This window comes from Deltaproteobacteria bacterium, from assembly GCA_035063765.1.
Classification (GTDB): domain Bacteria; phylum Myxococcota_A; class UBA9160; order UBA9160; family PR03; genus CAADGG01.
Genome location: JAPSFT010000024.1, coordinates 1 through 56,159 on the forward strand (window position 1 = coordinate 1; position 56,159 = coordinate 56,159).

Below are 56,159 nucleotides of genomic sequence, written 5' to 3' on the forward strand. Positions count from 1 at the left end.
ACTGCGCCAGCTCGACCCCGTCGCCCGGGTCGAGGTTGCGGCCGATCGCGCGCACCTGCTGGCCGAAGTAGCCGTGGACCTGGAGACGCCCGTCGAAGTACTCGAAGGCGCCCGCCGGCGCACCCGCGAGCCCCATGCTCCCGACGGCGAGCCACAGCGCGGACAGCGCGCACCGCGCCGTCCCCGCGCGCGCACGCAAGCCACCCCTCGCCGCGCCGGCTCCCGTTGCGCCGGACCCCGTCGCGACGGCCTCGGTCACGCCGGCTCCCGTCGCGCCGGACCCCGTCGCGACGGATGCGTTCTGCGCGTACACCGCTCCCTCCCCGTGCTCGGACCCCGGCGCATCATCGCAGCTCCGGCAGGGCGCGGACAACGGAAAAACCGATCCCCCGCCGCTTTCCGCTCAACCTTCCGCGCCGGGTCCGTACCGGATCTCGATCACGACGTAGGTGACGGGACCCTTCGGGCGCTCGAGCGTGAAGGCATCGCCTTCCGCCCGGCCGAGCAGCGCGCGCCCGATCGGGGAATCCATGCTGATGCGGCCGCTCGCAGCGTCGAACTCGTCGGGGCCGACGAGGCGAAATTCCGAGACGGCGCCGTCCGCGTCTTCGAGCTTCACCCACGCGCCGAAGTACACGCGATCGGGGCTGTCGCTGCGCGGCTCGACGATCGTCAGCTCCTCGAGTCGCTTGCCCAGGAACTCGATGCGGCGGTCGATCTCGCGCAGTCGCTTCTTGCCGTAGATGTACTCGGCGTTCTCCGAGCGGTCGCCGTGCGCGGCGGCTTCCGACACCTCGCGCGTGACGCGCGGGCGCTCCTCGCGCCACAGCCGTTCGAGCTCGGCGCGCAGCCGCTCGTAGCCTTCCGGCGTGATGTAGCGCCTGGCCTCCGGCACGGAGCCACGATGGGCTCCCCGGCGCGGCGCGTCAACGCGGCGTGCGGCCAGCGCCGCCCCCCCCTCCGGGGTCTGCGGAGCGCTTCCCGCGGCTCGGAGACTGCGATCCGCGCCGCGCGCGAAGATCACGCTTGGCGAGCGGCTCCCGACTCGACTACAAACGCGAACCGGCTTCGTGGAGATCCCCTTGCCGCATCCGGTCGTGCTCCAGGAGCTCCGCCTGCTCGAGGACGTGCTGCGCGCCCTCGCCGAGGAGCCCGGACGCGACGACGCCGCCGAGGAGTCGATCGTCCGCGAGCTCGAGCGGGTGCGGGCGCTCCTGCTCTCCGGCGAGGAGCAGAAGGACCGGCTCGCGCTGCTCGAGCAGTGGGATCGGGGCAGCGCGCTCCTGCGGCAGCTACGCGCCTCGCGCGCGACGCCGCGTGTGAACCGCAGCTCGCCCTACTTCGCGCACATGCGCCTGCTCGAGGACGGCCGCACGCGCGACGTCTGCCTCGGCCGCGCGACCTGCGTGCGCAGTGGCGTGCGCATCGTCGACTGGCGCAACGCGCCGATCTCGCGGCTCTTCTACCGCTACCGGCAGGGCGAGTCCTACGAGGAGGAGCTCGCCGGCCGCGTCGTGTCCGGCGAGGTCGCCGCCCGGCGCACGGTCGCGATCCGGGGCGGCCTGCTCGAGCGCGTGGATGCGCCGGAAGGAAGCTGGGTCCGCGCGCCCGGCGCCGCGCGGACCCCCGGGTCGGACGAGGCCTGGAAGCAGGTGGCGGAGCGGGCGCCGCGCCTGTCCGGCGGCGCCGGCAGCGCGCTGCGCGCGCGCGGCGTAGCGCCCGGCGCGCGCCGCCTCGGCACCGACCCGGGCGGCGCGGCCCAGCGCGCCGACAAGCACCTGCCCGAGATCGCGGGCCTGCTCGATCCGGCGCAGTTCGACCTGATCTCGCGCCCCGGGCCGGGCTGCCTCGTCGTGCGCGGCAGCGCGGGCTCGGGCAAGACGACGGTGGCGCTGCACCGGATCGCGTATCTCGCCTACGACGAGCCCCGGATCGACTCGCCCGACACGGTGTTCCTGACGCTCTCGCCGGCCCTGTGCGACTACGTGGGCACGCTGCTGCCGAGCCTGGGCATCGGGCGGGTGCGCGTGGAGACCTTCCCCGAGTGGGCCGCACGCCACCGCCGGCGGCTCTTCCCGCGCCTGCCGACCACGCACCGCATCGACACGCCCGACGCGGTCCGCCGCCTCAAGCAGCACCCGGCGATCGGCCGGGTGCTCGCGGCGCAGGTGGCCCGCACGCCCGGTCCCGCCGCCGTCGAGCAGGCGCTCGACGACTGGGCCAGCGCGCTGACCGACGCGGCCCTGCTCGGCACGCTGCTCGACCCGCCGCTCGCGGCCGGGGACCTGCGCGCCGCCGTCGACTGGTGTCGCGTGCGGCAGGAGGAGCTGTTCGCCTTCCTCGAAGGCGAGGAGGAGGCGGTCGCCGAGATCGACGCCGAGGACGACGCGCTCCTGCTGCGCGCCTGGCAGCTGCGGGTGGGCCCGATCCCGGCCGGCGCGCCCGGGGGCGGCGCCTCCTCTTCCGCCCGCCCCGCCTCCGCCCCGGGTGCGCTCCGCTACCGGCACGTCGCCGTCGACGAGGCGCAGGACTGGGCGGCGATCGAGCTCCACGTCGTCGCCGGCTGTCTCGCCGAGCCGGCGAGCCTCACGCTCGCGGGCGACCCCCATCAGCGCATCGCGAGCCCGTTCGCGGCCGCGGACTGGGAGACGCTCGCGACCGAGCTCGGCCTGCCCTCGGCCGAGGTCGAGACGCTGCGCACCAGCTACCGCTCGACCGCCGAGATCATGGGCTTCGCGCGCGCGGTGCTCGGCCCGCTCTGGGAGGACGACGCGCCGCCGCGGGCCGTGCGCTCGGGCCCTCCCGTGGAGGTGTTCGCGTTCGCGGACTCCGGGGCGTGCGTGGCGTTCCTCGCCGACGCGCTGCGCCAGCTCGTCCGGGAGGAGCCGCTCGCCTCGGTGGCGATCCTGGCGCCGGACGCGGACCAGGCGGCGCTCTACTACGACGGCCTCGAGACCTCCGAGGTGCCCCGCCTGCGGCGCGTCGAGGCCGGCCGCTTCGCCTTCGCGCCGGGCATCGAGGTGGCCGAGATCGAGCAGGCCCGGGGCCTCGAGTTCGACTACGTCGTCCTCGTGGACGTCTCCGCGGCCAGCTTCGCCGACACGCCCCGCAGCCGCCGGCTCTTCCACGTCGGGGCCACCCGGGCGATCCATCAACTCTGGGTCACCCACGCCGGACCGGGATCCCCCCTGCTGGAGACCTGATCGACCGATCCCCCACCCCTCTCGCTTATCCCCCAGGGGATCATCCTGTCATCTCGGTCGCCGGGCCCGGGAGGCCGATCGGCTAGGATCCGTCCGTCCCGATCGGGCGGGGTGGGGGAGGCACGCGATGACGATCGACCCGCGCCGGCGCCGCCGCTGGGACCCGCTCCGTCCCCCCGTCGCTGCCGGGCTCGCCGCCATCCTGGCGATCGGGCTCGGCGCGCCGATCGCCGCCCGCGCGGCCGATCTCTCCGACCTGGTCGAGCAGGCGCTCCAGGAGCGCCGGGATCGGGACGACGCCCCGGCCGTTCGCCCCGGCCGGGAGGAGGTCGCCCGGAACTGGGACGCCTTCCTGACCGTGGTCATCAAGCGGGCCGGGCACGACGCCCCGCCCGGGGCGCTCCGCGACCAGCTCCTCGGCGTCCTGATCGAGGAACGGCACCACGTCGTCTCGATGCTGACGGACGCCACCGTGGATGGGCCCGAGCTGATGCGGTCGGTCTTCGAGAGCTCCTGGGAGCAGCTCTCGCCCCTGCTCCAGCAGGTGGCAGCCACGCTGCCCGAGGACAGCGCGCGGCGCTACGCGCAGTTCATCGAGGCCGGCGAGCTGATGCGCGCCGCCGAGCGCCTCGGGGTGGCGCGCGACCTGGCCGGCTCCCCGGAGAGCCTCCGCAAGCTCGCCGAGATGCTGCTCGGGGACGAGGGCCGGGATCCGCTCCACTACGACACCGCCGTCGACCCCGAGCTGCGCCGGATCTTCGGCTTCGGCGAGCCGCTCGCCCCCCCGGCGACGAGCCCCCTGCTCGGGCCCGCGCCGGCACCGCCCTCCAGCGCGCGCCTCGCACCCTTCTCGCCCCTGGCGGCCCTCGCGGACTGGCTGGTTCCCCAGGCCTGGGCGGCGCCCCAGCCGGCCGGCGAGCGCTCGCTCCTCGTGGCACGGCTCAACACCTGGATCCCCGGCCGCGAGCAGGAGGTCCGCGAGTACGTCCCGCTCGTGCACGACCTCCTGCGCCTCACCGTCGACGACGCGCTCGGCCCGGCGGTCGCCGAGGCGGACGCGACCGCGGCCCGGGTGTACCCGGACCTGGTGATCGCGACGGCGTGGCAGGAGAGCTGCTGGCGCCAGTTCGTACGCAGCAAGGAGGGCGTGCAGCCGCTCGTCAGCCCGGCCGGCTCGGTGGGTCTCATGCAGATCAACGGGCGCGTCTGGCGCGGCCTCTACGATCCCGCCGGCCTCGAAGGCGACATCGGCTACAACGGCCGGGCCGGCGCGGAGATCCTCTGGCACTACCTGCGCGACTTCGCGCTGCCCGCCGGCGAGCACCTCGGGCCGGGCGGCGCCGACAACCTGGCCCGCGCCACCTACGCCGCCTACAACGGGGGGCCCGGCCACCTGGCGCGCTACCGCAAGGCGAAGACCTCGGCGCACCTGAAGGAGATCGACCAGGAGTTCTGGCGCAAGTACCAGGGGGTCCGGAAGGGGGAGCAGGCCCCGATGCTCTCCTGCTATCCGACCGAACGCTGAGCGCCGCGCGAGGCCCGTCAGCGCGCTCGCGCGAGCCACGGGAGCGACGCCCAGCCCGCCATCAGGCACAGCCCCCCGAGCGGCGTGAGCGGGCCCAGCCAGCGCGGCCCGCCGAGGACGAGCAGGTAGATCGACCCCGAGAAGAGGAGCATGCCCGCGGCGAAGAGCCACGGCGCCGGCCCGAGCGCGCGGCCCCCGCTGCTCCCGAGCAGGGCGAGGGCGAGCAGCGCCACCGCGTGCAGGAGCTGGTAGTGCGCGGCGGTCTGCCAGGAGGCCACCTGCTCGAGCGGCACGCGCGCGCGCAGGCCGTGGGCCCCGAACGCGCCGGCGGCGACGGCGGTGAGCCCGAAGAGCGCTGCGGCGGCGAGCCAGCCTCGCATCGCGCGCGAGCATAGCGACGCCGCGCGTGGAGGCTGGGGCCACGGCGTCCGGGCACGCGTGCCGTCGCACCCTGGTGACGAGGGACGGCGCGCGACGCCCTTGCGGCCCGCTTCGCGAACGCGAGACTCCGGCCCGGAGGTGTATCCATGCGCCATCGGCTCGTGCCTGTCCGCTCGCCCGCGCCCCCGCGCGCCGTCCTGCTCGGGCTGGTCTTCGTGCTCTTGCCTCTCGCGACGAGCGCCGCGCTCACCGAGGACGACTTCTTCGTCAAGAGCGCCCAGGATCTCGTCGACATCTGCAGCTCCCCCGAGTCGGATCCGCTGAACGACGCGGCGGACCACTTCTGCCAGGGCTTCGTGGTGGGTGCCTGGCAGTATCACCAGGCCCAGGCCGCAGGCCCGAAGGGTGTGCGCCTGGCGTGCCCGCCGGATCCGCCGCCCACGCGCAACGAGGTCGTCACCGGCTTCGTCGCCTGGGCCGGCAAGCACCCGGAGCACATGGCGGAGCCGGCCGTCGACACCTTGTTCCGCTATCTGGTCGAGCTGGCGCCGTGCCCGGGCGCCGAGAAGGGAGGCGCCCAGTGAAGCGCATGCTCGTGGCTCCGATCCTCGTCCTCGTGCTCGCCGCCGGCGGGTGCGCAGGCCTCTCCGAGACCGAACAGCGCACGCTGACCGGCGGCGCGGGCGGGGCGGCCGCCGGCGCCGTGATCGGCGCGCTCGCGGGCAACGCCGGGCTCGGCGCCGCGATCGGTGGCGCGGTCGGTGCCGGTGGCGGCTTCCTCTACGGACGCGGCGTCGAGGCGGGACAGCGGCGCCAGTAGGCCCTCATCGTGCCTTCCCGAGACCGCGCCAGGGCCTGCCCTGGCGCGGTCTTCGCTTGCCCGCGAGATTCCGCCGCGCACCCCTGGCCCGCGGAGGAGTCCCCGTGATCGAGTGGTCCGAATCCCACCAGATGATCCGCGACGCCGTGCGCAAGTTCGTCGAGGCGGAGGTCGTGCCCCGGATCGACGAGCTCGAGCACGGCGACGCACCGCCCTACGAGGTGCTGCGCAAGCTGTTCCGGACCTTCGGCATGGACGAGCTGGCGCGCCAGGGCTTCCGGCAGCGGATCGAGCGCGAGCGCCGCGCCGAGGCCGCGCGCGCCGGCGGCGAGACCCCTGCCGAGGAGGAGCGCAAGCCGCGCGCCGAGGGCGCCGACGCGGCCGCCATGCAGATGATCCCGATCATCGAGCTGTGCCGGTACTGCCCGGGCCTGGTGACCGCGATGGGCGTGTCGGTCGGTCTCACCGCGGCCGCGATCCTGGGCAAGGGCACCGTGGCGCAGAAGGAGCGCTGGGCGCTGCCGCTCCTCACCCTCGAGAAGATCGGCGCCTGGGCGATCACCGAGCCCGCCTCGGGCTCCGACGCCTTCGGCGCGATGCGGGCGACGGCCCGCCGCGACGGCGACGGCTACCGGCTCGACGGCAACAAGACCTTCATCACCAACGGTCCCTACGCCGACACGATCGTGTTCATCTGCAAGCTCGACGAGCCCGGGGTCGAGGCCAAGGACCGCAAGATCCTGCACTTCGTGCTCGATCGCGGCATGCCGGGCCTCGTGCAGTCGAAGCCGATGCGGAAGATGGGCCTGCACAGCTCGCCGACCGGGGAGCTGTTCCTCTCCGACGTCCAGGCGGGCCCGGAGCGGCTGCTCGGCGGGAGCGAGGAGCGCGCGGCCTCGGCCGGCAAGAGCGGCGCCAAGGACACCTTCTCGATGGAGCGCTCCGGCGTCGCGGCGATGGCGCTCGGCATCATCGAGCGCTGCCTCGAGCTCTCGGTCGACTACGCGAAGACGCGCGTCGCCTGGGGCCAGCCGATCGGCGAGTACCAGCTGATCCAGCTCAAGCTCGCCAAGATGGAGGTGGCGCGCACCAACGTCCGGAACATGGTCTTCCGCCACATCGAGATGGCGGGCGCCGGCAAGGGCATGTCCTTCGCCGAGGCCTCGGCGATGAAGCTCTACGCGGCGCAGGCGGCCGTGGAGGTGGCGCTCGAGGCGGTGCAGCTCTTCGGCGGCAACGGCTACATGGCCGAGTACCGGGTCGAGCAGCTCGCGCGCGACGCGAAGGTGCTCCAGATCTACGCCGGGACCGACGAGATGCAGGTGCGGGCGATCGCGCGGGCGCTGCTCTCGGCCTGACCGGCGGCGGCTGGCTCGCCCGCAGCGGCACGGCGCGGCCCCGCGCGTCGGCTACCCTCGCGCGCGCCGGCCCTCGCGAGAGCCGGCGCCGCCGAGGCGCGGCCCCCCGGCCCGAGGCTCCCCGGGGCTCAGGCCGTCGCGACCGGAGACGATGAGACCAGCATGGCGAGCCGGCAGCGCCCCCGGGTGAGCATCCGCCGCTTCCGCGGCGGCGAGGACCCGTTCCTCGAGCGCCGCGAGGCGCTGGCCGCCGTGACGCCCTACCTGGCGCTGGTGCGGGCGCCGCTCCACCCCGCGCCCCGCACCCGGCCCGGGGCGCAGCTCGTGGCCGCCACCTACAACGTGCACCGCTGGACGGCGCGGGGCGCGCGCGGCGAGCCGGACCCCGAGCGCGCCGCGTTCGTGATCTCGGAGCTCGGTGCCGACGTGCTGGCCCTCCAGGAGGTGGTGCGTCCCTTCGCCGGCGAGGACCCGCTGGTGCGGCTCGCCGACCGCCTGCGCCTGCACCTGGCCTTCGTGACCACCCGCATCCACCGCCTCGGCGAGCTCGGCAACGCGATCCTCTCGCGCTGGCCGATCGCGGGCGCCTCGCTGCTCGACCTCAACTTCTCGCGGCTCGAGCGCCGCACGGCGGTGGCCGCGCAGCTCGTGACCGAGGCGGGGCCCCTCTCGCTGGTGGCGACCCATCTCGCGATCGTCGACCGCACCCGCCACCGCCAGGTGCGCCACCTGCTCGACCACCCGCAGCTCCAGGGCCCCGTCGTGCTGATGGGCGACATGAACCTGTGGCGGACCAACGACAAGGCGGTGCGGGCGCTCGAGGAGGGCCTGCCGGCACACACCGAGATCGCGTGGCCGGCGAGCTTCCCGGCGGCCCGGCCGGTGCTCTCGCTCGACCGCATCTACGCGCGCGGCGCCAAGCTGGTCGAGGTCCGCTCGCACCAGACCGCGGCCGCCCGCCGCGCCTCCGACCACCTGCCCGTGGTCGCGCGGATCGAGCTGCTCTAGGCGGAGCGCTCGGAACCCTCGCCGGGGCCGCTCAAGGTGGCGCGAAACCGGCTCCGGACGGGTCCGACGGCGCGGGCGATGCCGCTTGCCCGGCTGCGGCCCCTTGCCCGGCTTCGGGGTGGGTGCGGACCACGTCTCCGCGCACCCGCCAGCCCTCCTGCCCGTAGAGCAGCGGGACGGCGAAGAACAGCCGGTCCACCTCGACGTCGACCAGCAGGTCGCCGTTGCCCCGCCGCAGCGCCTGCTCGACCGCCTCCGCGAGCGTCGGCGGATCGGTCCGGGTCGGCACCCAGAGGAAGTGCTGGGACAGCACCACCGCCTCGACGTCGCGCGTGCGCGAGGCCTCGTCGATCTGGTAGCCGAGCACGGGCGCGGTCCGGGTGGTGAGCGCCGCGAAGCGCCCGTGGGGCACGGTCTCGAGCGCGCAGCCGGCCCCGGCGAGCAGGCCGAGCGCCAGCCCTGCGAGGGCCCGCCCGGCCCTCACGGCGACTGCGCGCCGAGCAGGTCGACGACGTCGCCCCGCACCTCGAGGGTCGACACCCCGATCAGGAACCACCAGTCGATGGTGCGGACCTGCGCGCGCGCCATCACGTCGCCGCCGTGAGCGAGCAGCGCGTCCTCGACCGCGGTCTCGAGCCGCGGCGACTCGCCGGTCGGCAGGAACAACACCGACGTCACGCGCGTGTCGCTGCCGGTCACGTCACGCCGGATCGAGGCGTTGCGCAGGTCGACCTCGCGCAGGTCGAGCTCGACGGGCCGCGTGGCGGCGACGGCCAGCGTGCCCTGGTCCGTGATGCAGCCCGGCAGCGCGAGCAGCGCCGCGGCGGCGAGGGCGGAGAGGCGGGCGCTCGGCACGGCCGGCAGTGTACCCGCTCAGGGCTCGATCGCGTAGGTCACGGTCGTGGTGATCGAGAGCTCGACCTGGCCCGGCGCGATCGGCACGGGCGCGGACGCCTCCATGCGCGCGGCCCTCGGCATCGGGACGGGCGGTCCGCCGCCGGTCTCGTCGATGCGCAGCAGCCGCCCGAGGCGCACGCCGGCGCTCGCGGCGTAGAGCTCGGCCTTGCGCCGGGCGTCGGCGAGCGCGCGCTTGCGGGCCTCGTCGAGCAGCGGCGCGGGCTCGCCGACCGAGAACGCGACGCCGCCCACCTCGTTGGCGCCGGCGGCGACGAGCTGGTCCAGCACGCCCCCCACCCTCTCGACCCCGGCCACCCGCACCGTCACCTGGTTGGAGACGCGATAGCCGGTGATGCGCGGCTGCTCGGCCCGGCCGGCGCTCTCGGCGTACACCGGCCACACCGAGAAGCCGGAGGTCTGGACGTCCCGCTTCGCGATGCCCGCCGCCTCGAGCGCGGCGAGCACGCGCTCCATCGCCGTCCCGTTCGCGCGCACCGCCTCGGCGGCGCTCGGCGCCTCCGCCACGACGCCGGCCGAGAGGTGGCCGGTGTCGGGTGTCGCCGAGACCTCGCCGGTGCCCGACACGCGGATCGACGGGGTGTCGTCGGCGCGGGTGGGCGCGGGAGCCGCGAGCAGCACGACGAGGCAGAGCAGTCCGCGAGGGAGCATCGATTCCTCCGGGTTCCGTCGGGGTCGAACCGTAGCCGGCCGCGCAGGTTGCGGCCCGCGGCTCGCGACGAGACACTCGCTCCATGCGAAGCCGCCCCGGAGTCCCGCTGCTCCTCGCCGCGGCGCTCGGGGGCGCGCTCGCGCTCGCGGGCTGTACGTCGTTCCAGGCGATGCGCGCGTTCCAGCGCGGCACCGCGGCGCTCGACCGCGGTGAGGCCGCGCTCGCCGTCGGCGAGCTCGAGCGGGCGGCCGCCCTGGCGCCCGAGGCGTCGGCGGTGCAAAACCACCTCGGCATCGCCTACGAGGCGGCGGGCCGTCGCGAGGAGGCACGGCGCGCCTACGAGCGCGCCGTCGCCCTCGACTGCGAGAACGAGGCCGCCGGCCGCAACCTGGCCGCGCTGCGGGCGCAGGACACGAAGCCGCCGGCGGGCCCGGCGGGCTCCCGTGCGGCGGGCGCGCCATGAGCGGCGACGACGAGCGCGAGCGGCCGAAGCGCTCGTGGGCCGAGATCGACCGGCTGCGCGATCGACCCCGCGCGCGCCGCGACGAGCGGGCGCCGCGCGGGCCTGCCGCCAAGGCCCGCGCCCAGGCCGCGGCGAAGCAGTACCTGGCGGAGCTCGACCGGACGCTCTTCACGAAGGGTGCAGCGGGCGGCGCCGCCGGCGCCCGGCTCGCCGCCGCGGTGCGGGCGGCGCAGGGCAGCGCGGGGCTCGCCGACGCCTGTCGCGCGTACCTCGCGGCGATCGGGCCGCCCGCCGAGCCGGCGCTGCTCTCGGCCTTCCTCGATACCGGCGAGCGCGAGCTCCAGCGCAGCGCGCTGGCAGCGCTCGCCGAGGGGATCGCGGCGCGCGGGCTCACGCTCACGGCGGGCCTCCGGGCGCAGATCCGGACGCTCGCGGAGGGCCCCGACGACGAGCTCGCGGACGCCGCCGAGGCGGTCCTGCGCTGACGCAGCGCGACGCCTGCTCGGGCGCGGGCCAGAGGCTTCGCGCGCCGCGGCTCGCCCGGCAGGTCTGACGAGCGCGCCCTCATGCTCTACGTTCCTCGCATGGCGCACGATCTCGAGCGCGAGGCCCTCGCGCGCTACCTGGACGACCGCAGCCTGAAGCGCACCCGGCAGCGGGAGGCGATCCTCGAGGTGTTCCTCGACGTGATCGGGCACATCTCGAGCGAGGACCTCTATCAGCGGGTCCGCGAGAAGTACCCCGGCATCGGCTACACCACTGTGTACCGGACGATGAAGATCTTCTGCGAGGCGGGGCTCGCCGTGGAACGCGCCTTCGAGGACGGGGTCACCCGCTACGAGATCCCCCACGAGCACCACGACCACCTGGTCTGCACGCGCTGCGGGCGGATCGTCGAGTTCGAGTGCCGCATGATCGAGTCGGCGCAGGACCAGATCGCGCTCGAGTACGGGTTCCGGCTGCTGCGCCATCGCCACGAGCTCTACGGGCACTGTCCCGACTGTCGCGGGGCGTGACCCCGGCGCCGGCTGCAGCCCTGCGCGCGTCGGCAGGCGAAGCCGGCGAACGCTTGCTCGTCCTGACGGGACGGCTCGACGTCGAGTCGACCGCGCGGCTGTGGAGCGAGGCGCTGGCAGTGGCGCGCGCGGCGCGCGGCCGGCCGCTGGTGGTGGACGCCGCCGGGGTCGACTACTGCGACGGCTCCGGCGCGGCGCTGCTGGCGGCCCTCGAGCACGAGGCCGGCCAGGGCGGCGGCGGCTTCGCGCTGCGCGGGCTGCGCGACGACCTGCGCCGGCTCGTCGCGCTCGTGGCGCCGGGCCCGCCGCACGGGGAGGCGCCCGCCCGCCCCGCGCCGGTGATCGCACGGCTCGGGCGCGCGACACTCGCGGCGCTCGCCGACGGCCGGCGCTTCGTCGCCTTCGTCGGCGAGACCGTGCTCGCGCTCGCCTTCGTGCTGCGCCACCCCGGGAAGCTCCGCCTCGGCGAGACGCTGCTCGTCGCAGAGCGCGCGGGCGTCGGCGCGATCCCGATCGTCGCGGGTGTCGGCTTCCTGCTCGGGCTGATCCTCGCCTTCCAGGGCGCGATCCCGATGCGGCGCTTCGCGGCCGAGATCTTCGTCGCCGACCTGCTCGGCCTCTCGCTCCTGCGCGAGCTCGGGCCGCTGATGGCGTCGATCCTGCTGGCCGCGCGCTCGGGCTCCGCCTTCGCGGCCGAGATCGGCACCATGAAGGTCAACGAGGAGATCGACGCGCTCACCACCATGGGCCTCGATCCGGTGCGCTTCCTGGTCGTGCCGCGCGTGGTGGCCGCCGTCGCCGTCGTGCCGGCCCTCGCCATGCTGACCAGCCTGGCCGGCCTGCTCGGCGGGCTGCTCGTGTACGTGTCGCTGGGCTTCCCGCCGGTCACCTACCTGAACCGCATCGCGGACATGGTGGATCCCGGCGACGTGATCGGCGGGCTCGCCAAGGCGATGGTCTTCGGGGTGATCGTGGCCGCGGTCGGCTGCCTGCGCGGGATCCAGACCGGGCAGGGCGCCCAGGCGGTCGGGCTCTCCACCACCAGCGCGGTGGTGAGCGGGATCGTCGGGATCGCCCTCGCCGACGGCGCCTTCGCGGTCGTGTTCTACGTTCTCGGCATCTGAGGGCCCATGACGAGCGAGCCGAGCCAGCCGGTCGAGGGCGCGCCGCGCCGCGACGAGCCGATCATCGAGGTGGAAGGCCTGGTGGCCGGCTACGGCGAGCGCACCCTCTTCGACGGGGTCTCCTTCACGGTGCGGCGCGGCGAGGTCTTCGTGATCCTCGGCGGCTCGGGCTCGGGCAAGAGCACGCTGCTCAAGAACGTGATCGGCCTCGTCCGGCCCTGGCAGGGCCGCGTGCGGATCGCCGGCGCCGACCTGGTCGACGCGGACGACGCCGAGCGGCGCGCGATCCTGCGCCGGATCGGGGTGATGTACCAGCAGGGCGCGCTCTTCGGGTCGATGACCCTGCTCGGGAACGTGCGCCTGCCCATGGAGGAGCTGACGGACCTGCCGGACGACGCCATGGACCGGATCGCGGCGAGCAAGCTCAAGCTGGTGGGGCTCGAGGGCTTCGAGGGCTACCTGCCGGCCGAGATCAGCGGCGGCATGCGCAAGCGCGCCGCGATTGCCCGCGCCATGGCGCTCGACCCCGCGATCCTCTTCCTCGACGAGCCCTCCGCCGGCCTCGACCCGATCACCTCGGCCGGGCTCGACGACACCATCCTGCTGCTGCGCGACACGCTCGGGATCACCTTCGTGGTGGTCACCCACGAGCTGGCCAGCATCTACAAGATCGCGGACCGCGTGATCATGCTCGACAAGGAGCGGAAGGGCATCGTGGCGAGCGGGAGCCCCGCGTTCCTGCGCGACCACTGCGAGATCGACTGGGTCCGCCGCTTCTTCCGCCGCGAAACCGGAGCCGAGGCCGCGTGACCCCGCTGGACCCCCCGCCGTGAACGAGGCGCGCTACTTCCGGGTGGGCCTCTTCGTCCTGGGCGGGATCGCGCTCGCGGTGGCCGTGATCGTGATCGTGGGCGGCGGGCGGCTCTTCGCGCGACCGATCGGGATGGAGACGGTCTTCGAGGAGTCGGTCCAGGGTCTCGACGTCGGCGCCCCGGTCAAGCTGCGCGGTGTCAAGCTCGGGTCCGTGAGCTGGATCGGCTTCGTCGGCGACGAGTACCCCGAGGCCGACGCCCGCGACGCGAACCTGGTGCTGGTTCGCATGGAGCTGCACCGTGACGAGGCCCTTCTCGAGGAGCAGCGCGCCCGGGAGCTGCAGGCCATGATCGACCGCGGGCTGCGGCTGCGGCTCACGCCGCTCGGGATCACCGGTGTGTCGTTCCTCGAGGCCGACTTCGTCGACCCCGGGCGTTTTCCCGCACGCGCGATCTCCTGGACGCCCGCGGCGCTCTACGTGCCGTCGGCGCCGAGCACGATCACCCAGATCACCAGCGCCGCGGAGCGGCTCATGACCCGGATCGACCGCCTCGACGTCGAGGGCCTGCTGACCAACCTCGACACCCTGCTCGTGAACGTGAACCGCGCCGTCGAGACCACCGACGTCGGCGCCGTGCAGCGCTCCGTCTCGGAGCTGCTCGAGGAGCTCGACGGCACCGTCGAGGGCCTGCGCCAGGCGATCCGCGAGACGCGCCTGCCCGCGGTGGGCGAGCGGGCGCGCGCCACCCTGGGCGAGGCCTCCGCCACGCTGGTCCGCCTGCAGCTCCTGCTCGCGAGCGGCGGCGAGGACCTGACGGCGACCCTCGAGAACCTGCGCGTCGCCACCCAGAACCTGCGCGACCTGAGCGAGACCGCGCGCAGCTACCCCTCGTTCCTGCTCTTCGGCCAGCCGCCTCCCTCGACGCTGCCGGCCGGGGAGGAGGAGCGATGAGAGCGCTCGCGCTGGCCGTTGCCGCCGCGCTGCTGCTGTCCGGCTGCGCGCGGCCCTTCGAGCGCCCGCCGCTCGAGAAGACGCGCTTCGTGCTGCGGCTCCCGGATCCGGCGCCGGGGGCGAAGACGGCCGGCCCCCTCGCGGTGGACCGCGTGCGCGTCGCCCCGCTCTACGACCACACGGGCTTCGTCTACCGCACCGGCGAGGACACCTTCGCCTCGGACCCCCGCTTCGAGTGGTTCGGCCCGCCCGGCGCCGTCCTGCGCGAGGCGATCGTCGACTGGCTCGACGGCGCCTCGGCCTTCGCGCCCGTCGAGCGCGGGTCGGCGGCGGGAGCGACCTGGCTCCTGGAGACGGAGGTCGACCGGCTCTACGCGGACCGCCGCGATCCGGCCGCGCCGGCCGCGGTCCTCGCCGGGCGCTTCCGGCTGCTCGACCTGCGCGGCCGCGAGCCGCGCCGCGCGCTCGCGCAGCGCTTCGAGGAGCGCGAGCCGGCCGGCGGCGGGACGCCCCAGGAGCTGGTGGACGCCTTCGGGCGCGCGCTCGTGCGCGTGCTCGGCGGGCTCGAGCCCGAGCTGCGCGCGGCGGCAGCGGCGCCGGTGCGCGCGGCCCGCTAGACCTGGGGAACGATGCCCCCTGGACCGACCGCACTGCCCGCCTGGCAGGCCCTGCTGCGCCACCGCGAGGCGGCGCGGCGCTTCTCGCTGCGCGCGCTCTTCGCGGCCGACCCCGAGCGCGTGCAGCGCTTCTCGGGCGAGGCCGCCGGCCTGCACGCCGACTGGTCCAAGCACCTGGTCGACGACGAGACGCTGCGCCTGCTGGTGGCGCTCGCCGAGGCGGTCGACCTGCGCGGCCGCCGCGAGGCGATGTTCGCCGGCGCGCGCATCAACCCGACCGAGGACCGGCCGGTCCTGCACGTGGCGCTGCGCGCGCCGCGCGGCGAGCGGATCCTGGTCGGCGGGACGGACGTGGTGCCCGCGGTGCACGAGGTGCTCGACCGGATGGCGGCCTTCTGTGACCGGGTGCGCGGGGGGGCCTGGACGGGGCACGGCGGCCGCCGGATCCGCGCCGTCGTGAACCTCGGGATCGGCGGCTCGGACCTCGGCCCCGCGATGGCCGTCGAGGCGCTGCGCCCCGACGCCGACTCGGGCCTCGTCTTCCGCTTCGTCTCGAACGTGGACCCCACCGCCTTCGTCGAGGCGACGCGCGACCTCGACCCTGCCGAGACGCTCTTCATCGTGTGCTCGAAGACCTTCACCACGCTCGAGACGCTCACCAACGCGCGCGCGGCCCGCGCCTGGTGCCTGGCCGCCCTGCGCGACGAGGCGGCCGTCGCGCGCCACTTCGTGGCCGTGTCGACGAACGCCGCCGAGGTCGCGAAGTTCGGCATCGACGTCGCCAACATGTTCGGCTTCTGGGACTGGGTCGGCGGGCGCTACTCGGTGGGCTCGGCGGTCGGTCTCTCGCTGATGCTCGCGATCGGCCCCGAGCGCTTCCGCGCGTTCCTGGCCGGCATGCGCGCGATGGACGAGCACTTCCGCAGCGCTCCCTTCGAGCGCAATCTTCCGGTCGTGCTCGGGCTCCTGGGCGTCTGGTACGGCGACTTCCTCGGCGCCCAGAGCCACGCGATCCTCCCCTACGACCAGCACCTGCACCGCTTCCCGGCCTACCTGCAGCAGCTCGACATGGAGAGCAACGGCAAGCGCGTGCAGCGCGACGGGCGGCCGGTCGAGACCGACACCGGCCCGATCGTGTGGGGCGAGCCGGGCACCAACGGCCAGCACGCCTTCTACCAGCTCCTCCACCAGGGCACCCGGCTCGTGCCCTGCGACTTCATCGGCTTCGCGCGCTCGCGCAACCCGCTGGGCGAGCAGCACGAGCTCCTGCTCGCGAACCTGCTCGCACAGACCGAGGCGCTGGCCTTCGGCAAGACCGCCGAGGAGGCGGCTGCCGAGGGCGTGCCGCCCGCGCAGGTGCCGCACCGCACCTTCCCCGGCGATCGGCCGAGCACGGTCCTGCTCGGGGAGGAGCTCACCCCCTTCGCGCTCGGCGCGCTGATCGCGCTCTACGAGCACAAGGTCTTCACCCAGGGTGTCGTCTGGAACGTCGACTCCTTCGACCAGTGGGGCGTCGAGCTCGGCAAGCGGCTCGCGGCGCGCATCGCGCCGGAGCTGCTGGCGGCGGTCGCGCCGCCCCTGCGCCACGACGCCTCCACCAACGACCTGATCGCCCGCGTGCGGCGGCTGCGCTCGCGATGAGCCTCGGCGGCGCGCCCGGTCGCAGTGGCGTTGAGCCGCCGTCCCGGCGCCGGTAGCCTCCGCCCGGTCCCCCGGCTCCGGAGGCTCCGATGTCCCTGGCGATGACGAAGGAGGAGCGCGAGGCGTTCCTCGCCGGCCTGCACGTGGGCGTGCTCAGCATCGCGGAGCCCGCCCGCGGTCCGCTCACGGTGCCGATCTGGTACGCCTACGAGCCGGGCGGCGAGCTGTGGGTGATCACCGAGCGCAGCTCGCGCAAGGGGCGCCTGCTGGCCGGCGCGGGCCGCGTGAGCCTGTGCGCGCAGTCCGAGACGCCGCCCTACCAGTACGTGAGCATCGAGGGGCCGATCGTCGCGATCGAGCCCGCTGACCGCGAGCGCCACGCGCGCCCGATGGCGCGCCGCTACCTCGGCGCCGAGCTCGGCGACCGCTACGTCGAGGCCACGAGCGGCGAGCGCGAGGTGGCCGGCGGCAGCGTGGTCGTGCGCGTGCGCCCCGAGCGCTGGCTCACGGTCGACTACCGCAAGCAGTTCTCCGGGTAGCCGCCGCCGGAGGGAGGCGGAGCGCGCCCCTCGCAAGACGCTTCCCGGGAGCCCCCTCAGTCCTCGAGGACGACCAAGCGGTTCGGGATCTCGTCGGGGTTGGTGGCCGCGGCAGGAAGATGGCGCGCGAGGATCTCGCCGCAGCGCCGGACCGCCGCCTCGAGCCCCTCGACGGCCCGGCCCGCGCGCAGCCCGCCGGCGGCCAGCTCCACGACCTGGTGCCAGCTCTCGCCGGGGTCGAGCACGCGATCGATGCCCTCGTCGGCGAGCACCACCACGCGGCGCTCGAGCAGCGCCACGAAGAGCAGGATGCCCGTGCGCCCGCGGGTCCGGGCGAGGCCCTGCTCGGCGAAGCAGCGGCGCGCGCGCTGCGCGACGCGCTGCTCGACCAGCGCGGCGGGGAGGAGCGCACGGCGTATCGCTTCGATCCGCCCGATCCCGTGGCCGGCCAGGAGCGCTGCGGCCTGGGCGGCGAGATAGCCCGTCCAGGGGAGCGGCGGGGCGAACCAGCCGAGGCCCAGGAAGGCCAGCGCCGCGAGCGCGACGCCGAGCCGCCAGCCGAGCGCCCCGTACTCGTCGCAGGCTCCGACCACGGCGACCACGATCTCGCCGCCGGTCGCGCGCTCGGCCTCCGCCACCACCGCCTCGAGGTGCTGGCGGGCCGCCGGGTCGATCCACTCGTGGGTCCGCATCGCGCTACCAGCTCCCCGAGGCGCCGCCGCCCCCGAAGCCGCCGCCGCCGCCGCCCCCGAAGCCGCCGCCGCCCCCGAAGCCGCCGCCGTCGCCGAAGCCCCCCCCGCCGCCGGAGCCGCCGCCCCAGCCGCCGCCCGGGACGAAGATGGGCCCGCCCCGGCGCCGGCCCCGGCCTCCGCCGAGCCCGCCCGGCCCGCCGAGCCCGAGCACGAAGGCGGCCCCGAAGGCCAGGAGCGCCCAGCCGAGGCTCGCCAGCAGGAGCCACGTGACCGCCCCGCCGATGCCGCCGCCGACCAGCGACGCGAGCGGCCGCCTGCGCCGGAGCGGGGCTGCGAGCACGGTCCCGAGCAAGGCGGCAAACCCCACCGCGGCGAGCGGGTCGGTGTGCGGGGTGCGCTCGCGCGCAGGCGGGCGCTCCACCACCTCGCCGCGGGCCGCCCGCATCAGGGCGCCCACCCCCGCCTCGATCCCGCCCGCGAAGTCGCCCGTCCGGAAGTGCGGGAACATGACGTCCTCGAGCACACGCTTGGCGATCGCGTCGGGGACCACGCCTTCGAGCCCGTAGCCCACCTCGATGCGCGCGCGCCGGTCCTTCGGCGCCACGACGACGAGGATCCCGTTGTCGGCGCCGGCCTGGCCGAGCCGCCAGCGTTCGGCGACGCGCAGCGCGAAGGGCTCGATCGCCTCGCCCTCGAGCGAGGGCACCGTGAGCACCACGATCTGGTGCGTGGTCTCGGCCTCGAAGGCGGCGAGCTGCGCGTCGAGCCGCGCCGCGGCGGCGGGGTCGAGCACGCCCGCGAGGTCCTCGACCCGCCCGCGCAGCGGAGGGACCGGCAGCTCGGCTCGGGCAGCACCCGCGACCGCGAGGACGACCAGCGCGGCGAGCGCGATCCCGCGCGCCGGGTGCTGGATCAGAACTTCACCTCCGGCGGGGTCTCCGCGCCCGGACGGGCCTCGAAGCTGGGACGCACCTCGGCGCCGAGCAGGAAGCGTGCCGTCAGGTTGGTCGGGAAGAAGCGCACGAGCTTGTTGTACTCGGCGACCGCCTCGATGTAGCGGTTGCGCGCCACCGCGATGCGGTTCTCGGTGCCCTCGAGCTGGGCCTGGAGGTCGCGGAAGCTCGCGCTGGCCTTCAGGTCGGGATAGCGCTCCACCGTCACGAGCAGCCGTGACAGGGCGCTCGAGAGCTCTCCCTGCGCTGCCTCGAAGCGCTGGAAGGCCGCGGGGTCGTTGACCAGCTCTGGTGTCGCCTGGATGCTGGTGGCCTTGGCGCGGGCGTTCACCACCGCCTCGAGCGTCCCGCGCTCGAAGTCGGCCGAGCCCTTCACGGTGTTGACCAGGTTCTGCACCAGGTCGGCGCGGCGCTGGTACTGGTTGCCCACCTCGGCCCAGGCGGCCTTCACCTGCTCGTCGGCGCCCTGGATGCGGTTGTAGCCACAGCCCGGCGCGAGCAGGCCGAGGATCGTGGTCGCGGCGATCGAGAGGGCGAGGCGGGTGCGGGCGGCCATGGGGTCTCCTCCTCCGGCGGTGCTCGCAGCTTACCCTCAAGCGGCGCGCGCGAGGGGCCGATTCCGCCGCCATGGCCCGCCGCGACGACCTCTCCTGTCCGATCTGCCAGGCCGACGTGCCGCTCGCCGGCGACGAGAAGCCGGGCGACGAGGTCGCCTGCATGTACTGCGGCGCGCCCTGCCGCCTGGTCGGGAAGAAGGACCAGGAGGGCGAGCTCGACCTGGAAGAGGATTTCTAGGGTCGCTCGAAGGGGGGAAGCCGCCCCTGGCTCGCCCACTCCGCCAGGGCCGGCGCCTCCCGGTCGCGCGGCGAGAGGACCGGGTCCTGGACCGGCCAGCGCACGCCGATCCGCGGGTCGTTCCACGCGATCGCGATCTCGTGCTCGGGGGCGTAGACCTCCGAGCACTTGTACTCGACCTCGGCGCTCTCGCTCAGCACGCAGAAGCCATGGGCGAAGCCCACCGGGAGGTAGAGCTGGCGGAAGTTCTCGGCCGACAGCTCGAAGCCGGCCCAGCGGCCGTAGCCCGGCGAGCCGCGGCGCAGGTCCACCGCCACGTCGAAGATCGCGCCCGCGACGCAGCGCACGAGCTTCGCCATCGGCCGCGGTGCGAGCTGCGCGTGGAGCCCGCGCAGCGTGCCCCGCTGCGAGCGCGAGTGGTTGTCCTGCACGAAGCGCGCGTCGATGCCGTGCTCGCGGTAGCGCGCCTCGCGCCAGGTCTCGAGGAAGAAGCCGCGCGCATCGCGGTGGACCACCGGCTCGATCACGACCAGGCCCGGGAGCTCCGTCGCGAGCACCTTCACCGCGGCGGCTCCTCGCTGGCGAGCCGCAGCAGGTAGGCGCCGTAGCTCGACTTCGCGAGCTCGCGGCCGAGCTTCTCGAGCTGTTCGCGGCTCACCCAGCCCTGCCGGTAGGCGATCTCCTCGGGGCACGCGACCATCAGGCCCTGCCGCTCCTGCACCGCGTGGATGTAGCCCGAGGCCTGGAGCAGCGACTCGTGGGTGCCGGTGTCGAGCCAGGCCGTGCCGCGCCCGAGCCGCTCCACGGCGAGCCGGCCGCGGCGCAGGTAGGCCAGGTTCACGTCCGTGATCTCGAGCTCGCCGCGCGCCGAGGGCGCGAGCGACTCCGCGATCCCGACCACCTCGCCGTCGTAGAAGTAGAGCCCCACGACGGCGTAGTGCGAGCGCGGCGCCTTCGGCTTCTCCTCGATCCCGATGGCGCGGCCGTCCGCGTCGAACTCGACGACGCCGTAGCGCTCGGGATCCTGCACCCAGTAGCCGAACACGGTGGCGCCGGTGCGGCGCGCGGCGGCGGCGCGCAGCGTCTCGGAGAGGCCGCCGCCGTGGAAGAGGTTGTCGCCGAGCGCGAGCGCGACCGGCCCGCCCGCGATGAACTCGCGCCCGATCAGGAACGCCTGCGCGATGCCCTCGGGACGGGGCTGCGCCGCGTACCGGATCGACAGGCCGAGCCAGGATCCGTCGCCGAGCAGCCGCTCGAAGAAGGGCAGGTCGGCGGGTGTGCTGATCAGGAGCAGGTCCCGGATCCCGGCCAGCATCAGGGTCGAGAGCGGGTAGTAGATCATCGGCTTGTCGTAGACCGGCAGCAGCTGCTTGCTCACCCCACGCGTGATCGGGTGCAGCCGCGTGCCGGCGCCGCCGGCGAGCAGGATTCCCTTCACCGGACCTCGTCCTCCAGGCGCCCCGCCTCGCGAAGCCCTCCGGGGCTCGCGAAGCCGGCCGGATCCCAGCCTTCCGCTTGCGGGACGCGGCGGACTGTATCCCGCCCCTACGGGCGCATCACGGGTGGGTGTCCGGGTGAGCCCGACACGTCACGGCCGCCCGGGGCGATCGCCGCCGGCTCGGGTCCGGGAGGAAGGAGGGCCGCGTTCAACGCGCGTCGAGCGGGCAGTCGCGGAAGTTGCCGACCAGCTTCACGGAGCCGGATTCGAGCATGTGCGCGACGGTGGCGATCACCTCGCGCTCGTTGTCGGCGACCTGGCTCACCGCCCAGACCAGCTCCCAGAGCGTGACCTCGAGGGTGTCGGCATGGAGCGTCTGGACCGGGATCGAAACGGCAGCGGCCATCGGTGAATCCTCCCCTGCCTCCCTGTAGGAGCAGGAACCGTGCCACCCCCTGACGGTTGCGCCGCTGGAGGGTTCTCGAGCGATTTCCAGCAGTTGCAGCGAAGGCTACCCGCCGCCTCGGGTGACGGGGCACGGCCCCGGTGACGGATTTCGGACGCGCGGTGTTCGAAAGCCGGCTCTCAGGGCGGGCCGGGCGCATCGCCCTCGCGGCGGTAGCCGAGCGCCTCCGCCATCGGAGCGGCCCCGACCCGCGCGGCGCCCTCGAGATCCGCGATCGTGCGGGCGACCCGCAGGAGGCGCCGCGCGGCGCGCGCGGAGAGCCGCAGCTTCTCGACGGCGCGACCGAGCAGGGCGCGCGCTTCGGGGGCGGCGTCCACCAGCAGGTCGAGCGCGCGGTCGGCGATCTCGGCGTTGGTGCGCAGCCCGTGCCGGTCGAGCCGCTCGCGCTGGCGGGCGCGCGCGGCCAGGACGCGTGCGCGCACGAGCGCGCTCGCCTCGCCGGCAGGCGTTTCGCTGGCGAGCTCGCGCCACGCGACCGCGGGGACCGAGACGTGCAGATCGATGCGGTCGAGGAGCGGGCCCGAGACGCGCGCGAGGTAGCGGGCGATCGAGGCGTCGCTGCACGAGCAGTCGCGGAAGCGCGAGAGCCGCCAGCCGCAGGGACAGGGGTTCGCGGCCGCCACGAGCTGGAAGTCCGCCGGGAAGACGCAGGTCCCTCCCGCCCGCGCCACCACGACGCGGCGCTCCTCGAGGACCTGGCGCAGCGACTCGAGCGTCGTGCGCTCGAACTCCGGCAGCTCGTCGAGGAAGAGCACCCCGTGGTGGGCGAGCGACGCCTCGCCGGGGCGCGGGGGCGAGCCGCCGCCGAGCAGGCCCGCGCGGCTCGCGGCGTGGTGCGGGGCGCGAAACGGCCGCTCGCGCACGATCGGTGCGTCGCCGAGCCGGCCCGCCGCGCCGTGGATGCGCGTGGCCTCGACGGCCTCTGCGAAGGCGAGGGGCGGCAGCAGGCCCGGCAGGCGCCGCGCGAGCATCGTCTTGCCGGAGCCGGGCGGGCCCTCGAGCAGCAGGCCGTGGCCGCCGGCCGCAGCGATCTCGAGCGCACGCTTCGCGCGCGCCTGGCCCCGGACCTCCGCGAGGTCGCCGGCGCAGGTCGGTGCCGGGAGCCGCTCGGGCCCGATGGGTGGCACCGCCGCCAGGCCGAGGCCGGTCTGGACGAAGCGCAGCACGGTGCCGAGGTCGTCGGCCGGCAGCACGGCGAGGCCGGGTGTCAGCGCCGCCTCGCCGCCGTTCGCGCGCGGCACGACGACCCGCTTGCAGCCGGCGTCGCGCAGCGCGAGCGCGAGGGCGAGCGCGCCGCGTACCGGGCGCAGCCGGCCGTCGAGCGCGAGCTCGCCGACGAGCCCGAGCCGCGGCAGGGACGTGGCTTCGACGGCGCCGGACGCCGCCAGCACCCCGATCGCGATCGGCAGGTCGAGACCGGCGCCGCTCTTGCGGACCGAGGCCGGCGCGAGGTTCACCGTCACGCGGCGCTCGGGAATGCGGTGACCGGCGGCATGCACGGCCGCGCGCACCCGGGCGGCGCTCTCGCGCACGGCTGCCTCGGGCAGCCCGATCACCTCGATGCGCGGAAGCTGCGAGCCGATCCGGACCTCGACCTCGACCGCGATCCCGTCGACGCCCGAGAGCACGGCCCCCAGCACGCGTGTCATGTCCGATGCTCCCGGGACCGGGCGGGGCGAGCTGCGAAGAGCGGTCAACCGGGGTGGGGACGAGGCCGAAGGAGACGGGGGACAGAAGGCAGGGTCTCCAGAGGAGACCCTGCCTTCCCCCTTTTCGGAGAGCCCCGCCAGGAGTGGGGCTTCCCACACCCTGGAAGTGGCCCGGGGGCTTCGGAGGTGGCAGCCGGTGGCACGAATGCCGGGGCGTTCGTCTTGCGTCCAAGCCCGGGCGCCGTCTACGTTCGGCCACCCTCGCGAATCCGCTCGAGGATCACCGCCCGCGCGTGCGGGTGCCCCGCAGGGCCCGATCCACCAGGAGGGAGCATCCATGTCGTCGATCGCCAGCGCCCGGCTCGCGCCGGCCGCCTCCGTGGCCATCGGCCTGCTCGCAGCGCTCGCCTGCGCATCCGCGCCCGGCAACCGCACCACCCAGGGCGCGGTGCTCGGCAGCCTCGCCGGTGCGGGTGCCGGCGTGCTGGCGGCGGGCGAGGGCGACAACCTCGCCGGCGGCCTGATCGGAGCTGCGGTCGGCGGCCTCGCCGGCGGCCTGATCGGCCACTACCTCGACAACCAGGCCCGCGAGATCGACGCGATCCCCGACGCCACCGTCGAGCGCCAGCCCGACCGCCTGCTCGTCACCTTCCCCGGCGACACGCTCTTCGACAGCGGCTCCGCCACGATCGCGCCGGGCGCCGCCCAGCGCCTCCAGTCGCTGGCCCGCACGCTCGGGCAGTATCCGGCGAGCGAGGTCGTGGTGCGCGGCTACACCGATTCGGTGGGATCCGAGGCGTCGAACCTGCGTCTGTCGGAGGACCGCGCGAACAACGTCCGCAACCACCTGGTCCACGCTGGCGTGTCGCCCTCGCGGATCACCGCGATGGGCTTCGGCGAGGAGTTCCCGGTCGCGAGCAACGCGACCGACGCGGGCCGGCTGCAGAACCGGCGCGTCGAGATCGAGATCGTCCCGCAGCAGGACCAGATGCGCGAACCCGCACCGCGCTACTGAGCTGCGCGGCACCCACCATGCGAGAGCGTCTCCGCCTCCGATCCGCCCTGCCGCTGCTGCTCGCCGGGCTCGTGCCCGCGGCCGGGGCCGAGGTGCACGTCTCGATCGAGTCCCCGCGTCCCGGCCAGCAGGTCGAGAACCGCGTCGACCAGGCGCCGATCCGGGGCGCCGCCTCGGCCGACGGCAAGCGACCTGCCGACTTCGACGTGATGATCGTGCTCGACGTCTCGGGCTCGACCCGCAACCCGAGCGGGGTGGACGTCGACGGCGACGGCGAGGTCGGCCTCGACCCGCGGCGCGAGCTGATCCCGGGCTTCGGCGACGACGTCCAGAACACCGACCCGGGCGACTCGATCTTCGAGGCCCAGGCGGCCGCGGCGCGCGCGCTGCTGCGCGGGCTCGACGGGAGCCGGGTGCGCGTGGGCCTCGCGACCTTCGCCGGCGAGGTCGACGCCTCCGGCCAGCGGCGCAGCCAGAACCAGAAGGATGCCTGGCTCGAGGTTCCCCTCACGAGCGACTTCGCCGCGGTGGCGCGCGGCATCGACGCGGTGGTGGCGCGCGGGCCCTCCGGCGCCACCAACTACGCCGCCGGGCTGCGGCTCGCGATCACCGAGCTCTCGGGACTGCCCGGCGCCCGCAGCCAGCGCCGCCCCGGCGCGCAGCCGGTGATCCTGTTCCTGAGCGACGGCGTGCCCTCGCTCCCGATCGGCTCCGGTGCCATCACCGACCCCGGCGACGTCGAGGCGGCGATCTCCGCCGCGAAGCTTGCCCAGCTCGCCGGGATCCGGATCAACACCTACGCGCTCGGTGAGCAGGCGCTGACCTTCCCCCAGGCGGTGACCGAGATGGCGCGCGTCTCGCTCGGCACCTACACGCCGGTGCAGAACCCGGGCGACATCGTCGCGATGCTCCAGGGCGTGAGCTTCGCCAACGTCGAGGACGTGGTGATCACGAACCTCACGACCGGCGACTTCTCCACCGACGTGGCGCTCGAGCCCGACGGCTCGTTCTCGGGCTTCGTGCCGGTGCGCGAGGGGCGCAACCAGATCCGCGTCACCGCGCTCGCCTCCGACGGGACGCGGGGCAGCGTCACCCTCGACCTCGACTTCGGCCGCACCCAGCTCACCGATCTCGAGCTGGCCCGCGAGCTCGAGCGCATCCGGCGCATGAACAAGGAGCTCCTGCTGCTCAAGGAGCGCAAGAAGATCGAGGACTTCCGAAGCCGCGAGAAGAAGGACCTCGAGCTCGAGGTGGAGAAGAAGCCGTAGGGCTCGCGAGCGCGGGCGGCGAGCCGGAGGCGCGCGGAGCTCGATCAGGACCCCGGCGCGCCGGCCTCGGCAAGCGCGCCGATGCGCCGCAGCACCCGCTCCGCCTCCGCCACCACGCTGCGCACCAGGTCGCCCGCGGCGGGCACGTCGTGGATCGCGCCCGCGCCCTGGCCGGCGGGCATGCAGGTCCGTTCCGGGTCCGCCGTGGCGTCGTCGGCAAAGCCGAGCGCGCCGGCGCGCGCGGCGGCCGCCATCTGCAGGGGGAAGGGCTGGATGTCGCTGCCGCGCGCGCGCCACTCGTCGACCCAGGCGTTGCGCAGCACGCGCATCGGTTTGCCCGAGTACGAGCGGGTGATCTCGGTGCCGTCGTCGCGGGCGGCGACCAGGCGCTCCTTGTAGAGCTTCGCGGCGCGCGCCTCGCGGGTCGCGATGAAGCGCGTCCCCATCCACACCCCCTGCGCGCCGAGCGCGAGCGCGGCGGCGAGGCCGCGGCCGTCGACGATCGCGCCGGCCGCGAGCACGGGGATGCCGACGGCGTCGACGATCTGGGGCACCAGCGCCATGCCGGCGATCTGCCCGGTGTGGCCGCCCGCCTCCGTGCCCTGCGCCACGACGGCGTCGCACCCGGCGTCCTCGGCGCGCCGCGCGTGGTCGACCTTGCCGCACACCACCATCACCTGGACGCCGGCCGCGTGGCAGCGCGCGATCACCGGCGCCGGGACGCCGAGGCCCGCGACGAAGCAGGAGGCGCCCTCCTCGACGATCACGTCGATGGCCGCCTCGACGAGCTCGGGCAGGGCCGCCAGCATGTCGACGCCGAAGGGCCGCGCGGTGCGCGCCCGCACCGCCCGCATCTGCTCGCGGATGCGTTCCGGCGGCGAGGTCGCCATCCCGAGCACGCCGTAGCCGCCCGCCTCGGAGACGGCGGCGACCAGCTCCGCGAAGGCCACCTCGCCCATGCCCGCCAGGAAGACCGGGTGCTCGATCCCGAAGCGCTCGCAGATCGGGGTCCGCAGGGTCAAGCGCTGGCTCCACCGCGGCCAGCGCCAGGGCGGCCGGCAGCGCGGCCGGATCCAGGGCGACCGCGCCTCAGAGCGGCGTCAGCGAGGGGTCGGCGATCTCGCGCTTGACGAGCTTGCCGCCCTCGTAGAGGGAGGTCACGTCCACCTGGCCATCGGCGTTCTTGTCCTCTTCGCGCTTGACGAGCACCGTCTTCCCGTCCTGCTGCTCGTAGGCCTCGAAGACGTCGGCCTGGCCGTCCCCGGTGGTGTCGCGCTCGACCCGCACCACCACCTCCTCGCCGCCGGGGCCGCTCCCGTAGTGGCTCCAGACGTCGGCGGCGCCGTTTCGGTCGCGGTCCTCCTCGACGCGCACGACCCGCCGGCCCTCGTAGACGACGGTGCGGTCGATCCTGCCGTCGCCGTCCTGGTCGTGGCGCTCCTCGACGAGCGAGCCGCCCGCGAAGCGGTAGAAGGCGTCGCGCGTGCCGTTGCCGTCCCGGTCCACCTCGCGCGCCGTCATCACGCCCCCCTCGTAGGTCTCCCACGCGTCGGGCTTGCCGTCGCCGCTCTCGTCGAGCCGGCGCTCCGTCACCGCACCAGCCGTATACACCGTCCAAGCGTCGATGCGGCCGTCGTAGTCGCGATCGGCCTCGATGCGCAGCAGCGCGCCGGTCTTCGGGTCCGCGTAGCGGATCTCCTCGGGCTTGCCGTCGCGATCGGCGTCGAGGGAGCGCGCGACGACCGTGAGCTCGTCGTCGTTCTCCCACCTGCCGGCAGGGATCTCGGTCTTGCGCTCCTCGAAGATCGAGGCGGGCAGCTCGCGCGGCCGGGGTGCACGCGGGGCCGCGCGCGGGTCCGCCTGCTCCGCCAGCTCCTCCGCGGTCGGCGCCGCCGCCGGGGCGACGCCCGCGCTCCCGCTCGGTGCGGCCGCGGGCTCCTCGTCGATCTCGTCGAGGAGCTCCTCCTGGCGGCGCAGCTCCTCCTCGATCTCGCCCTCGAGCGAAGCCTGCCGCTCCAGCTCCGCCTCCATCTCGGCCTCGCGCTGCGCTTCGGCGCCGCCTCCCCCGTAGCCGCCTCCGTAGCCGCCGCCGTAGCCCCCGCCGTACCCGCCGCCGAACGGCACGTCACCGGTCACCGCACCGTAGACACCCGCGAGTGTGCCCACCGCGATGGCGCCGATCGGCCCGCCCACCGAGCCGATCATCGCGCCGAGCAGCGCGCTGTGGACGCCGCTCTGCGCGCGCTGCCGCGGGGCCGGCCCGCTCGGGAGCGCCGGATCGGGCGGCAGCGAGGCGGTGGGGCCGGTGGCGGCCGGGTCGGGCGCGGTCGAGCCCGGCGGCGGCGAGCCGCTCGCGCAGGCCCCGGCGGCGAGCAGCGCCGCGAGCAGCGGAGCGACGAGGGCCTGGGAGAGGCGCACCATGGGGGCCGTCGGCCTTCGCAGTAGGAGCCGCCTGCCGGCGGCGACGCCGAGGTGGTACCACAGAAGAGAGGGCGTGACACGAAGCGCGCGACCGCGGGTGGCGCCGCGCGCCCGCCGCCGGCGACGGCGGGGCCCCGTCCGACGCGCCGCGGCAACCGGGACCCGCCGGGGCTGCGGCCGCCCCCGTGGCTCCCGGAAAGCAAACCGCCTCGCGCAACCCGGAGTGGTCACGGGGCGGCAAGCCCGGTGCACGAATCGACTCGACTGGCAGATCGGCCGCCGGTATCGTAACGCGCTGCATCGGAGGCCGTGATACCCGGCGGGCGCTCGCGGGTACCCACCGGGGGGACGGTCGCGCAGGTCCGGGAGCGACGGTCCGAGGGGCGTAGGTCGAGAGAGCCGGCGGCTTTGGCGCCGGACCGATGCGGAGGCGGCTTGGGTCTCACGCTGATCCGGAAGAGCCGGGGCTCCCGCCCGAAGCGCGACCCGCGCATCGCCCTCGTGCTGGCGGGCGGCGCGGTGTCGGGCGGGGCCTTCAAGGTCGGTGGCCTCAAGGCGCTCGACGATTTCCTGGTCGGCCGCAAGATCACCGACTTCGACACCTACGTGGGTCTGTCGGCCGGCTCGATCCTCGCCGTGGCGCTCGCGAGCGGCGTGTCGCCGGGCGAGATGATCAAGGTCCTCGAGGGGCGCAGCCGGCGCATGGACCAGCTCCGCCCGATGGACTTCTACAACCCGAACTGGCGCGAGTTCGTGGGGCGGCCGGCCAAGCTCGTCTACGACCTGCTCGCGTTCCTTCCCGGTGTCGGCGCCGACTTCGTGCGCGCCCTGCCCGGGCTCCCGGAGGCGGTCGGGGGACCGCTGCAGGCCTTCGCCGGCGCGCCCACCTACGCACACTTCGAGAAGGCGGCGCTGGCGCTCATGCAGCACGTCTCGCCGAGGCGCGAGATCCCGGCGCTCACCAACCACATCCCGTCGGGCTTCTTCGACAACGCGAGCCTCGAGAGCTGGCTGCGCCGCAACCTCGAGCGGATGCGGATGCCCAACGACTTCCGGGCCTTCCTGCGCAAGCGCGCGCGCTCCCTCTACATCACCGCCTGCGATCTCGACACCGCCGAACGCGAGGTATTCGGCCCCGACGAGTGCTGCGACGCGACGATCTCGGAGGCCGTGCAGGCCTCGACGGCGCTGCCGCTCTTCTACCGGCCCGCGCGCATCAACGGCGTCGACTACGTCGACGGCGGCGTGCGCACGACCGCCAGCATCGACGTCGCGATCGAGAAGGGCGCCGACCTGATCGTCTGCTACAACCCCTTCCGCCCGTTCCTGAACCGCATCGACGCCGAGGGCGGCGGCGCACCGTACTTCGCGAACGGCCGCTACCTGGCCGACCGCGGCATGAAGATGGTCCTGAACCAGGTCTTCCGGACGCTGCTGCACTCGCGCCTCAAGCTCGGCCTCCAGCGCTACCTCACCGACGAGCGCTTCCAGGGCGACATCCTGTTGCTCGAGCCGCGCGAGCGGGACGCGGAGTTCTTCAACCTGAACCCGCTGGCGTTCTGGAAGCGCGCCGACGCGATCCAGCACGGCTTCGAGTCCGTGCGCACGACGCTCGAGCAGAACTTCGACGCGGTGGCCGAGGTGCTCGGCCACTACGGCCTCGAGATGAGCCGCGAGGCCGCGCACCGCAAGGCCGAGCGCGTGCGCGCCGAGCGTGGCTGGGCGCTCCCGAAGGACGAGCCGGCCGCGCAGGAGGCGTCCCGGACGCCCCTGCGTCTCGTGCGCAGCGAGAGCGCCTGAGCGCCTCCGCGCCTCCCGCGCACCCTCCTGTCCCCGGAGTAGCCGCGACGGCCCCGAATCGACTGTTCCGTCGGGGGCTTGCCCCGCGGGGTACACGGTGGTACACTGCGCGCGCCTTCGACACCCTGTGTGCCCCTCCGGACACGCACGCCGGCCGCCGGCGCTCGCGCGTGTCGTGCGGGTGAGAGGCGTCTGATGTGTACGCTCGTCGCCCTCCACCGCTGCGTGCCCGGCGCCCACCTCTGGGTCGCTGCGAATCGCGACGAGTTCCTCGCACGGCCCGCCGCGGGGCCCGCCCTGCGCGACGGGCGTGCCGGTGCGATCGTCGCTCCGCTCGACCTGCAGGCGGGCGGCACCTGGTGGGGGCTGAACGCGCAGGGCGTGTTCGCTGCCGTCACCAATCGCCCGGCGCCGCGCCCGGACCCGGCCCTCCGCTCGCGCGGGCAGCTCGTCCTGGACCTGCTCGCCGTGGACTCTGCGCACGCGGCCGCCGAGCGCGCCGCCGCGCTCGGCCCTGCCCGCTACAACCCCTTCAACCTCTTCCTGGCCGATGCGGACGACGCCTTCGCCCTCGTGTACGAGGGCACGGGGCGCCTCCTGCCGCTCGCGCCCGGCGTCCACGTGGTGGGCAACGCGGATCCCGACGCTCGCGGTGTCCCGAAGATCCGCCGCACGCTCGAGCGCGCGGAGCGGGTGGCGGGCGGCCCGGCCGGTGCGGTCCGCGACGGCCTCGCTGCGATCTGCCGCACCCACGGCGACGACCCGGATCCGAAGGGGGACACCTGCGTCCACCTCGGCGGCTACGGCACCCGCAGCTCGAGCCTGCTGCGACTGGGCAGCGACGGCGACCGGCTCGAGCACGCGGCGGGCCCGCCCTGCGCGAGCCCCTACGAGGATTTCACTCCTCTCCTGCAGGAGCTGGGCCATACGGTCCGGCGACCGCCGGGGGAGACGGCGACGAGGAAGGCCAGTTGAGGAGAATCGGCAGCAACATCCGGAAGCAGAACTCCGACGCGAAGACCCATCGCGTCGTCAAGAACATCATCCGCTACACGGCGGACGAGGAGCCGCGCAACGAGTACCCGAAGAAGATCGTCTCGCCGCCGAGCCCATCGGAGTGCTGCACCGAGGAGAACCGCGAGATCGTGGGCTCGACCCGCGAGATCGACGGCTTCAAGTTCGCGTACAAGGTGTGCCGGGAGTGCGGCTACGCGCTCAAGTTCTACTACCCGGCCACCGCGGGCACCAGCGAGGCGGTGACGAACTACCGGCAGTGGAAGCGCTACATGGTGCAGTGACGGCTATCCTGGCCGTGTGCCCGCCCACCCCCCGCGCGCCCCGATCCGCTCCCTCGCCGACGCCTCCGCCTGGCTCGAAGGCCTGATCGACGTCGAGCGCCGCCCGGAGCTGCCCTACCGGCGGCTCGGCCTCGAGCCGGTGCGGCGCCTGCTCGCCCGGCTCGGCGATCCACACGCCTCGCTCTCGGCCCTCCACGTCGCCGGCTCGAAGGGCAAGGGCTCGACGGCGCTCCTCGCCGAGGCGCTCCTGCGCGCGCTCGGCGAGCGCGTGGGCACCTTCACCTCGCCGCACCTCGAGCGCTGGACCGAGCGCTTCCGGATCGACGGCCGCGAGGTGGAGGGCGAGCGGCTGGCCGACGCGGTGGCGCGCCTGCGCCCGCACGTCGAGGCGCTCGCGGCCCAGGACCCCGCGCGGGCGCCCACCTTCTTCGACGCCACGACCGCCGCCGCGCTGCTGCTCTTCGCCGAGGCGGGCGTCGACCGCGCCGTGCTCGAGGTCGGACTCGGCGGGCGCCTCGACTCGACCAACGTGGTCACCCCCGCCGTCGCCTGCATCACCACGATCGAGCTCGAGCACACCGACAAGCTCGGCGCGACGCTGGCCGCGATCGCCGGCGAGAAGGCCGGGATCGTGAAGCGCGGGTGCCCGCTCGTGCTGGGCGCCCTGCCGCCCGAAGCCCTGGCGGTGGTGCTCGAGCGCGCCGAGGAGCTCGAGGCTCCGGTCGCGCAGCTCGGCCGCGACTTCACGGTGCCCTCGTGCCGGGCCGCGCTCGACGGGCTGCACGTGACGCTGCGCGACGGGCCGCTCGCGGTGGAGGCCGTGCTCCCCTTGCTCGGCGCCCACCACGCGGCGAACGCGGCGCTGGCGCTGGCCTGCGTGCGCCGCCTGGGCGCGCACCCCGACCCCGTGCTCGCCGGCGCTGCGCGGCGCGGCTTCGCGAGGGCCGAGCTGCCGGCGCGGGTCGAGGTCGTCGGGCGCACGCCCTGGCGGATCGTCGACGCGGCCCACACCGCCGCCTCGGCGGCGGCGCTCGCGGAGGCCCTGCGTCTCGTGCCGCGCCGCCAGGCGCACCTCGTGCTCTCGATCTCGGCCGGCAAGGATCTCGGCGCGATCCTCGCAGCGCTCCTGCCGCTTGCTGCGCAGGTGACCGTGACGCGCGCCGAGCCGGCGCGCTCGCTGGCGCCCGAGGCGATCGCCGCGGCGGTGCGTGCCGCGGGTCCCGCCGCCGCGCTGCGCGTGGTCCCGAACCCGCATCTCGCGCTGCGGGCGGCCCGCGAAGGCGCCGGCCCCGACGATCTCGTCGTCGCGAGCGGCTCGGTCTACCTGGCGGGGATCGCGCGCCGCGTCTGGCGCGAGCCGCCGGGCCCGGTGCCGGTCAGCCGGCGCCGACCGACGCCTTCAGGCGCCGGAAGACCTCGGCGGGCGTGAAGCCCGCGTGCGGCCCGGGCGGGGGCGGCGGGCGGCCGCGCTCGAGGGCGCGTGCGGCCCGCGCGGTGCTCGCGATCGCGCGCGCGAGGCGCCGGCCGGTGATCTCGTAGTTCGAGGGCCGGCTCCGCGCCAGCCACAGGCGGCGCAGCCGCGCGCCGAGCCGGCGCTGCTCGCCGGCGAGCGCGGCGAGCTCGCGGGCGAGCGCGCGCCGCGCGCGGCGGTCGAGGCCCGCCGGCCGCTCGCGCCAGGCGATCCAGCGCCGGCCGGCGAGCGCGCGGCGCAGCGCCAGTGACGAAGCGTCGGCGGCCCAGGTGAGCTCGGCGTGGGTGAGCGCGTCCGCCCCGAAGCGCCGCCCGGCGGCGGCGAGCCGGGACGCGAATCTTCCGAGCCGCGCCAGCGTGCGGCGGGCCGCCTTCGGCTCGACCCCGCGCACGAACCAGGCCTCGTCGAGGGTGTCGAAGAACAGGAACTGGAGCGGGGAGCCGTTGAAGATCCGGAAGCCGGCGTCGTGGAGGCCGCCGAGCTCGCGATAGAGCCGCGCCGCCTCGCCGCTGTCGTCGCCGAAGAGCACGCGGCCGAAGGCGCGGTCGAAGACCGCCTCGGTGGCCGGGCCGCTCCAGGCCTCCTGGGCCGCCCATGCGTAGCCGAGCCACGAGCCGCCGAGCAGGTTGTAGTGCCCGAAGTCCCCCCAGTCGGTCATCAGGAGGCCCGTCGCGCCATGACGCCGCCCGGCGTCGGCCCAGCGCGACACGTTCGCGAGGGCGTTCTCCATGCGCGGGAAGAGGCAGTTCCAGGACGAGGTGCCGGGGCAGACCCAGAACTCGAGCCCGTGCTTCGCGAACACCCGGACGCGGTCGAAGTCGAACTCCGCCTCGTACCACCAGTCGCAGAGCAGGACGTCGCGGTCGAGCTCGGCGATCCGCTCGGGATGGTGGTGGACGAAGTCGGCCCAGATCATCGGCCGGCGGCCGAGGGAGCGTGCCAGCTCGTGGACCCGCCGCACGTGCTCGAGGAAGAGCCCGCCGGGCCCCAGCGACTCCGCCAGCTCCCGGGAGCGCCCCTTGCCGAGGTCCCAGGGCTCGTCGCAGTTGGCGTGGAAGAGCTGCGAGCGGAAGTTCGGGACGTACTCCCCGTAGAGGTCGCGCAGCAGCTCGTAGCTGCGCGGATCGGCGCAGGCGAGCGTCCAGCGCGCGTCGGTCTCGGCCAGCTCCGCGTAGGCGGGCAGCGCCAGCACGTGCTCCATGTGGCCGAGCGACTGGAGGTTCGGCACGAGCTCGACGTGGCGTTCGGCGGCGTAGGCGTCGAGCGCGCGCAGGGTCTCGGCCTCGAGTCCCCAGGCGCCGGCGCCGATCGCGGGGTGCCGGCGCGAGCGGAAGGTGTGCTCGACGTAGAGCATGAGGACGTTGAGCTTCAGCCGGACGCACAGGTCCACGAGCGCGCGCAGCTGGGCCTCGGTCGGCACCTTGCCGCGCGAGACGTCGAGCAGGATGCCCCGGTACGGGAAGGCGGGCGCGTCGTCGATCTCGCAGGCCGGGAGCCGGCCGCGCGCGCCGACGAGCTGCCCGAGCGTCTCGACGCCGTAGCGCAGGCCCGCGGGGCCCGCGGCGACGAGCTCGGCACCGCCCGCCGCAACCCGCAGGCGGTAGGCCTCGCCGGCATCGGCCTCGCGGCGCAGCGCGATCGCCGGCCCGAGCCCGTCCCGCCGCGCGTGGGTCTCGATCGCCAGCCGCACGCCGGCCGCGCGGGCCGCCGCCTCCTGGAGCGCGCGCGCCGACGCGAAGTCGCGGTCGTCGGAGCCGGCCTCGAGCACGATCGGGAGGCCGTCGCGCAGCGCGAGCTGGCCCGGGCGGCGCTCGGCACGGCGGGGCGCGGGGAGCAGCGGCGGGAGCGCGGGCATGGCCGCGCAAGCTAGCCCAGCGACGCCGCGCCGTGGCAAGGACCCCTGGCTCGCGAGCGGTGGTGCACGCACCCTGGCGTCCCGCCGGTGGGTCGCAGCGGTGCGGGCAGGTACCTTCGGCGCGGCTGGCCGCCTCGCCCGGAGGGTTGCGTGTCGCGAGGGCTCGAACGACGAGCGGTCCACTTCGGTGCGTTCCGGCTCGAGCCCGACGGCCGGCTGCTCCGCGAGGCCACCTCCGTTCCGATCGCGCCCAAGGAGGTCGCGCTGCTGCGCCTCCTGATCGGCGCCGAAGGCCGCGTGGTCCCGAAGCAGGAGATCCTCGACCGCCTCTGGCCCGGCGAGGAAGTGGCGGAGGCCAGCCTCACCAGCTGCGTCCACGGCATCCGTCTCGCGCTCGGGGACCGCGGGCGGCGCGGTCGATACCTCGAGACCGTTCATGGCCGAGGCTACCGGTTCACGGCGGCGGTACGGTGGGGCGAGGACCGGGCGCAGGACGCGAGCCGGACCCGGGTCGCCGTGGCCCCCTTCACCGCCGAAGCCGAGGACGACGCCTACCTCGCGCACGGTCTCGCGGCCGAGGTCACGTCGCGCCTCGCGCGCTGGCACGACGACGGGATCGACGCCATCGCGCACCAGCCGACGGCCTCCCGCGCGGCGTCCGGCCTGGACGCGCTCCGCCTCGCGAAGGAGAGGCAGGCCGCCTTCCTCGTGCTCGGCCACGTGCGGCCGGGCGGCCGGGAGACCCTCGTGCGCGCCGAGCTGGTGCGCGTCCACGACGAGGTCGTCGTCTGGTCCGAGGAGATCGTGAAGCCGCCGAGCGCGACGGCGAGCGTCGCGGCCGACATCGCGGAGGCGGTCGCCAAAAGGCTGGTCGACCTGCGGGGGAGCGCCTTCACCTCGCGTAGCACGCCGCCGACGGCGCAGGACCCCCGCTCGTACCACGCGCTCCTACGCGGCCAGTTCCTCAACCAGCTCCGCACGGAGATCGGACTGCGCCGCAGCATCGTCTGCTTCGAGCAGGCGCTCGGGTGGGATCCCGGCTGTGCCGCCATCCACACCGCGCTCGCCGAGGCCCATCTGAATCTCGCATGGCGCGGCTTCGAGCCGCCGCGCGAGATGGCGTCGAAGGCCCTGGCGTCGATCACCCGTGCGCTCGATCTCGAGGGTCGGAACGCCGCCGCGCTCGCGTTGCTCGCGTTCCTCCGCGTCACGATCGACCTCGACGCGCGCTCGGCCGAGGACGCCCTCGTGGCGAGCGCGACCGGGAGCGAGAGCGACCGCGTCTCCTGGCTGCGGGCCAATGCCTTCGTCGCGATGGGGCGCTTCGACGCAGCGCTCGCGACCGTCGAGGCGGCGCTCGAGGTCAACCCCTTCTCCCCGAACCTCGCGGTCTCGCGGGTGCTCGCCCTCTGGTGCGGCGGACACGATGACGAGGCGCTTCGCGCCGCCCGGGCGCTGGTGGCGGCGGAGCCCGAGTTCCCGAGCGGACACGCGATCCGATCGTGTGTCGCCGGGACGATGGGGCTCTCCGGGGAGAGCCTGCGTGCCGCCGAAGCCGCAGACGGTCTCGCGCGGGGCGATCAGCTCACGCGCAGCGCCTGCGCCTGGGCCTTCGCCCGCGCGGGCCGCGCCGACGCGGCGTGGACCATCCTCACCACGCTCGAGCGGCGCGGTGCTCACCGCTACGTCTCCCCGACCTGCGTCGCGGTCGGCTACGCCGGCCTCGGCGACGCCGACCGCGCCCTCGAGTGGCTGGCACGGGCGCGCGAGCTGCGCTGCATGTGGCTGCCCTTCGCGGCCGTCGACCCGCGGTTCGCGCTCCTTCGCGAGCGCGCGGCCTTCCGCGCTGCGACCGCGTGGACGGCGCCGCCGGCCCGGCCGCCGGCGGCCCGTCCAGGCTGAAGCCGCGCGAGGCCTGTGTCCCGCGATCCGAGCCGCCCGCTACGCCGGGTTCGACAGGTCGGGGCGGTAGACCGTGATCGAGCGCTGCGCCTCCTCGATCCCCTCCATGGCGTTGCGCCAGATCAGACCGCCCTCCGCCGCGCCGAAGGCTTCGGTGAGCAGCCCGGCGGGTGTGCGCTGCGCGTCGAGGTCGGCGAGCGCCGCCATCGGCCGCACGGTCCAGAGCGTGCGCAGGTCTCCGATCACGGTCTGGTACGAGACCAGGCGCGCCGGATCGTCCACCTTCGGGATCGCCTCGGACAGCTTGCGGAGCAGCTCCTCGATCGCTTCCTGGTGGCCCGGCCGGCCGCGCACCAGCGTGACCATCGCGAACGGCAGCGACGAGGCGTCGCGGGAGTCGGGCGGGTAGCCGAGATCGGGGCGCTCGAGCGAGACCGTGTTGCGCACGGCCGTGGACATCTCCTCGGCCTGCTCGCGGAACTGCGCAGCCTGTTTCGTGCCGAGCACGCGCTCGATCAGCTCGGGCGTCGAGCCGCGGGTGGCGAAGCCGGCGAAGGTCTCGCTGCGCGAGACGAAGTGGTAGCCGGCCGTTTCGCCCATCACCGTCTGGTGTGCGTCCCAGCGGAACCTCTCCTTGGCGGCGGCGGCCTTCTTCGCGAGATCCGCGACGAGCTCTTCGTAGCGGCGGTTGGCGCCCGGGCGCACCTGGATCGAAAGCACGTTGACGAGGGACATGTCCCGTCTCCTTCGGGGGCAAGGCTCGATCGACGAGAGACCGCAGGGCGGACGGCAGGCGGGGTGGGGCTCGCGCCGCGACGAAGGGGAGGTCGTCGCAGCCCGTGATGCGGCGCCGGAAGACGGGCGGAGCCCGCACGGCGGGAGCCTCCAGACCCGACTCTGCGCCCGTTCTCCGCGCCGGGTCAACCGGGAAGAACGTGCGAACGGACCGGGCGGTCCGAGCTTCTGGTTTCCACATCCGCGGGGGGAGGGACGGTCTCGTCGCCGAGCAGGTCGCAAGGGGGTCCGGGTGCCGGGGTGGCGACCGACGCGACGGGTGCCGCCGCGACCGCGTGGACGGGGCTCCGCCGGCCCGCCTGCCGGCGCCCCGCGCCCGGGCGGACGCAGCGCTCAGAACCGGATCAGGATTCCCGGAGCGGCCGCCCGTAGGGTCGGTCGAAGCGGCGGGGCCCGACCCACACCGGCCCCATCGACCCATCCGGGGAGGCACCATGAACCATCCGCATCCGAGCCGCCTCGGCCTGGCGGCCCTCGGCGCCCTGGCGCTCTTCGCTGGCGGGCCCTCGTGGGCACCAGCCGCCGCTGCGGCCGACAAGCCCAACATCCTCGTGATCTGGGGCGACGACATCGGGACCTGGAACATCAGCCACAACCATCGCGGCATGATGGGCTACCGCACGCCCAACATCGATCGCATCGCCACCGAGGGCGTGTCCTTCACCGACTACTACGCGCAGCAGAGCTGCACCGCCGGGCGCGCTGCGTTCATCGGCGGATCGGTGCCGGTGCGCTCGGGCATGACGAAGGTCGGCCTTCCCGGTGCGGCGCAGGGCTGGCAGAAGACCGACGTCACGATGGCGACCGTTCTCGCGGCCCAGGGTTATGCGACCGGACAGTTCGGAAAGAACCACCAGGGCGACCGGGACGAGCATCTGCCGACGATGCACGGCTTCGACGAGTTCTTCGGCAACCTCTACCACCTCAACGCCGAAGAAGAGCCCGAGAACATCGACTATCCGAAGGATCCCGACTTCCGGAAGAAGTTCGGGCCCCGGGGCGTTCTTCGCACCAAGGCCGACGGCGCCGGCGGCCAGACGATCGAGGACACGGGTCCGCTCACGAAGAAGCGGATGGAGACGATCGACGACGAGACGCTCGCTGCCGCCAAGGACTTCATCGAGCGGCAGGTCGAGGCCGGCAAGCCGTTCTTCGCCTGGTGGAACGGGACGCGCATGCACTTCCGCACCCACGTCAAGGCAGCGAACCGCGGCAGGTCCGGCCAGGACGAGTACAGCGACGGCATGGTCGAGCACGACGCCCACGTCGGCCAGCTGCTCGCGCTCCTCGACGAGCTCGGCATCGCCGACGACACCGTCGTCCTGTACTCCACCGACAACGGCCCGCACTACAACACCTGGCCGGACGCCGGCACGACGCCGTTCCGCAGCGAGAAGAACTCGAACTGGGAGGGTGCCTACCGCGTTCCCGCGTTCGTGCGCTGGCCCGGGCACTTCCCGGCCGGCACGACCTTGAACGGCATCGTCTCGCACGAGGACTGGCTCCCGACCTTCGCCGCGATCGCCGGCGACACCACGATCAAGCAGCGCCTCCTCGAGGGAACGGAGCTCGACGGTCGGACCTACCGGAACCACATCGACGGGTACGACCAGCTCGCCTACCTCTCGGGCGAGGTCACGCAGTCGCCGCGCAACGAGTTCTGGTACGTCAACGACGACGGCCAGGTCGTCGCGGCGCGCTACCAGGACTGGAAGGTCGTGTTCCTCGAGAACCGCGGGGAGGCCTTCGGCGTCTGGCGCGAGCCCTTCGTCGAGCTGCGCGCGCCGCTGCTCTTCAACCTGCGCCGTGACCCCTTCGAGAAGGCCCAGCACAACGCGAACGCCTACGACGACTGGTTCCTCGACCGGCCCTTCGTGGTCGTCCCGATCCAGGGGATGGCGGCGAAGTTCCTGATGACGATGAAGGACTACCCGCCGAGCCAGTCGCCGGGGTCCTTCAACCTGAGTGGCGTCATGAAGATGCTCGAGGACGGCACCTCGAACTAGGCCCCCTCCGAGGCCGCTGCGCGTGCTTCGAGGCGCGCGGCGGCCTCCCTCCTTCCGGGACCCGCGCCACAGCCACGCGGGGTCGGGACGATGCGCGTCCCGGCGCCGCCCGCTCCGGGCTGCTCTCGCCTCGGGGTCGGCTCCCCTCGTGCGCGCCGCGAGGCCTCGGTACCGTCGCGGTGGCGGCCGACGGGCCCGGTGGCCGCGCGATGCAGCGCGGACGGTGTGGCCCCCGGTGTGCGAGCCGATCGGGCTCGTGCTCGGATCGCGGAGGGCGTGATCGCGGCGGGCGGGGTCGCGGCGGTCGGGGTCGTGGCGGTCTGGGTCGTGGCGGTGGTGATCGCGGTGGTCGGGGTCGCGGCGGTCGGGGAGGGACGGCGATGAGCACGCTCGCGAGACGCTGCGGGCTGGCGGTCCTCGCACTCGGGGCAGCGGTCCCGGGCCTGGCGTCCGCTGCCGGGCTCGACGGGCGCCTCCACGGTCCCGACGGCGCGCCGATCGTCGGGGCACGCGTGACGGCGGAACGCGGCGCGCCGGCGCGCGGCACGACCGTGTTCTCGGACGCGGACGGGCGCTTCCGGGTGGAGGATCTCGCGCCGGGCGACTGGCAGCTGCGCGTGCGCCGCATCGGCTGGCGCGACCTGGGCGCCCGGGTCAGCGCCCCGAGCGCCGGGCTCGCCCTCGCCCTCGAGCCCGAGACCGATCCCGCCGCGCTGGCCGAGCAGCTTCCGGCCAACCGCTGGTTCGCGCTCTTCCTCGAGCAGATCGAGACGCCCTGGCAGCGCGAGCAGTTCGTGCGCCAGTGCACCTACTGTCACCAGCAGGGCAGCGCGGCCACGCGCGTGCCGCGCGAGGACTGGCAGTGGGAGAAGGTGCTCTCGCTGATGGCGCGCCTCGGCGGCGGGCTCTCGCCGGAGGTGCGCGCGCAGGTGCCGGGCTGGTTCCGCGCCGCCTACGAGCCGTCCCACGCGGTCCCGCGCCTGACCGCCGGGATGGGCACGGCGGCCTTCGCCCCGCCGCCGCCCGAGGAGGTGCGGCGCGCGGTGATCGACGAGTGGGTGCTCGGCGGCCGCGCCTCGATGCAGCACGATCTGACGGTCCACCCGAGCGGACACGTCTACTCCGTCGACATGATGCAGGACACGCTGTTCCGGCTCGATCCCGAGAGCGGCGCGACCGAGAGCTTTCCGATTCCCGACGACGGGCTCCCGCTCGGCGGGGTCTTCGCCACCAGCGGCGCGCCGCTGGTTCCGAACGCGAATGCGCACGTCGGGCCGCACTCGCTGCAGGTGGCGCCCGACGGCTCGCTCTGGGTCACGCTGGCGCTCGGCAACCGCCTCGGCCGCTTCGACCCGGCGACCGGGCAGTGGAAGCTCTACGCGATGAGCGAGGGCTACTACCCTCATACGCTGCGCATCGACGGCGGCGGGCGCATCTGGTTCACGATCGCCGGCTCGAACCACGTGGCGCGCTTCGATCCGGCGCAGGGGCGCTTCGACACGATCCGCCTGCCGGCCCAGGGCCTCCAGCAGGAGGTGATGCTGCGGCTCCTGCCCTTCGCGATGTGGCTCTCCCGGTACGTCGACCTGCCGCTCGAGGCCGGCGAGGGCGTCGCGAACATGCCGATCCCCTACGGCATCGACATCGCGCCGGACGGCGACGTCTGGTTCAGCCAGCTCAATGCCCACCGGATCGGGCGCGTCGATCCCGGGACGCTCGCGGTCGAGCTGGTCGACACGCCGTTCACGGCCCCGCGCCGGCTGCGCTTCGACTCGCAGGGGCGCTTGTGGATCCCGGGCTTCTCGTCCGGGGTCGTGTCCCGTTTCGATCCGGCGACGCGCGCCTTCGAGAGCTGGGAGATCCCGGTCGAGCCGAAGGGCGCCGACACGCCGTACGCCCTGCACGTGGATCGCCGCACCGACGTGGTGTGGATCTGCGGCACCAACAGCGACACCCTGATCCGCTTCGACCCCGCCCGGGAGTCGTTCCTCGTCTACCCGCTGCCGACCCGCGTCACCTACACGCGTGAGCTCGACTTCGACGAGCAGGGCCGCGTCTGGACCTCGAACTCGAATACGCCCACCTGGCAGATCGAGCGGGGCGAGCCCCGTGTGATCCGCCTCGATCCCCGGCTCGGCGAGGCGCCCCGGCAGGCGAGCGCGCGGGCGGGCCTCCCTTGAGGGCGCGAGCGGCGGCGCGGGCCGCGGGCCTGCTCCTCGTGCTCGGCGCGCCGGCGGCCGGCGAGGCGGTGGAGGCGGGTCCTGCCGCGGCGCTTCCGGGCCAGGCCCTCTACGCCGAGCACTGCGCCCTCTGCCACGGCGTGGAGGGGGGTGGCGACGGGCCGGCGGGGCTCCCGCTCGTGCCGATGCCGCGGGACTTCCGCGTCGGTCGCTTCAAGTTCGACGCGGACGGGGACGGCCGCACCGGCACGGATCGCGACCTCTTCCTGGTGATCCGCGACGGAGCCGGCGCCGTCGGCGGGAATCCCGTGATGGCGCCCTGGGGTCAGCTCGGCGAGCTGCGCATCCACGAGCTCGTCGCCTACGTCCGCAGCCTCGAGCGACACCAGGCGCCGTAGCCACGCGGCCGTATCGCCGGCCCCACCCGCCCGCTGCTCGCAGGCCGTGCGCCGCGCACGGCGCAGAGCGACGCGCGCCGGACCAGAGCGATGCGCCCGGACCGGCACCCAGCACCGAAGTGCTGGGGGAGGGGTTGCCAGTCCGGGCGCGGTGGACCGCGAGGCTCTGTGTTGTGCCAGGGAGTAGAGCAATCGGCGTGCCCAACGCGCGCGAGTACGGAATCGGGCGCACGAGCGGGTGATCGGGCAGCGCATGCGCAGGACGGGTCGCCGCCGCGGCAGTCGATCGGCAGGGTCGGTGCAGGCGCTCGAGGGCGGTGACGCAAAGTTCGTCACCACCGGAGCGCGCTTCGTCTCCGGGGTCGAGATCGAAACCGCCCCGATGCGCTGCGCCCGCCGTCGGCTCGCTGCGCGGCGCCTCCGGCCCCTCGCGGGCCGCGCACCTCGCGGCCCGGGAAGAGGGCCGCCCGCCCGCAGGACGCCGGCGGGAGCAGGCGGCCGGCTCGCTGGCCTCCGGGAGGGCGCAAGGGTTACCGTGCGGGCCATGCCGGCGCTCCGAGATCCGGCGGGCGGCGTCCTCGAGCCGGTCCGCCTCTTCGCCCGCAGCCGCGAGGCGGGACGCGAGGCGTTCCACGAGCTGCCGCTCGCAGCCGGCGAGCTCGCGTGCGGGCCGCTGCGGGTGCGGCTCGCCGTCGAGGGGGCGGGGGACTGCGCGACCTGGCGCGCGCGGGTGCGCAACGCCGGCCCCGATCCGCTCGCGGTCGACGCGATCGGGATGGGCTTCCGCTGGCGCGCGCCCGGCGCGGCCGCGGCGCCGGGCTGGCGGCTGCTGCGCCAGGGCTTCCAGTCCTGGTCGTTTGCCGGCGGTGTCGCGCTCGACGACGCCGGGACGCCGCCCTTCCCGTCGGGCCCCTGGCTGCGCGGCTTCCACCACGCCCACTTCGCGCCGCCCGCGGACCGCGCCGGCTGGCACGAGTCCGACGGCGCCGCCGTGCTGAGCGCTCCGGGCGGACCCGCCTGCCTGGCCGGCGTGCTCGAGAGCGGCCGCGCCTTCGGCACCGTCTTCGTGCGCCGCGAGGGCGGGGCCCTGCGCGTCGAGCTCGAGCAGCGGCTCGAGCGCGTGCTCGCGCCCGGCGCGGCGTGCGAGCTCGAGCCGATCCGCCTCGAAGCGGGCGCGGACGCCGCGGCGCTCCTCGAGGCCTTCGCCGACGCCCACGGCGCCTTCGCGCGCGCCCGGCGCTTCGCGCCCTTCCAGGCCGGCTGGTGCTCCTGGTACCACTTCTTCCACGACGTCACCGAGGTCGGCTTCCTGCGCAACCTGGCCGCCCTCGCCGCCGCCCGCGACGAGGTGCCGATCGACCTCGTGCAGCTCGACGACGGCTGGCAGCGCGCGATCGGCGACTGGCTCGAGACGAACGTGAAGTTCCCGAGCGGCCTGGCGGCGATGGCGCACGCCGTGCGCGACGCCGGCTTCCACGCCGGGCTGTGGACGGCACCGTTCTGCGTCGTGCCCGAGAGCCGCGTGCTGGCCGACCACCCCGACTGGCTCCTGCGCGAGGTCGAGACCGGCGAGCCGCTGCGCGGCCTCCATCACGGCACGTGGACGAAGGACGGCTGGGTGTTCGTGCTCGACCCGACGCACCCGGCGGTCTCCGTCCACCTCGAGCACACCTACCGCACGCTCTCCGAGATGGGCTTCTCCTATCTGAAGCTCGACTTCCTCTACGCCGCAGCGCTCCAGGCTTCCGCGCGCGACCCGCACGCGACCCGCGCCGAGCGCCTGCGCCGCGGCCTCGAAGCGGTGCGCAGCGGCGCCGGTGAGCACGCCTTCCTGCTCGGCTGCGGCTGTCCGCTCGGGCCGGCGGTCGGGCTCGTGGACGGCATGCGCATCGGCCCCGACACCGGCCCGCACTGGGAGCCGCTGCCGGTGACGCGGATCCCGGGCCTCGAGCCGGCCGTGCCGGCCGGCCGCAACGCGCTGCGCAACACGCTCGCGCGCGCCTGGATGCACCGCCGGCTCTGGCTCGACGACCCCGACTGCCTGATGACCCGGGTCGTGGACTCGCAGCTCAGCCGCGACGAGGTGCGCGCGCTCGCGATCTCGATCGCCGTGACCGGCGGCATGGTGCTCCTCTCCGACGACGTGCCCGCCCTCGGCCCCGGCGAGCGCGCGCTCGTGCGCGAGACGATCGAGCTCGCGCGCGAGGTGGACGAGGCCGGGCAGGCCGGAGCCGCGCGCGCCCTCGACCCGGCCGGCGACGAGATCCCCCGGGTCGTGACGGCGCGCGCCTTCGGCGACCGCCTCGTCGCGCTCTTCAACCCGGGCGACGAGCCCGCCTCCGTCACGGTGGCGCGCGCCGCCGTCGCCGCCGCCGCGCCGGGCCGGCTCGCCGACGCCCCGGCCGAGCCGCTCCTCGGCTCGCCGCCGGCCGCGGAGTCGCAGGGCCGGATCACCGTCGCGCTGCCGCCGCACGGCGCCGCGCTCTACCGGCTGCGCGGCGCGCCGGCGCTCGTCGTGTTCTGCGACTACGACGGCACCTTCGCGGTGCAGGACGTGGGCTCGACGCTCGCGCGCCGCCACGCCGGCGCACGGCGCGCCGCGCTGTGGCCGCGCCTCGAGCGCGGCGAGCTGACGGCCTGGGAGTACAACCTGGAGCTGCTCGACGGCCTGCGCCTCCCGGAAGCCGAGCTCGAGGCCTTCCTGCGCACGGTCGAGCTCGATCCGGGTGCCCGCGAGCTGGTGGCCTGGTGCGAGGCGCGCGGGATCCCGTTCCGCGTCCTCTCCGACGGCTTCGACCGCAACCTCGACCGGCTCCAGGAGCTGCACGGCGTGCGCTTCGCCTACGACGCCAACCACCTGCGCTACGAGCACGGGGCCTGGCGGATCGCTGCCGGCCATCCGAGCGACGGGCGCTGCGATTGCGGCACCGGCGTGTGCAAGCGCTCCCGCATCGAGCACTTCCGCGCCCGGCACCCGGGCGTGCCGGTGGTGCACATCGGCAACGGCCGCGTCTCGGACCTGTGCGCCGCCCTCGCGGCCGACCTCGTCTTCGCCAAGGACTCGCTCGCCGACGAGCTCGACGAGCGCGGCATCGCCTACCGGCGCTTCGCGACCCTGCACGACGTCGTCGCGGGGCTCGCGGCACGGCTCGCGGAAGGCTAGGGCGGTGGCCACGGTCGTGGTGGTGGGCGCCGGCCTCGCCGGGCTCGCGGCGGCCGCGCGCCTCGCCGCCGCCGGCCAGCAGGTGCAGATCCTCGAGCGCGCCGGCCGGGCCGGCGGGCGCGCGGCCCTGGCCCTGCACGGAGAGCGCGTGATCGACCCGACCGCGGCACGCGTCTCGACCGGCGACCGGGCGCTGCTCGCGCTGGTGCGCGAGGCCGGGCTCGGGTCCGAGCTGCTGCCGCTGCGACCCTGGCTCGCCGCCCAGCTTTGCGCGGGGAGCGCCGGGTTCGGGCCCGTCGCCGACGGGGAGCCCTGGGAGGTGGCGCGCACGCCGGGGGTTCGCAGGCGCGACGCCTGGCGCCTGCTCCGGCTCCCGCGCCTCGCGGCCCGCTATGCGCCGCACCTCGACCCGGCCTTCGCGGAGCGGGCCGCGCCGCTCGACGACCGCTCGCTGCGCGACTGGGGCTCGCTCTACTTCGGCCGCAGCGTCGTCGAGCGCTGGCTCGAGCCGTGGCTCACCGAACGCGCCCCGGCCGACGAGCGCGAGGCGAGCCGCGCGGCGTTCCTGCTGCGCTGGGCGCCCGAGCAGCGGAGCGAGGCCGGTGCCCTGCGCGAGCCGCCGGGCCTCCTGGCGGAGCGGCTCGGCGCGCGGCTCGGCGTGCGGCTCGCCTGTGCCGCCGGTGCCGTCGCGCCGCGGGCGGAGGGTGGGCTCACGGTCGCGCTCGAAGGCGGCGGGGCGCTCGCGGCCGACGCGGTGGTGCTCGCGGTGCCGGCCGCCGAGGCGCTCCGCCTCGGCGCTCCGCTCTGGGTCTCGGCCGAGCGCGACGTGCTCGCCGCCGCCCGCTGCGACGCCGCGATCACCTGGGTCGGCGCGACGCGCCCGCTGCCGGTCTCGGCGCCGACGCGCGTGCGGGTGCCGCGCGCGGAGGGCTCGCCGCTCGCGCTCGTGGCGCTCGAGCCGGAGCCCGCGCGCACGGCCGGCGAGATCGGCAGGGGGCGGGTCACGGCCCTGGCCCGTGAGCCCTGGAGCACGGCGCACCTGGACGCGCCGGACGACGTCGTCGCCAAGCCGCTGGTCGAGGCGATCGCGCGCATCCTCCCCGGCGGGCTCGAGCCCCCGGGAGACGCGATCGTGTGTCGATTCCCCGCGGCCTGGCCCCGCTTCGATGTGGGCAGCTTCCGCCGGCTCGCGCGCCTGCGCGCGGCGCAGGCGGACCGCCGCGCGGCCGGCCGGCGCCTCTACCTGGCCGGCGACTGGCTCGCGGCCCCCACGCTGGAGGGCGCCGTCGCGTCGGGACGCCGTGCGGCGGAGGAGGTGCTCGCCGACCTCAACGCAGCGCGACCTGGGTGACGCCCGCGCCGCCCGCCTCGGGCGGGGCGGGGTCGAAGCGCTCGACGTAGGGCGACCCGGCGAGGTGCGCGCAGACGGCCTCGCGCAGCGCGCCGGTGCCGATGCCGTGGACCACGTCGAGGCGCGCCCGGCCGGCCAGCGCCGCGCGGTCGAGGGCGCGGATCAGCTCGGCGAGCGCCTCGTCGACGCGCAGGCCGCGCAGGTCGCAGCGCTCGTGGCCGCCGCGGCTCGGGGCGTCCCCGGCGCCGCGGCCGGCGGCCTCGAGCGAGACGCGCTCCGCCCGCTCGCGGCGCGCCTCCTCGGCGGACGGCGCGGCCGGCGGCGCCGCCACGCGCTCGCGCGGCAGCAGCACGCGGGCCGTCCCGAGCTGGACCGCGACGCGGCCGTGGCGGTCCGGCAGCGCCGCCAGCACGCCGACCCCACCGCCGACGACGGCGACGCGGTCGCCGGGCCGTGCGCGCTGCCAGTCGAGGGGCACGGCGCCGGCCGCCGCCCCCGCCCGGCCGCCGGCCCCGGCCGCCGGCAGGGCCTCCCGCGCGCGCGCCTCGATCGCGACGAGCGCGCGCCGGGCGTGCTCGGCCTCGCGCGCGCCCGGTGCCCGCTGCAGCTCGCGGATCACGCCCGCCACCTCCTCGTGTGCACGGCGGAAGGACTGCTCGAGGTCGCGGCGCATGGTGGCGTAGAGCTCGTCGCGCCGCGCCTCGTGCCGTGCGAGCCGGTCCTGGAGGGCGGCGCGTTCGCTCTCGGTCTCGGCGCGCAGGCGGGCCGCCTCGCTGCGCTCCGTCTCGAGCGCGACGCGGCTCGCGTTCAGCTCGGCGAGGGTGCGCTCGAGGCGCCTGTCGGTGCGGGCCAGCAGCTCGCCGGCGCGCTCCAGGACGTCCCGGCGCAGGCCCATGCGCGCGGCGACGGCGGTCGCGGACGACGCGCCCGCCACGCCGGCACGCAGCCGGTAGGTCGGCGCCAGCGTGTGTGGGTCGAACTCGAAGCTCGCGTTCTCGAAGCGCGGGTCGACCTGCGCCATCTCCTTGAGGAGCCCGTAGTGGGTCGTCGCGATCACCCGCGCGCCGGCCGCGGCCAGCGCTTCGAGCACGGCCTGGGCCAGCGCTGCGCCTTCGCCCGGGTCGGTGCCGTCACCGATCTCGTCGAGCACCACGAGCGTGCGCGCGTCCGCCTCCTCGACGATCCGGGCCAGGTTCGCGAGGTGGGCCGAGAAGGTCGAGAGGCTCTCGCGCAGGCTCTGGGCGTCGCCGATGTCGGCGAGCAGCCGCTCGGTCCAGTCGACGCGCGCGCCCGGCGCCGCCGCCACCTGCAGGCCGGCGCGCGCGCACAGCGCGGCGAGGGCCACCGCCTTCATCGCGACGGTCTTGCCGCCCGCGTTCGGTCCCGAGAGCACGAGCACGCGCACGGGGAGCCCGAGCCGCAGGTCGTTCGGGACGGCGCGGGCGGGGTCGAGCAGCGGATGCCGGAGCTGGGGCAGCACGAAGATGCCCTCGTCGCCGATCGCGGGCGCGACCCCGTCCCACTCGGCCGCGAGCGCCCCGCGCGCGAAGGCGAGGTCGAGCTCCTCGAGCCCGGCGAGGCTCGCGCGCAGCGCGGGCGCCTCGCGGCCGGCGGCGTCGGCGAGCTCGCGCAGCACGCGCGCCACCTCGCGCTCGGCGCGCAGCTCGGCCTCCCGCAGCTGGTTGTTCGCGTCGACCACGGCCTGCGGCTCGACGAACAAGGTGGTGCCCGAGGACGAGGCGTCGTGGACGATGCCGCGCACGCGCCCGCGCGCGTCGGCCCGCACCGGCAGCACGTAGCGGTCGTGGCGCACGGTGACGAAGCGGTCCGAGAGATGGGGCGCGATCTCGGGGTCGTGGAGCGTGGCGTCGAGGCGGCGCTGGAGCTCGCCCGCCAGCCGGCGAGCCTCGGCGCGCGCCGCAGCCAGCACCGGCGAGGCGGCGTCGCGCACCTGGCCCTCGGAGTCGAGCGCCGCGCGGATCTCGTCGGCGAGCGGCTGGTGGTCGCCGAGCCCGCTGCCGCGCGCGGCAAGGCGCGGCGCGTGTTCGCCCTGCCGTGCCAGGAAGCGGGCGGTGGCGGTGATCGCCTCGACCGCCGCAGCGGTGTCGAGCAGCTCCCCGGCACCCAGCCCGCCGCCGCGCTCGGCGCGCGCCAGGGCCGGCGCGACGTCGGGGAGGCCACCGAAGGGCGGCGCCGCGAGGGCCAGCACCGCGCGGGCCTCACCGGTCTCGGCGAGCCGCTCGCGCGCCTCGTCGGGATCGGCGGCGAAGCCGGCCGCCGGGTCTTCGAGGCGCCGGCGCGCGCCGGGCGTGCGCGCGTGACGGCGCAGGCGCTCGACGACGAGCGGCCACTCGAGGACGTCGAGGGTGCGGCGCGAGGCGTGCACGGGTGGCGCGAGAGGCTAGCCGCCCGCATGCGGCGGCGCGCTCCGCTTCCGCGCCCGGCCTACGCCGCGAGCTGCTGCAGATCCCGGATCCGCGCGGGGACCGGACCGGTTCGCCGACCCGGTCGTCGGCGCGGAGATCGAGAGGACGTCAGCCGGCGCCGGCCAGCAGCGCCGCGGCGGCGTGCGCGGGGACGGGGCGCGCCCGGGCCAGGAGCCCGAGCTGCTCTGCCGCCGCCCCGATCACCTCGCCGGCCGACCAGCCCGCCGCGCGCAGCGCGCGCACGCCGCTGTCGCCGTCGGCCTTGCTGAGCTTGCGGCCGGAGGCCTTCCGCAGGAGGCCGTGGTGGAGGTAGACGGGCGGTGCCTCGCGGCCGAGCAGGCGGGCGAGCTGGAGCTGGCGGCCGGTCGAGGCGAGCAGGTCCTGGCCGCGGATCACGAGCGCGACGTCCTGGTCACGGTCGTCCACCGTGACCGCGAACTGGTAGGTCCAGTTGCCGTGCCGGTCCCGCACCGCGAGGTCACCGCACTGGCGGGCGGGCGTCTGGCGCTGGGGGCCGAGGAGCGCGTCGTCGAAATGCTCGTCGCCTTCGGGCAGGCGGACGCGCCAGGTGAGGTCGGGCGCATCGAGGGGCACGGCGCGGGCGCGGCACGTGCCGGGGTAGCGCCGCTCGGCGCCGCCGCCCGACGCCGCCTCTGCCGCGCGGCTCCCGATCGCCCGGCGGCTGCACGCGCAGGCATAGAGGAGCCCGCGGGCCGCGAGCGCGCTGGCAGCCGCGCGATAGGCGGCGTCGCGATCGGACTGGCGGGCGGGGCAGGGCCCCGTCCGGTAGGCCGCGGTCGGGAAGAGGTCGGCGGCGAAGCCGAGCCAGTCGAGATCGTCGAGCAGGGTCTGCTCGTACTCCCGGCGGCAGCGCTGGCGATCGTGGTCCTCGATGCGCAGCAGCACGCGGCCTCCGAGCGCCCCCGCCACGCCCCAGACCACGAGCGCGTTGGCGACGTGCCCGAGGTGCAGGTGCCCGGTGGGAGCGGGCGCGAAGCGCGTGAGGGGGCGCTCCGGCAGGCGCGTGCGCAGCCGGGCCAGGTCGGGCCGGATGGGGTCCCCTGCGCTCAGATCGCCCGCATCCCCGTCGCGTGCTCGCCCAGGATCAGCATGTGGATGTCGTGGGTGCCCTCGTAGGTGCGCACGGTCTCGAGGTTCACCATGTGCCGCATCGCGCAGTAGTCGTCGACGATGCCGTTGGCGCCGAGCAGGTCGCGAGCCAGGCGCGCGATGCGCAGCGCCACGTCGACGTTGTTGCGCTTGCCCATCGAGACCATCACGTGCTCGAGCCGCCCCTCGTCCTTGAGCCGGCCGAGCCGCCAGGCGAGGAGCTGGCCCTTCGTGATCTCGGTGAGCATGTAGACGAGCTTCTCCTGCGTGAGCTGCTTGGCCGCGAGCGGGCCCCCGTCGACGACGCGTTCCTGCGTGTAGTGGAGCGCCTCGTCGTAGCAGGCCATCGCGGCCCCGAGCGCCCCCCAGGCGATCCCGTAGCGGGCCTGGGTCAGGCACGAGAGGGGCCCCTTGAGGCCGCGAACGCCCGGGAGCAGCGCCTCCTCCGCGGAGACCTCGACGTCGTGCAGGAAGAGCTCCGAGGTCACCGAGGCGCGCAGCGAGAGCTTGCCCTTGATGTCACGCGCCTCGAAGCCGGGCCGGTCCGTCTCGACCAGGAAGCCGCGCACGCCCTCGTCGGTGTGCGCCCACACGAGGGCCACCTGCGCGAGCGTGCCGTTGGTGATCCAGCGCTTGGTGCCGTTCAGGACCCAGGAGGCGCCGCGCCGGACGGCACGCGTGCGCATCCCCGAGACGTGGCTCCCGAAGTCCGGCTCGGTGAGCCCGAAGCAGCCGATCGCCCGGCCCGCGGCAAGGGCCGGCAGCCAGCGCTCCTTCTGCGCCTCCGATCCGTAGGCGTGGATCGGGTACATCACGAGGCCGCCCTGCACCGACGCGAAGGAGCGCAGCCCCGAGTCGCCGCGCTCGAGCTCCTGCATCACCAGCCCGTAGGCGACGTTGTTCATGCCGGCGCAGCCATGGCCGTGGAGGTTCGCCCCGAACAGCCCGAGCTCCGCCATGCGCGGGACGAGCTGCATCGGGAAGGAGCCGTCCTGCCGGACGTGCTCCCGGACGAGCGGCAGGAACTCCTTGCCGACGAAGGCCCGCACCGTCTCGCGGGCGAGGCGCTCCTCCTCGGAGAGCAGGTCGTCGAGGCGCAGGAAGTCCGCGCCCTGGAAGTCGGCCATGGGGAGGTCCTCCTCGATCGAGGGCCGCAGGTCCGGCCCAGGATAGACGAAGGCCCGGTCACCCCTCCGCGACCGGGCCTCGCCTGCGCTCCTGGCGGGAAATCGTTCTAGGCGGCCGCGTGGCCCTGCGCCTTCTCCATCTCGCGCAGCTTGCGGTCGATCGAGCGCAGCTTGCGGTCGATGCGGTCGATCTCGCCCTTGGTGGCGAGCGGGAAGGCGCCGAGCACGCCGGCGACGCCGGCCTCGATGCGGCTCTGGGCCTCGGCGCGCAGCGTGCTCGCCTGTTTCTGCGCCCGCTTCACGAGCGGCTGGCGCGCGATCTCCTTCTGGACGCGCGTGATCTCCCGCTGCGCCCGCTTCTCGATCGCCCTGCGGCGGGTCGTGAGCTCCTTCTCGAGCGCCTTGCGCCGGGTGCTCACCTGGCGCTGGATCCGGCGGATCCGGGTCCTGAGCTGGTCCACGCCCTCCTGGACGCGGCTCGATTGCTGGGCCATTCGGCTCTCCTTGTACGGGGAAGGACCGCAATCTAACACGGTGCGTCACTGCGTCAACAGGGGGTGGAGACCCACCCATCCTGCGTCCAGGACAGGGGATTCCATGAATCCGATCCAGGTCCGGATCGGATTGCGCAACGCGCCGCGGCGCCCCGGAGCCTACCAGCGGACGATCGCGGAGGCCCAGGTGAAGCCCGACCCGAAGGCCGTCATCGCGACGAGCTGGCCCCGGCGCAGCCGCCCCTCGCGCACCACCTCGTCGAGCAGCATCGGGATCGAGGCGGCCGAGCAGTTGCCGTAGCGCTCGATGTTGCTCGGGCAGCGCTCGGGCGGGATCCCCATCGACTGCGCCACGTACTCGTTGATCCGCAGGTTCGCCTGGTGGAAGAGGAAGAGCGCGACGTCGTCCTGCTTCACGCCGGCGTCGTCGAGCGCGCTGCGCAGCACCTCGGGCATGCGCGTGACGGCGTGCTTGAAGACGAAGCGGCCCTCCATCTTCGGGAAGTGCCGCCCCTCGGCCAGCATCGCCCCGGTGATGCGCTGCGGGAAGAAGCTCGAGCCCGGCGCCTCGATCCACAGCCGCGAGGCATGCTCGCCCTGCGCGTGCATGCGCACCGAGAGCACGCCCGAGAGGTCCTCCGGGTCCGCGTTCGCCTCCACCACGACCGCGCCGGCACCGTCGCCGAAGAGCACGCCGACGTCGCGGCCGCGGGTCGTGAGGTCGAGGCCCGTCGAGTGGACCTCGCAGCCGACGACCAGCACGCGCCGCATCTGGCCGGTGCGCACGAAGGCGTCGGCGGTCGCGAGCGAGTAGAGGAAGCCGCTGCACTGGGCGCGCAGGTCGAAGCAGGGGATCTCGGGCACCCCGAGCCGGTGGTGCAGGAAGAACGAGGTGCCCGGGAACTCGTGCTCGGGCGAGAGCGTCGCGAGCACGATCCCGTCCAGCTCCTCGGGCTCGATGCCGGCGGCCTCGAGGGCGCGGCGCGACGCCTGCTCGGCGAGCGTCGCCGGGCTCTCGCCCTCCGACACGTGGCGGCGCTCGGCGATCCCCGAGCGCTTGCGGATCCACTCGTCGCTCGTGTCCATGAGCCGCTCGAGGTCGTGGTTGGTCACCACGCGCTCGGGAACGGCAAGGCCGGTGCCGATGATCCTGGTACGGATGCTCATGCTTTCCCCTCCCGGTCAGCCGCCGAGCGACGCCAGGCGCAGCCGGCTGCGCTCGTCCACGTCCTCGCTCCAGACGCGCCCTTCGACCCCCTCGAGCAGCTCGCGCAGACCGAGGCCGCGCAGCGCCGAGATCGCGACGCCGCCCTCGCGGGCGGCGATCTCCTGGCCGAGCCCCGGTGCGAGCCGGTCGATCTGGTTGAAGACGAGCAGCTCCGGGGTGTCGCCGAGCTGCATCGCGTGGAGCACCCCGCGGACGGCGGCGATGCGCTCCGGGTAGTCCTCGGCCGAGGCGTCCACGACGTGCAGGAACAGGTCCGCGTCGCGCAGCTCCTCGAGTGTCGCGCGGAAGGCCTCCTGGAGGTCCGCCGGCAGGTCGCGCAGGAAGCCCACGGTGTCGGTGACGATCACCTCGCGCTCCCTGGGAAAGCGCAGCCGCCGGGAGGTCGGGTCGAGGGTCGCGAAGAGCTTGTCCTCGACCTGCACGTCGGCGTGCGTCAGCGCGCGGAGCAGCGTGCTCTTGCCCGCGTTCGTGTAGCCGACGATCGAGAGCACCGGCACCCCGCGCCGGTTGCGCCGGCTGCGGCGCCCCTCGCGCTCGCGGCGCAGGCCCTGGAGCTCCTTCTGGAGCCTTGCGATGCGGTCGCGCACGCGGCGGCGATCGACCTCGAGGCGCTGCTCGCCGGGCCCGCGCCCGCCGATCCCGCCGCCGAGCCGCGAGAGCCCGAGATCCTGTTGGGCCAGCCGCGGCAGCCGGTACTGGAGCTGCGCGAGCTCGACCTGGAGCTTGCCGTCCCGGCTGCGCGCGCGCTGGGCGAAGATGTCGAGGATCAGCTGGGTGCGGTCGATCACGCGCAGGTCGAGCCGCTCGCCGAGGTTGCGGGCCTGGGCCGGGGTGAGGTCGCGGTCGAAGATCACGAGGTCGACGTCGTGGCGGAATGCGGCCACGGTCAGGTCCTCGAGCCGCCCCTCGCCGATCGCCGTGCGCGGGTCCACCTGCGGTCGCTGCTGGGTGATGACGTCGACGACCTCGACGCCGGCGGTACGCGCGAGCTCGCGCAGCTCGGCGATCGAGTCCTCGGTGCCGGCGCGGCTGCGGCCGCCGCTCACCGCGACGAGGATCGCCCGTTCGCCTTCGCCGACCGCGCGCGTGCGGTCGCGGCGCGCGAGCTCCTCCTCGAGCGCGCCGATCCAGGCCGCGAAGTCGAGCTCGAGGCGCGAAGGCGCCGCCGGCGGGAGGCGTTCGATCACGGTGCCGTCGGCCGCCGCGGGGCGCAGGTGCGCGACGTGGGCGTCGCCCGGCAGGCCGTCGTCCTCGACCTCGAGCGCCACCATCGCGTCGAGGCGCAGCTTGGCGAGGTCGGTCAGGTCGTCGTGGGTGAGCGCCTCGCCCGAGGCGCCGTTCGCGGCGCGGGCGCCGCCGAGCCGGGTGCGGATGCAGCGGATCCCGCGCAGGCGCCCCTGGCCGGCACGCAGGCGGCCCCAGTCGGGCATCTCGAGCCGGCCGCGGGCGTCGCCGACCATCGCGTGCGTCACCGTGCCGCGTCGGTCCACGAAGACACCCACCGGCCGGCGGATGTCGTAGCTCAGCTCCGTGAGCTCGCGGGCGAACTCGTGGGTGACCAGGCGATCCGAGGGCAGGTGGCGGCGGTAGAGGCGCTCGAGGGCCCGGACCTGGCTCGCCTTGAGACCTTGGGTGTTGCCGAGAACGCGGATGGTGGGCGGCTCCTCGAAGGATCCGGGGCGCGGATGGGACGGACGGGTCGGGGACGTGGGACGCCGCGCAGGGTAACCCAGCGATCCGGGTGGGGCCTTGACCCCAGGGGGAGGATCCTCCCGGTCGGCCCGCCCGACCGCGCTCGCTCCCCGTGTCAGCAGCTCGCGATTCCGGGTTACCATGCCCGGCTCCGCAGACCGCGTCGCGCCTCGTGTGCTCGAGTCGCGCCCGTGCCGGGGCGAGTTGGGGTCCGCTCCCGGAGCAGACCCGGCAGCATCGGATCCTAGGGGGAGCGACGGCGTGAGCGAGCTGGCCTCGAAGGGGCGTCCGCTGGCGGTCGTGGTGCTGGCCGCGGGCCAGGGCAAGCGGATGCAGTCGGGCCTCGTGAAGGTGCTGCACGAGGTCGCCGGGCGGCCCATGCTGGCCTTCCCGCTCGAGCTCGCGGCCGCGCTCGACGCCGAGCGCGGCGTGGTCGTGGTGGGGCGCGACGCCGACAAGGTGCGGGAGGTCTTCGCCGCCCATCCCCTGTTCCGCGACGGCCGGGTGCGCTTCGTCGAGCAGCCGGAGCGGCGTGGCACGGGCCACGCGGTCCAGATGGCGCGCCCGGCGCTCGCGGGCTTCCGCGGCGACGTCCTGATCCTCTACGGCGACACGCCGCTCCTGCGCCTCGACACGATCGTGCGGATGCGCGAGCGCAAGGCGGCTGCCGGGCACGACCTGCTGATCCTCTCGGCGCCCGAGCCGATGCCCGGCGTGATCGTGCGTGGGCCGGACGGGCGCGTGGAGCGCATCGTCGAGCTGGTGGACGCGACGCCCGAGGAGCGCCGCCTCCGCGAGGGCAACACCGGTGTGTACCTGGTGGACGCGGAGTTCCTGTGGAAGGCCCTGGAGCAGGTCGACGACCGCAACGCCCAGGGCGAGCTCTACGTGACGGACATCGTGAAGATCGCCGTGCGCGAGGGGCGCTCGCTCGACGCGCTCTGCCTGGACGACGCCGAGGAGGCGCTCGGCATCAACACGCGCGCGGAGCTCGCGCGCGCGAACGTGGAAGCGCGCCGCCGCGTGGCCGAGCGGCTGATGGACGCCGGCGTGACCTTCGTGGACCCCGGGGCCGCCTGGCTCGACTGGAACGTCGAGGTGGGGCGTGACACGGTGATCGAGCCCGGCGTCGTGATCACCGGTCCCACGCGGATCGGCGAGCGCTGCCGGATCCGGGCCCACACGGTGATCGAGTCGTCGGAGCTGGCGGACGACGTCGTGGTCGGCCCGTCCGCGCACCTGCGCCCGGGCAACCGGCTCGCGTCGGGGGTGCGGATCGGCAACTTCGTCGAGCTCAAGAACAGCCGTCTCGGGGCCGGCGTGAAGGCCGACCACCTGTCGTACATCGGCGACGCCGACGTGGGGGAGGGCGCGAGCTTCGGCTGCGGCGCGATCACGGTGAACTACGACTGGGAGCAGAAGCACCGCACCGAGGTCGGCGCCCATGCCTTCGTCGGCTGCAACGCGAACCTGATCGCGCCGGTCCGGATCGGCGACCGCGCCTACGTGGCGGCCGGCTCGACGATCACCGGCCCGGTGCCCGACGGAGCGCTCGCGGTGGCCCGCGAACGGCAGCGCAACGTCGAGGGCTGGGCGGACCGGAAGCGACCCCCGAAGAAGAAGCCGAGGAAGGCGGAGGAGTAGGCCATGTGTGGAATCGTCGGCTACGTCGGGCGCGAGCCGCGCGCCCACGAGGTGCTGCTCGACGGCCTGCGCCGGCTCGAGTACCGCGGCTACGACTCCGCGGGCGTTGCCATCTTCGAGAGCGGGGCGATCGCGATCCGCCGGGCCGTCGGCAAGCTCGCCAACCTCGAGTCCGCGCTGCGGGACCGGCCGCTGGCCGGGCGGGTCGGCATCGGCCACACGCGCTGGGCCACGCACGGCAAGCCCTCCGAACGCAATGCGCACCCGCACAAGGCGGGCTCGGTCGTGGTGGTCCACAACGGCATCATGGAGAACTACCGCGAGCTGCGCGCCGAGCTCGAAGCCGACGGCCACCCGATCGCCTCCGACACCGACACCGAGCTGATCGCCCACCTGATCGACGACCGGCTCCGGGCCGGCAGCGACCTCGTCCGCGCGGTGCGCGAGGCCTGCGCGCGGGTGGTGGGGTCCTATGCCTTCGGCGTGCTCTCCGAG

Annotated in this window: 53 protein-coding genes (1 of these 53 running past the window's edge); 30 read left to right on the forward strand and 23 right to left on the reverse strand. The window is 75.0% G+C overall.

Annotated elements, in window-relative coordinates:
- Together OZ948_16250 and greB are read right to left on the reverse strand one after the other, a co-directional pair.
- Window positions 1-199 (reverse strand): hypothetical protein (locus OZ948_16250; protein MEB2346278.1); only part of this gene is annotated, 199 nt, incomplete at its 3' end.
- Between the two features lie 204 nt (window positions 200-403).
- Window positions 404-895, reverse strand: a complete 492-nt coding sequence (gene greB / locus OZ948_16255; protein ID MEB2346279.1) for a transcription elongation factor GreB — start codon at window positions 893-895, stop codon at window positions 404-406.
- Between the two features lie 187 nt (window positions 896-1,082).
- Between greB and OZ948_16260 the strand changes: the two genes are divergently transcribed.
- Entirely contained in the window at window positions 1,083-3,203 is a 2,121-nt protein-coding gene (locus tag OZ948_16260) for an ATP-binding domain-containing protein (GenBank protein MEB2346280.1), read from the forward strand.
- A gap of 127 nt (window positions 3,204-3,330) precedes the next feature.
- Window positions 3,331-4,728 carry a lytic transglycosylase domain-containing protein gene (locus OZ948_16265; GenBank protein MEB2346281.1) on the forward strand — a complete coding sequence of 466 codons (1,398 nt, stop codon included), beginning with the start codon at window positions 3,331-3,333 and terminating at the stop codon, window positions 4,726-4,728.
- A gap of 17 nt (window positions 4,729-4,745) precedes the next feature.
- On the opposite strand, the gene OZ948_16270 is transcribed toward OZ948_16265, so the two are convergent.
- Window positions 4,746-5,108, reverse strand: a complete 363-nt coding sequence (locus tag OZ948_16270) for a DUF423 domain-containing protein (GenBank protein ID MEB2346282.1) — start codon at window positions 5,106-5,108, stop codon at window positions 4,746-4,748.
- 147 nt (window positions 5,109-5,255) lie between these two features.
- Here OZ948_16270 and OZ948_16275 point away from each other — a divergent pair, with 147 nt between their 5' ends.
- From OZ948_16275 to OZ948_16290, 4 genes are all read left to right on the forward strand, one after another.
- Window positions 5,256-5,693 (forward strand): Rap1a/Tai family immunity protein, encoded by a 438-nt coding sequence (locus tag OZ948_16275; GenBank protein MEB2346283.1) that lies wholly within the window; start codon window positions 5,256-5,258, stop codon window positions 5,691-5,693.
- 5 nt (window positions 5,694-5,698) lie between these two features.
- Window positions 5,699-5,929, forward strand: coding sequence for a glycine zipper domain-containing protein (locus OZ948_16280; GenBank protein ID MEB2346284.1), 231 nt, complete (start codon window positions 5,699-5,701; stop codon window positions 5,927-5,929).
- 104 nt (window positions 5,930-6,033) lie between these two features.
- Window positions 6,034-7,287: an acyl-CoA dehydrogenase family protein gene (locus OZ948_16285; protein MEB2346285.1), complete on the forward strand. Its 1,254-nt coding sequence runs from the start codon at window positions 6,034-6,036 to the stop codon at window positions 7,285-7,287.
- Window positions 7,288-7,449: 162 nt separating this feature from the next.
- Window positions 7,450-8,295 (forward strand): endonuclease/exonuclease/phosphatase family protein, encoded by an 846-nt coding sequence (locus tag OZ948_16290; GenBank protein MEB2346286.1) that lies wholly within the window; start codon window positions 7,450-7,452, stop codon window positions 8,293-8,295.
- Window positions 8,296-8,326: 31 nt separating this feature from the next.
- Here OZ948_16290 and OZ948_16295 read toward each other — a convergent pair whose 3' ends face one another.
- Genes OZ948_16295 through OZ948_16305 form a run of 3 tightly spaced genes read right to left on the reverse strand, consistent with a single transcriptional unit; the run spans window position 8,327 to window position 9,861 of the window.
- Window positions 8,327-8,779, reverse strand: a complete 453-nt coding sequence (locus tag OZ948_16295) for a hypothetical protein (GenBank protein MEB2346287.1) — start codon at window positions 8,777-8,779, stop codon at window positions 8,327-8,329.
- A complete protein-coding gene (locus tag OZ948_16300) occupies window positions 8,776-9,150 on the reverse strand; it encodes a hypothetical protein (GenBank protein MEB2346288.1) in 375 nt (124 codons plus the stop codon). Before OZ948_16300 ends, OZ948_16295 begins: the two co-directional genes overlap by 4 nt.
- Window positions 9,151-9,168: 18 nt before the next feature.
- The gene (locus OZ948_16305; GenBank protein MEB2346289.1) at window positions 9,169-9,861 is read right to left on the reverse strand and encodes an SIMPL domain-containing protein; all 693 of its coding nucleotides are present in this window, start codon (window positions 9,859-9,861) and stop codon (window positions 9,169-9,171) included.
- 83 nt (window positions 9,862-9,944) lie between these two features.
- On the opposite strand from OZ948_16305, the gene OZ948_16310 reads away from it, so the two are divergent.
- The 9 genes from OZ948_16310 to OZ948_16350 all read left to right on the forward strand — a co-directional run bounded on the left by OZ948_16310 (window position 9,945) and on the right by OZ948_16350 (window position 17,027).
- The gene (locus OZ948_16310) at window positions 9,945-10,325 is read left to right on the forward strand and encodes a tetratricopeptide repeat protein (protein MEB2346290.1); all 381 of its coding nucleotides are present in this window, start codon (window positions 9,945-9,947) and stop codon (window positions 10,323-10,325) included.
- Window positions 10,322-10,810: a hypothetical protein gene (locus tag OZ948_16315; protein MEB2346291.1), complete on the forward strand. Its 489-nt coding sequence runs from the start codon at window positions 10,322-10,324 to the stop codon at window positions 10,808-10,810. Before OZ948_16310 ends, OZ948_16315 begins: the two co-directional genes overlap by 4 nt.
- A gap of 81 nt (window positions 10,811-10,891) precedes the next feature.
- Window positions 10,892-11,341: a transcriptional repressor gene (locus tag OZ948_16320; protein ID MEB2346292.1), complete on the forward strand. Its 450-nt coding sequence runs from the start codon at window positions 10,892-10,894 to the stop codon at window positions 11,339-11,341.
- A gap of 53 nt (window positions 11,342-11,394) precedes the next feature.
- The gene (locus tag OZ948_16325) at window positions 11,395-12,465 is read left to right on the forward strand and encodes an ABC transporter permease (protein ID MEB2346293.1); all 1,071 of its coding nucleotides are present in this window, start codon (window positions 11,395-11,397) and stop codon (window positions 12,463-12,465) included.
- A 6-nt stretch (window positions 12,466-12,471) separates the two neighbouring features.
- Entirely contained in the window at window positions 12,472-13,275 is an 804-nt protein-coding gene (locus OZ948_16330) for an ATP-binding cassette domain-containing protein (protein MEB2346294.1), read from the forward strand.
- A gap of 19 nt (window positions 13,276-13,294) precedes the next feature.
- Complete coding sequence (locus OZ948_16335) at window positions 13,295-14,230, forward strand: MlaD family protein (protein ID MEB2346295.1); 936 nt, start codon at window positions 13,295-13,297, stop codon at window positions 14,228-14,230.
- On the forward strand, window positions 14,227-14,847 hold the full coding sequence (locus OZ948_16340; GenBank protein MEB2346296.1) for an ABC-type transport auxiliary lipoprotein family protein: 621 nt from the start codon (window positions 14,227-14,229) through the stop codon (window positions 14,845-14,847). The genes OZ948_16335 and OZ948_16340 overlap by 4 nt, the downstream gene beginning before the upstream one ends.
- A gap of 12 nt (window positions 14,848-14,859) precedes the next feature.
- A complete protein-coding gene (gene pgi, locus OZ948_16345) occupies window positions 14,860-16,488 on the forward strand; it encodes a glucose-6-phosphate isomerase (GenBank protein ID MEB2346297.1) in 1,629 nt (542 codons plus the stop codon).
- Between the two features lie 89 nt (window positions 16,489-16,577).
- The gene (locus OZ948_16350; GenBank protein ID MEB2346298.1) at window positions 16,578-17,027 is read left to right on the forward strand and encodes a pyridoxamine 5'-phosphate oxidase family protein; all 450 of its coding nucleotides are present in this window, start codon (window positions 16,578-16,580) and stop codon (window positions 17,025-17,027) included.
- A 56-nt stretch (window positions 17,028-17,083) separates the two neighbouring features.
- On the opposite strand, the gene OZ948_16355 is transcribed toward OZ948_16350, so the two are convergent.
- Genes OZ948_16355 through OZ948_16365 form a run of 3 tightly spaced genes read right to left on the reverse strand, consistent with a single transcriptional unit; the run spans window position 17,084 to window position 19,228 of the window.
- Entirely contained in the window at window positions 17,084-17,719 is a 636-nt protein-coding gene (locus OZ948_16355; protein ID MEB2346299.1) for a hypothetical protein, read from the reverse strand.
- A 4-nt stretch (window positions 17,720-17,723) separates the two neighbouring features.
- Window positions 17,724-18,611 carry a TPM domain-containing protein gene (locus OZ948_16360; protein MEB2346300.1) on the reverse strand — a complete coding sequence of 296 codons (888 nt, stop codon included), beginning with the start codon at window positions 18,609-18,611 and terminating at the stop codon, window positions 17,724-17,726.
- 20 nt (window positions 18,612-18,631) lie between these two features.
- On the reverse strand, window positions 18,632-19,228 hold the full coding sequence (locus OZ948_16365) for a LemA family protein (protein MEB2346301.1): 597 nt from the start codon (window positions 19,226-19,228) through the stop codon (window positions 18,632-18,634).
- Window positions 19,229-19,299: 71 nt separating this feature from the next.
- Here OZ948_16365 and OZ948_16370 point away from each other — a divergent pair, with 71 nt between their 5' ends.
- Window positions 19,300-19,467, forward strand: a complete 168-nt coding sequence (locus tag OZ948_16370) for a hypothetical protein (protein ID MEB2346302.1) — start codon at window positions 19,300-19,302, stop codon at window positions 19,465-19,467.
- Here the strand turns inward: OZ948_16370 and rfbC are convergent.
- The 4 genes from rfbC to OZ948_16390 form a co-directional block, all read right to left on the reverse strand.
- On the reverse strand, window positions 19,464-20,030 hold the full coding sequence (gene rfbC / locus OZ948_16375) for a dTDP-4-dehydrorhamnose 3,5-epimerase (protein MEB2346303.1): 567 nt from the start codon (window positions 20,028-20,030) through the stop codon (window positions 19,464-19,466). The genes OZ948_16370 and rfbC overlap by 4 nt on opposite strands.
- Window positions 20,027-20,905 (reverse strand): glucose-1-phosphate thymidylyltransferase RfbA, encoded by an 879-nt coding sequence (rfbA, locus tag OZ948_16380; protein MEB2346304.1) that lies wholly within the window; start codon window positions 20,903-20,905, stop codon window positions 20,027-20,029. The genes rfbC and rfbA overlap by 4 nt, the downstream gene beginning before the upstream one ends.
- A 208-nt stretch (window positions 20,906-21,113) precedes the next feature.
- On the reverse strand, window positions 21,114-21,311 hold the full coding sequence (locus tag OZ948_16385) for a hypothetical protein (GenBank protein ID MEB2346305.1): 198 nt from the start codon (window positions 21,309-21,311) through the stop codon (window positions 21,114-21,116).
- A gap of 179 nt (window positions 21,312-21,490) precedes the next feature.
- A complete protein-coding gene (locus tag OZ948_16390; protein ID MEB2346306.1) occupies window positions 21,491-23,020 on the reverse strand; it encodes a YifB family Mg chelatase-like AAA ATPase in 1,530 nt (509 codons plus the stop codon).
- A 337-nt stretch (window positions 23,021-23,357) separates the two neighbouring features.
- On the opposite strand from OZ948_16390, the gene OZ948_16395 reads away from it, so the two are divergent.
- Window positions 23,358-24,035 (forward strand): OmpA family protein, encoded by a 678-nt coding sequence (locus OZ948_16395; GenBank protein ID MEB2346307.1) that lies wholly within the window; start codon window positions 23,358-23,360, stop codon window positions 24,033-24,035.
- A 17-nt stretch (window positions 24,036-24,052) separates the two neighbouring features.
- Window positions 24,053-25,303 carry a VWA domain-containing protein gene (locus OZ948_16400; GenBank protein MEB2346308.1) on the forward strand — a complete coding sequence of 417 codons (1,251 nt, stop codon included), beginning with the start codon at window positions 24,053-24,055 and terminating at the stop codon, window positions 25,301-25,303.
- Between the two features lie 44 nt (window positions 25,304-25,347).
- On the opposite strand, the gene OZ948_16405 is transcribed toward OZ948_16400, so the two are convergent.
- Both OZ948_16405 and OZ948_16410 read right to left on the reverse strand, forming a co-directional pair.
- Window positions 25,348-26,325, reverse strand: coding sequence for a nitronate monooxygenase family protein (locus tag OZ948_16405; GenBank protein MEB2346309.1), 978 nt, complete (start codon window positions 26,323-26,325; stop codon window positions 25,348-25,350).
- Between the two features lie 67 nt (window positions 26,326-26,392).
- On the reverse strand, window positions 26,393-27,724 hold the full coding sequence (locus OZ948_16410) for a hypothetical protein (GenBank protein ID MEB2346310.1): 1,332 nt from the start codon (window positions 27,722-27,724) through the stop codon (window positions 26,393-26,395).
- Between the two features lie 435 nt (window positions 27,725-28,159).
- Between OZ948_16410 and OZ948_16415 the strand changes: the two genes are divergently transcribed.
- The 4 genes from OZ948_16415 to OZ948_16430 all read left to right on the forward strand — a co-directional run bounded on the left by OZ948_16415 (window position 28,160) and on the right by OZ948_16430 (window position 32,251).
- The gene (locus OZ948_16415; GenBank protein MEB2346311.1) at window positions 28,160-29,524 is read left to right on the forward strand and encodes a patatin-like phospholipase family protein; all 1,365 of its coding nucleotides are present in this window, start codon (window positions 28,160-28,162) and stop codon (window positions 29,522-29,524) included.
- A gap of 195 nt (window positions 29,525-29,719) precedes the next feature.
- Window positions 29,720-30,499 carry an NRDE family protein gene (locus tag OZ948_16420; protein MEB2346312.1) on the forward strand — a complete coding sequence of 260 codons (780 nt, stop codon included), beginning with the start codon at window positions 29,720-29,722 and terminating at the stop codon, window positions 30,497-30,499.
- Entirely contained in the window at window positions 30,496-30,822 is a 327-nt protein-coding gene (locus OZ948_16425; GenBank protein ID MEB2346313.1) for a hypothetical protein, read from the forward strand. Before OZ948_16420 ends, OZ948_16425 begins: the two co-directional genes overlap by 4 nt.
- Before the next feature lie 16 nt (window positions 30,823-30,838).
- On the forward strand, window positions 30,839-32,251 hold the full coding sequence (locus tag OZ948_16430; GenBank protein ID MEB2346314.1) for a Mur ligase family protein: 1,413 nt from the start codon (window positions 30,839-30,841) through the stop codon (window positions 32,249-32,251).
- Here OZ948_16430 and OZ948_16435 read toward each other — a convergent pair.
- Window positions 32,199-34,148, reverse strand: coding sequence for a family 20 glycosylhydrolase (locus OZ948_16435; protein ID MEB2346315.1), 1,950 nt, complete (start codon window positions 34,146-34,148; stop codon window positions 32,199-32,201). The genes OZ948_16430 and OZ948_16435 overlap by 53 nt on opposite strands.
- Before the next feature lie 150 nt (window positions 34,149-34,298).
- On the opposite strand from OZ948_16435, the gene OZ948_16440 reads away from it, so the two are divergent.
- The gene (locus tag OZ948_16440) at window positions 34,299-36,050 is read left to right on the forward strand and encodes a winged helix-turn-helix domain-containing protein (GenBank protein ID MEB2346316.1); all 1,752 of its coding nucleotides are present in this window, start codon (window positions 34,299-34,301) and stop codon (window positions 36,048-36,050) included.
- A 39-nt stretch (window positions 36,051-36,089) separates the two neighbouring features.
- Here the strand turns inward: OZ948_16440 and OZ948_16445 are convergent, their stop codons facing one another.
- Entirely contained in the window at window positions 36,090-36,785 is a 696-nt protein-coding gene (locus OZ948_16445; GenBank protein ID MEB2346317.1) for a hypothetical protein, read from the reverse strand.
- Window positions 36,786-37,279: 494 nt separating this feature from the next.
- Between OZ948_16445 and OZ948_16450 the strand changes: the two genes are divergently transcribed.
- The 5 genes from OZ948_16450 to OZ948_16470 all read left to right on the forward strand — a co-directional run bounded on the left by OZ948_16450 (window position 37,280) and on the right by OZ948_16470 (window position 45,943).
- On the forward strand, window positions 37,280-38,851 hold the full coding sequence (locus tag OZ948_16450; protein MEB2346318.1) for an arylsulfatase: 1,572 nt from the start codon (window positions 37,280-37,282) through the stop codon (window positions 38,849-38,851).
- Between the two features lie 380 nt (window positions 38,852-39,231).
- On the forward strand, window positions 39,232-41,031 hold the full coding sequence (locus tag OZ948_16455) for a carboxypeptidase regulatory-like domain-containing protein (GenBank protein MEB2346319.1): 1,800 nt from the start codon (window positions 39,232-39,234) through the stop codon (window positions 41,029-41,031).
- Window positions 41,028-41,429, forward strand: a complete 402-nt coding sequence (locus OZ948_16460; GenBank protein MEB2346320.1) for a c-type cytochrome — start codon at window positions 41,028-41,030, stop codon at window positions 41,427-41,429. The genes OZ948_16455 and OZ948_16460 overlap by 4 nt, the downstream gene beginning before the upstream one ends.
- Before the next feature lie 544 nt (window positions 41,430-41,973).
- Entirely contained in the window at window positions 41,974-44,592 is a 2,619-nt protein-coding gene (locus tag OZ948_16465; GenBank protein MEB2346321.1) for an alpha-galactosidase, read from the forward strand.
- Window positions 44,593-44,596: 4 nt separating this feature from the next.
- Window positions 44,597-45,943, forward strand: a complete 1,347-nt coding sequence (locus OZ948_16470) for an FAD-dependent oxidoreductase (protein ID MEB2346322.1) — start codon at window positions 44,597-44,599, stop codon at window positions 45,941-45,943.
- Here OZ948_16470 and OZ948_16475 read toward each other — a convergent pair.
- The 6 genes from OZ948_16475 to hflX form a co-directional block, all read right to left on the reverse strand.
- Window positions 45,921-48,329 (reverse strand): Smr/MutS family protein, encoded by a 2,409-nt coding sequence (locus OZ948_16475; GenBank protein ID MEB2346323.1) that lies wholly within the window; start codon window positions 48,327-48,329, stop codon window positions 45,921-45,923. The two genes, OZ948_16470 and OZ948_16475, sit on opposite strands and share 23 nt — an antisense overlap.
- Window positions 48,330-48,477: 148 nt before the next feature.
- The gene (locus OZ948_16480) at window positions 48,478-49,548 is read right to left on the reverse strand and encodes a glutamate--tRNA ligase family protein (protein ID MEB2346324.1); all 1,071 of its coding nucleotides are present in this window, start codon (window positions 49,546-49,548) and stop codon (window positions 48,478-48,480) included.
- Window positions 49,437-50,606: an acyl-CoA dehydrogenase family protein gene (locus OZ948_16485; GenBank protein ID MEB2346325.1), complete on the reverse strand. Its 1,170-nt coding sequence runs from the start codon at window positions 50,604-50,606 to the stop codon at window positions 49,437-49,439. Before OZ948_16485 ends, OZ948_16480 begins: the two co-directional genes overlap by 112 nt.
- Before the next feature lie 107 nt (window positions 50,607-50,713).
- Window positions 50,714-51,100, reverse strand: coding sequence for a hypothetical protein (locus tag OZ948_16490; protein MEB2346326.1), 387 nt, complete (start codon window positions 51,098-51,100; stop codon window positions 50,714-50,716).
- A gap of 159 nt (window positions 51,101-51,259) precedes the next feature.
- Window positions 51,260-52,267 (reverse strand): ketoacyl-ACP synthase III, encoded by a 1,008-nt coding sequence (locus tag OZ948_16495; GenBank protein ID MEB2346327.1) that lies wholly within the window; start codon window positions 52,265-52,267, stop codon window positions 51,260-51,262.
- 15 nt (window positions 52,268-52,282) lie between these two features.
- On the reverse strand, window positions 52,283-54,163 hold the full coding sequence (gene hflX / locus OZ948_16500) for a GTPase HflX (GenBank protein MEB2346328.1): 1,881 nt from the start codon (window positions 54,161-54,163) through the stop codon (window positions 52,283-52,285).
- Window positions 54,164-54,281: 118 nt separating this feature from the next.
- Here hflX and glmU point away from each other — a divergent pair, with 118 nt between their 5' ends.
- Complete coding sequence (gene glmU, locus OZ948_16505; protein MEB2346329.1) at window positions 54,282-55,664, forward strand: bifunctional UDP-N-acetylglucosamine diphosphorylase/glucosamine-1-phosphate N-acetyltransferase GlmU; 1,383 nt, start codon at window positions 54,282-54,284, stop codon at window positions 55,662-55,664.
- A gap of 3 nt (window positions 55,665-55,667) precedes the next feature.
- On the forward strand, window positions 55,668-56,159 hold the beginning of the coding sequence (glmS, locus tag OZ948_16510; protein MEB2346330.1) for a glutamine--fructose-6-phosphate transaminase (isomerizing). The gene runs 1,344 nt beyond the window's last position; 492 of the gene's 1,836 nt are visible here — the first part of the coding sequence; it begins with the start codon at window positions 55,668-55,670; its stop codon lies off the right edge, out of view.

Bases quoted from the DNA above. Each gene is read 5' to 3' on its own strand.
- OZ948_16265 (MEB2346281.1), top strand. From the start codon at position 3,331: ATGACGATCGACCCGCGCCGGCGCCGCCGCTGGGACCCGCTCCGTCCC.
- OZ948_16270 (MEB2346282.1), bottom strand. From the start codon at position 5,108: ATGCGAGGCTGGCTCGCCGCCGCAGCGCTCTTCGGGCTCACCGCCGTC.
- OZ948_16275 (MEB2346283.1), top strand. From the start codon at position 5,256: ATGCGCCATCGGCTCGTGCCTGTCCGCTCGCCCGCGCCCCCGCGCGCC.
- OZ948_16280 (MEB2346284.1), top strand. From the start codon at position 5,699: ATGCTCGTGGCTCCGATCCTCGTCCTCGTGCTCGCCGCCGGCGGGTGC.
- OZ948_16290 (MEB2346286.1), top strand. From the start codon at position 7,450: ATGGCGAGCCGGCAGCGCCCCCGGGTGAGCATCCGCCGCTTCCGCGGC.
- OZ948_16305 (MEB2346289.1), bottom strand. From the start codon at position 9,861: ATGCTCCCTCGCGGACTGCTCTGCCTCGTCGTGCTGCTCGCGGCTCCC.
- OZ948_16310 (MEB2346290.1), top strand. From the start codon at position 9,945: ATGCGAAGCCGCCCCGGAGTCCCGCTGCTCCTCGCCGCGGCGCTCGGG.
- OZ948_16315 (MEB2346291.1), top strand. From the start codon at position 10,322: ATGAGCGGCGACGACGAGCGCGAGCGGCCGAAGCGCTCGTGGGCCGAG.
- OZ948_16320 (MEB2346292.1), top strand. From the start codon at position 10,892: ATGCTCTACGTTCCTCGCATGGCGCACGATCTCGAGCGCGAGGCCCTC.
- OZ948_16330 (MEB2346294.1), top strand. From the start codon at position 12,472: ATGACGAGCGAGCCGAGCCAGCCGGTCGAGGGCGCGCCGCGCCGCGAC.
- OZ948_16340 (MEB2346296.1), top strand. From the start codon at position 14,227: ATGAGAGCGCTCGCGCTGGCCGTTGCCGCCGCGCTGCTGCTGTCCGGC.
- pgi (MEB2346297.1), top strand. From the start codon at position 14,860: ATGCCCCCTGGACCGACCGCACTGCCCGCCTGGCAGGCCCTGCTGCGC.
- OZ948_16350 (MEB2346298.1), top strand. From the start codon at position 16,578: ATGTCCCTGGCGATGACGAAGGAGGAGCGCGAGGCGTTCCTCGCCGGC.
- OZ948_16355 (MEB2346299.1), bottom strand. From the start codon at position 17,719: ATGCGGACCCACGAGTGGATCGACCCGGCGGCCCGCCAGCACCTCGAG.
- OZ948_16365 (MEB2346301.1), bottom strand. From the start codon at position 19,228: ATGGCCGCCCGCACCCGCCTCGCCCTCTCGATCGCCGCGACCACGATC.
- OZ948_16370 (MEB2346302.1), top strand. From the start codon at position 19,300: ATGGCCCGCCGCGACGACCTCTCCTGTCCGATCTGCCAGGCCGACGTG.
- OZ948_16385 (MEB2346305.1), bottom strand. From the start codon at position 21,311: ATGGCCGCTGCCGTTTCGATCCCGGTCCAGACGCTCCATGCCGACACC.
- OZ948_16390 (MEB2346306.1), bottom strand. From the start codon at position 23,020: ATGACACGCGTGCTGGGGGCCGTGCTCTCGGGCGTCGACGGGATCGCG.
- OZ948_16395 (MEB2346307.1), top strand. From the start codon at position 23,358: ATGTCGTCGATCGCCAGCGCCCGGCTCGCGCCGGCCGCCTCCGTGGCC.
- OZ948_16400 (MEB2346308.1), top strand. From the start codon at position 24,053: ATGCGAGAGCGTCTCCGCCTCCGATCCGCCCTGCCGCTGCTGCTCGCC.
- OZ948_16410 (MEB2346310.1), bottom strand. From the start codon at position 27,724: ATGGTGCGCCTCTCCCAGGCCCTCGTCGCTCCGCTGCTCGCGGCGCTG.
- OZ948_16420 (MEB2346312.1), top strand. From the start codon at position 29,720: ATGTGTACGCTCGTCGCCCTCCACCGCTGCGTGCCCGGCGCCCACCTC.
- OZ948_16435 (MEB2346315.1), bottom strand. From the start codon at position 34,148: ATGCCCGCGCTCCCGCCGCTGCTCCCCGCGCCCCGCCGTGCCGAGCGC.
- OZ948_16445 (MEB2346317.1), bottom strand. From the start codon at position 36,785: ATGTCCCTCGTCAACGTGCTTTCGATCCAGGTGCGCCCGGGCGCCAAC.
- OZ948_16450 (MEB2346318.1), top strand. From the start codon at position 37,280: ATGAACCATCCGCATCCGAGCCGCCTCGGCCTGGCGGCCCTCGGCGCC.
- OZ948_16455 (MEB2346319.1), top strand. From the start codon at position 39,232: ATGAGCACGCTCGCGAGACGCTGCGGGCTGGCGGTCCTCGCACTCGGG.
- OZ948_16465 (MEB2346321.1), top strand. From the start codon at position 41,974: ATGCCGGCGCTCCGAGATCCGGCGGGCGGCGTCCTCGAGCCGGTCCGC.
- OZ948_16485 (MEB2346325.1), bottom strand. From the start codon at position 50,606: ATGGCCGACTTCCAGGGCGCGGACTTCCTGCGCCTCGACGACCTGCTC.
- OZ948_16490 (MEB2346326.1), bottom strand. From the start codon at position 51,100: ATGGCCCAGCAATCGAGCCGCGTCCAGGAGGGCGTGGACCAGCTCAGG.
- OZ948_16495 (MEB2346327.1), bottom strand. From the start codon at position 52,267: ATGAGCATCCGTACCAGGATCATCGGCACCGGCCTTGCCGTTCCCGAG.
- hflX (MEB2346328.1), bottom strand. From the start codon at position 54,163: ATGGTAACCCGGAATCGCGAGCTGCTGACACGGGGAGCGAGCGCGGTC.